45 protein-coding genes and 2 tRNA genes (2 of these 47 running past the window's edge) are annotated in these 57,671 nt (G+C 58.6%); 32 read left to right on the plus strand and 15 right to left on the minus strand.

Going from position 1 to position 57,671, the window contains the following annotated elements:
• Both parC and BMY54_RS04815 read left to right on the plus strand, forming a co-directional pair.
• A protein-coding gene (parC, locus tag BMY54_RS04810) for a DNA topoisomerase IV subunit A (RefSeq protein WP_093430157.1) crosses the window boundary here: on the plus strand, positions 1-823 show its final stretch. Its footprint begins 1,442 nt before the window's first position; only the last 823 of its 2,265 coding nucleotides appear in the window; its start codon lies off the left edge, out of view; it ends in the stop codon at positions 821-823.
• 177 nt (positions 824-1,000) lie between these two features.
• Positions 1,001-1,711, plus strand: coding sequence for a PqiC family protein (locus BMY54_RS04815; RefSeq protein WP_093430158.1), 711 nt, complete (start codon positions 1,001-1,003; stop codon positions 1,709-1,711).
• 347 nt (positions 1,712-2,058) lie between these two features.
• Here BMY54_RS04815 and BMY54_RS04820 read toward each other — a convergent pair whose 3' ends face one another.
• Positions 2,059-3,564, minus strand: a complete 1,506-nt coding sequence (locus BMY54_RS04820) for an AhpA/YtjB family protein (RefSeq protein WP_093430159.1) — start codon at positions 3,562-3,564, stop codon at positions 2,059-2,061.
• A 134-nt stretch (positions 3,565-3,698) separates the two neighbouring features.
• On the opposite strand from BMY54_RS04820, the gene serB reads away from it, so the two are divergent.
• A complete protein-coding gene (gene serB, locus BMY54_RS04825; protein WP_093430160.1) occupies positions 3,699-4,913 on the plus strand; it encodes a phosphoserine phosphatase SerB in 1,215 nt (404 codons plus the stop codon).
• 119 nt (positions 4,914-5,032) lie between these two features.
• Here serB and BMY54_RS04830 read toward each other — a convergent pair whose 3' ends face one another.
• The gene (locus BMY54_RS04830; protein ID WP_093430161.1) at positions 5,033-6,787 is read right to left on the minus strand and encodes a molecular chaperone; all 1,755 of its coding nucleotides are present in this window, start codon (positions 6,785-6,787) and stop codon (positions 5,033-5,035) included.
• A 220-nt stretch (positions 6,788-7,007) separates the two neighbouring features.
• Here BMY54_RS04830 and BMY54_RS04835 point away from each other — a divergent pair, with 220 nt between their 5' ends.
• Positions 7,008-7,409 carry a lectin OAA family protein gene (locus BMY54_RS04835; protein ID WP_093430162.1) on the plus strand — a complete coding sequence of 134 codons (402 nt, stop codon included), beginning with the start codon at positions 7,008-7,010 and terminating at the stop codon, positions 7,407-7,409.
• Positions 7,410-7,478: 69 nt separating this feature from the next.
• Here the strand turns inward: BMY54_RS04835 and asd are convergent, their stop codons facing one another.
• Genes asd through BMY54_RS04850 form a run of 3 tightly spaced genes read right to left on the minus strand, consistent with a single transcriptional unit; the run spans position 7,479 to position 10,754 of the window.
• Positions 7,479-8,339, minus strand: a complete 861-nt coding sequence (asd, locus tag BMY54_RS04840; protein WP_093430163.1) for an archaetidylserine decarboxylase — start codon at positions 8,337-8,339, stop codon at positions 7,479-7,481.
• 18 nt (positions 8,340-8,357) lie between these two features.
• Positions 8,358-9,173, minus strand: coding sequence for a thiosulfate sulfurtransferase (gene rhdA, locus BMY54_RS04845; protein WP_093430164.1), 816 nt, complete (start codon positions 9,171-9,173; stop codon positions 8,358-8,360).
• 42 nt (positions 9,174-9,215) lie between these two features.
• Positions 9,216-10,754, minus strand: coding sequence for an HDOD domain-containing protein (locus tag BMY54_RS04850; protein WP_093430165.1), 1,539 nt, complete (start codon positions 10,752-10,754; stop codon positions 9,216-9,218).
• A 166-nt stretch (positions 10,755-10,920) separates the two neighbouring features.
• Between BMY54_RS04850 and motA the strand changes: the two genes are divergently transcribed.
• The 3 genes from motA to BMY54_RS04865 all read left to right on the plus strand — a co-directional run bounded on the left by motA (position 10,921) and on the right by BMY54_RS04865 (position 14,107).
• A complete protein-coding gene (motA, locus tag BMY54_RS04855) occupies positions 10,921-11,772 on the plus strand; it encodes a flagellar motor stator protein MotA (protein WP_007952169.1) in 852 nt (283 codons plus the stop codon).
• A gap of 3 nt (positions 11,773-11,775) precedes the next feature.
• Positions 11,776-12,852, plus strand: a complete 1,077-nt coding sequence (motB, locus tag BMY54_RS04860) for a flagellar motor protein MotB (protein WP_093430166.1) — start codon at positions 11,776-11,778, stop codon at positions 12,850-12,852.
• Positions 12,853-12,943: 91 nt separating this feature from the next.
• Complete coding sequence (locus BMY54_RS04865) at positions 12,944-14,107, plus strand: sterol desaturase family protein (protein ID WP_093430167.1); 1,164 nt, start codon at positions 12,944-12,946, stop codon at positions 14,105-14,107.
• A 42-nt stretch (positions 14,108-14,149) separates the two neighbouring features.
• Here BMY54_RS04865 and BMY54_RS04870 read toward each other — a convergent pair whose 3' ends face one another.
• From BMY54_RS04870 to rsgA, 4 genes are all read right to left on the minus strand, one after another.
• Entirely contained in the window at positions 14,150-14,635 is a 486-nt protein-coding gene (locus BMY54_RS04870) for a toll/interleukin-1 receptor domain-containing protein (RefSeq protein ID WP_093430168.1), read from the minus strand.
• The gene (locus BMY54_RS04875) at positions 14,635-15,594 is read right to left on the minus strand and encodes a caspase family protein (RefSeq protein ID WP_093430169.1); all 960 of its coding nucleotides are present in this window, start codon (positions 15,592-15,594) and stop codon (positions 14,635-14,637) included. Before BMY54_RS04875 ends, BMY54_RS04870 begins: the two co-directional genes overlap by 1 nt.
• A 2-nt stretch (positions 15,595-15,596) precedes the next feature.
• On the minus strand, positions 15,597-16,004 hold the full coding sequence (locus tag BMY54_RS04880; protein ID WP_093430170.1) for a TIR domain-containing protein: 408 nt from the start codon (positions 16,002-16,004) through the stop codon (positions 15,597-15,599).
• 212 nt (positions 16,005-16,216) lie between these two features.
• Complete coding sequence (gene rsgA, locus BMY54_RS04885; RefSeq protein WP_016985702.1) at positions 16,217-17,248, minus strand: small ribosomal subunit biogenesis GTPase RsgA; 1,032 nt, start codon at positions 17,246-17,248, stop codon at positions 16,217-16,219.
• Positions 17,249-17,355: 107 nt separating this feature from the next.
• Here rsgA and orn point away from each other — a divergent pair, with 107 nt between their 5' ends.
• From orn to BMY54_RS04915, 6 genes are all read left to right on the plus strand, one after another.
• Positions 17,356-17,898, plus strand: a complete 543-nt coding sequence (gene orn, locus BMY54_RS04890) for an oligoribonuclease (RefSeq protein ID WP_003221098.1) — start codon at positions 17,356-17,358, stop codon at positions 17,896-17,898.
• Between the two features lie 92 nt (positions 17,899-17,990).
• On the plus strand, positions 17,991-18,602 hold the full coding sequence (locus tag BMY54_RS04895; protein ID WP_093430171.1) for a trimeric intracellular cation channel family protein: 612 nt from the start codon (positions 17,991-17,993) through the stop codon (positions 18,600-18,602).
• A 174-nt stretch (positions 18,603-18,776) separates the two neighbouring features.
• The gene (locus BMY54_RS04900; protein ID WP_093430172.1) at positions 18,777-19,808 is read left to right on the plus strand and encodes a hypothetical protein; all 1,032 of its coding nucleotides are present in this window, start codon (positions 18,777-18,779) and stop codon (positions 19,806-19,808) included.
• Between the two features lie 187 nt (positions 19,809-19,995).
• Entirely contained in the window at positions 19,996-22,422 is a 2,427-nt protein-coding gene (locus tag BMY54_RS04905) for a leucine-rich repeat domain-containing protein (RefSeq protein ID WP_093430173.1), read from the plus strand.
• A gap of 331 nt (positions 22,423-22,753) precedes the next feature.
• A complete protein-coding gene (locus BMY54_RS04910; RefSeq protein ID WP_093430174.1) occupies positions 22,754-23,695 on the plus strand; it encodes a hypothetical protein in 942 nt (313 codons plus the stop codon).
• 99 nt (positions 23,696-23,794) lie between these two features.
• Positions 23,795-28,567, plus strand: a complete 4,773-nt coding sequence (locus BMY54_RS04915; protein ID WP_256573808.1) for an RHS repeat-associated core domain-containing protein — start codon at positions 23,795-23,797, stop codon at positions 28,565-28,567.
• A gap of 15 nt (positions 28,568-28,582) precedes the next feature.
• Here BMY54_RS04915 and queG read toward each other — a convergent pair whose 3' ends face one another.
• A complete protein-coding gene (gene queG, locus BMY54_RS04920; RefSeq protein ID WP_093430175.1) occupies positions 28,583-29,668 on the minus strand; it encodes a tRNA epoxyqueuosine(34) reductase QueG in 1,086 nt (361 codons plus the stop codon).
• A gap of 63 nt (positions 29,669-29,731) precedes the next feature.
• On the opposite strand from queG, the gene BMY54_RS04925 reads away from it, so the two are divergent.
• From BMY54_RS04925 to BMY54_RS04980, 12 genes are all read left to right on the plus strand, one after another.
• Positions 29,732-31,231 (plus strand): NAD(P)H-hydrate dehydratase, encoded by a 1,500-nt coding sequence (locus BMY54_RS04925; RefSeq protein WP_093430176.1) that lies wholly within the window; start codon positions 29,732-29,734, stop codon positions 31,229-31,231.
• The gene (tsaE, locus tag BMY54_RS04930; protein ID WP_093430177.1) at positions 31,219-31,689 is read left to right on the plus strand and encodes a tRNA (adenosine(37)-N6)-threonylcarbamoyltransferase complex ATPase subunit type 1 TsaE; all 471 of its coding nucleotides are present in this window, start codon (positions 31,219-31,221) and stop codon (positions 31,687-31,689) included. Before BMY54_RS04925 ends, tsaE begins: the two co-directional genes overlap by 13 nt.
• Before the next feature lie 57 nt (positions 31,690-31,746).
• Positions 31,747-33,120, plus strand: a complete 1,374-nt coding sequence (locus tag BMY54_RS04935) for an N-acetylmuramoyl-L-alanine amidase (protein WP_371914430.1) — start codon at positions 31,747-31,749, stop codon at positions 33,118-33,120.
• A gap of 8 nt (positions 33,121-33,128) precedes the next feature.
• Positions 33,129-35,030, plus strand: a complete 1,902-nt coding sequence (mutL, locus tag BMY54_RS04940) for a DNA mismatch repair endonuclease MutL (RefSeq protein WP_175559558.1) — start codon at positions 33,129-33,131, stop codon at positions 35,028-35,030.
• On the plus strand, positions 35,030-36,001 hold the full coding sequence (gene miaA / locus BMY54_RS04945; RefSeq protein ID WP_093430180.1) for a tRNA (adenosine(37)-N6)-dimethylallyltransferase MiaA: 972 nt from the start codon (positions 35,030-35,032) through the stop codon (positions 35,999-36,001). The genes mutL and miaA overlap by 1 nt, the downstream gene beginning before the upstream one ends.
• A gap of 95 nt (positions 36,002-36,096) precedes the next feature.
• Positions 36,097-36,357, plus strand: a complete 261-nt coding sequence (hfq, locus tag BMY54_RS04950; protein ID WP_007902656.1) for an RNA chaperone Hfq — start codon at positions 36,097-36,099, stop codon at positions 36,355-36,357.
• Between the two features lie 12 nt (positions 36,358-36,369).
• Positions 36,370-37,671 carry a ribosome rescue GTPase HflX gene (gene hflX, locus BMY54_RS04955; protein ID WP_093430181.1) on the plus strand — a complete coding sequence of 434 codons (1,302 nt, stop codon included), beginning with the start codon at positions 36,370-36,372 and terminating at the stop codon, positions 37,669-37,671.
• A gap of 96 nt (positions 37,672-37,767) precedes the next feature.
• Complete coding sequence (gene hflK / locus BMY54_RS04960; RefSeq protein WP_016984785.1) at positions 37,768-38,943, plus strand: FtsH protease activity modulator HflK; 1,176 nt, start codon at positions 37,768-37,770, stop codon at positions 38,941-38,943.
• A complete protein-coding gene (gene hflC / locus BMY54_RS04965; protein ID WP_016984784.1) occupies positions 38,943-39,812 on the plus strand; it encodes a protease modulator HflC in 870 nt (289 codons plus the stop codon). Before hflK ends, hflC begins: the two co-directional genes overlap by 1 nt.
• A gap of 313 nt (positions 39,813-40,125) precedes the next feature.
• Entirely contained in the window at positions 40,126-41,313 is a 1,188-nt protein-coding gene (locus BMY54_RS04970; RefSeq protein WP_038360371.1) for an ATP phosphoribosyltransferase regulatory subunit, read from the plus strand.
• A 54-nt stretch (positions 41,314-41,367) separates the two neighbouring features.
• Positions 41,368-42,657: an adenylosuccinate synthase gene (locus BMY54_RS04975; RefSeq protein ID WP_007915835.1), complete on the plus strand. Its 1,290-nt coding sequence runs from the start codon at positions 41,368-41,370 to the stop codon at positions 42,655-42,657.
• A 140-nt stretch (positions 42,658-42,797) separates the two neighbouring features.
• Entirely contained in the window at positions 42,798-44,732 is a 1,935-nt protein-coding gene (locus BMY54_RS04980; protein WP_093430352.1) for a methyl-accepting chemotaxis protein, read from the plus strand.
• A 109-nt stretch (positions 44,733-44,841) separates the two neighbouring features.
• Here BMY54_RS04980 and BMY54_RS04985 read toward each other — a convergent pair whose 3' ends face one another.
• The 4 genes from BMY54_RS04985 to BMY54_RS05000 form a co-directional block, all read right to left on the minus strand.
• Positions 44,842-46,407 (minus strand): ABC transporter permease, encoded by a 1,566-nt coding sequence (locus BMY54_RS04985; RefSeq protein WP_093430182.1) that lies wholly within the window; start codon positions 46,405-46,407, stop codon positions 44,842-44,844.
• On the minus strand, positions 46,407-47,417 hold the full coding sequence (locus BMY54_RS04990; RefSeq protein ID WP_093430183.1) for an extracellular solute-binding protein: 1,011 nt from the start codon (positions 47,415-47,417) through the stop codon (positions 46,407-46,409). Before BMY54_RS04990 ends, BMY54_RS04985 begins: the two co-directional genes overlap by 1 nt.
• A gap of 192 nt (positions 47,418-47,609) precedes the next feature.
• Positions 47,610-47,696, minus strand: a tRNA-Leu gene (locus BMY54_RS04995).
• Between the two features lie 180 nt (positions 47,697-47,876).
• Positions 47,877-47,963 (minus strand) — tRNA-Leu (locus BMY54_RS05000).
• A gap of 226 nt (positions 47,964-48,189) precedes the next feature.
• On the opposite strand from BMY54_RS05000, the gene rnr reads away from it, so the two are divergent.
• The 7 genes from rnr (at position 48,190) to dnaB (ending at position 55,485) form a co-directional block, all read left to right on the plus strand.
• Positions 48,190-50,820: a ribonuclease R gene (rnr, locus tag BMY54_RS05005; protein WP_093430184.1), complete on the plus strand. Its 2,631-nt coding sequence runs from the start codon at positions 48,190-48,192 to the stop codon at positions 50,818-50,820.
• A complete protein-coding gene (gene rlmB, locus BMY54_RS05010) occupies positions 50,817-51,584 on the plus strand; it encodes a 23S rRNA (guanosine(2251)-2'-O)-methyltransferase RlmB (RefSeq protein ID WP_007915843.1) in 768 nt (255 codons plus the stop codon). Before rnr ends, rlmB begins: the two co-directional genes overlap by 4 nt.
• Before the next feature lie 307 nt (positions 51,585-51,891).
• Positions 51,892-52,311: a 30S ribosomal protein S6 gene (gene rpsF, locus BMY54_RS05015; RefSeq protein WP_007915844.1), complete on the plus strand. Its 420-nt coding sequence runs from the start codon at positions 51,892-51,894 to the stop codon at positions 52,309-52,311.
• Between the two features lie 29 nt (positions 52,312-52,340).
• Complete coding sequence (gene rpsR, locus BMY54_RS05020; RefSeq protein WP_002551829.1) at positions 52,341-52,571, plus strand: 30S ribosomal protein S18; 231 nt, start codon at positions 52,341-52,343, stop codon at positions 52,569-52,571.
• Between the two features lie 36 nt (positions 52,572-52,607).
• On the plus strand, positions 52,608-53,501 hold the full coding sequence (locus BMY54_RS05025) for a hypothetical protein (RefSeq protein ID WP_016983782.1): 894 nt from the start codon (positions 52,608-52,610) through the stop codon (positions 53,499-53,501).
• Positions 53,502-53,520: 19 nt separating this feature from the next.
• Positions 53,521-53,967 carry a 50S ribosomal protein L9 gene (rplI, locus tag BMY54_RS05030; protein ID WP_003186385.1) on the plus strand — a complete coding sequence of 149 codons (447 nt, stop codon included), beginning with the start codon at positions 53,521-53,523 and terminating at the stop codon, positions 53,965-53,967.
• Positions 53,968-54,087: 120 nt separating this feature from the next.
• Positions 54,088-55,485, plus strand: coding sequence for a replicative DNA helicase (gene dnaB / locus BMY54_RS05035; RefSeq protein WP_007915846.1), 1,398 nt, complete (start codon positions 54,088-54,090; stop codon positions 55,483-55,485).
• Positions 55,486-55,527: 42 nt separating this feature from the next.
• On the opposite strand, the gene BMY54_RS05040 is transcribed toward dnaB, so the two are convergent.
• Positions 55,528-57,671, minus strand: partial view of an NEL-type E3 ubiquitin ligase domain-containing protein gene (locus BMY54_RS05040; RefSeq protein WP_256573809.1) — the 3' portion only. The gene runs 2,452 nt beyond the window's last position; only the last 2,144 of its 4,596 coding nucleotides appear in the window; its start codon lies off the right edge, out of view — the gene reads right to left on this strand; the stop codon is at positions 55,528-55,530.

The following is a 57,671-nucleotide window of genomic DNA, read 5'->3' on the forward strand; positions in this document are numbered from 1 at the left end:
CGGCGATGACCGTCGGTCGCCAATCGTCGAGCGCGCTGAAGCCAAGGCGCTGACCGAACACGATCTGCTGCCGAACGAAAAAGTCACCGTGGTGCTGTCTGAAAAAGGCTGGATCCGTTCGGCCAAAGGTCATGACATCGACGCCACGGGCCTGTCGTACAAGGCCGGTGATGGCTTCAAGACCTCGGCAGCGGGGCGCTCCAACCAGTTTGCGGTGTTTATCGACTCGACTGGCCGCAGCTACTCGGTCGCCGCGCACACCCTGCCATCGGCTCGGGGCCAGGGCGAGCCGTTGACCGGTCGTCTGACACCACCGCCCGGTGCGAGCTTCGAATGCGTGCTGATGCCGGAAGACGACGCGTTGTACGTGATCGCTTCCGACGCCGGTTACGGTTTTGTGGTCAAGGGCGAAGACCTGCAAGCCAAGAACAAGGCCGGTAAAGCCCTGTTGAGCCTGCCGAACAACGCCAAAGTCATCGCGCCACGTCCGGTGGCCGATCGTGAGCACAACTGGCTGGCGTCGGTCACGACCGAAGGTCGCCTGCTGATCTTCAAAATCAGCGATCTGCCACAATTAGGTAAGGGCAAAGGCAACAAGATCATCGGTATTTCCGGTGAACGTGTGGCCAGTCGCGAAGAATATGTCACGGACATCGCCGTCCTTCCGGAAGGCGCCACCTTGGTGCTGCAGGCCGGAAAACGGACCCTGTCGCTGAAGGCCGATGACCTCGAACACTACAAAGGTGAGCGTGGGCGTCGTGGCAATAAGCTGCCGAGGGGCTTCCAGAGAGTGGATGCGCTGCTCGTCGAAAACCTCAATTAGGCGCCCTAGAGCGTTGGATCTACGATTTAACGCGTAGATCGACGCTTTGGCGCTGGAGTCGGAACGCATATTCACGGATGATATGGCCTTTCCAAGCGCCGGCGTGGCCGAGCGTTCTTCATATTTATTGAGTATTTTCACTGTGGTCAGCCTTGTGGCGGCCACCTGGACGGGATGATGACTGCTCTGCGCCCCCTTATTTTCCTGCTCGCCGGCGTTTTGGGCCTGGCGGGTTGCAGCGTTCACCAGCCGGTGTCGCTGTATCAACTGGACAGCGGAAGTCCGGTTCAGCCTGCGCAAAGCGCGGGCATGGCGGTTCTTTTGGGTCCGGTAGTCGTAGCCGATTACCTGCAACGTGAGACATTGCTGCAACGTCAACCCGATGGCAGCCTGCAAGCAGCGACAGACGGTCGTTGGGCTGGCAGCCTTTCGTCGGATATCGATCAGTTGCTGATGCGTCAGGTTGCTGGCCATCTGGACAGCCAGCGTGTAGTGCTGGCACCGGCCACTACGGGGTTCACTCCGGATGTGCAGGTGTTGCTGACCATCACGCGTCTGGACTCTGGCCAGAAACAACCGGCGATTCTCGATGCTCAATGGCGTCTGATCGACCGTCGTGGTCAGGTGCGCGATAACCGCATCGTTCATCTGCAAGAGCTGCATGCCGGCAGTACCGCTTCGCAGGTTCAGGCCCAGGGCATTTTGCTGCAGCGTCTGGCCGAGCAATTGTCTGTAGCGCTCAAGCCGTTGGCCAATCAGCCACCGGTGGCCGAGGCACCGCGTAAAGCGGCACCAAAACCGGCAGCGCCGGCGGCGGAATCAGAGAAACAACCGAAGATTCCGATGGCATCGCCGATTCGGACAGACATGGAAGTGTTCCGCTTCTAAGCTGGATCGAGTCAGAACAGAGCCCGCCTTGTGCGGGCTTTGTTGTGTCTGGGGTTCTGCGCGAAAGATCAAAAGCCCCTCACCCCAGCCCTCTCCCTGAGGGAGAGGGGGCCGACCGAGATGTCTGGCGCCATGCATCGACCTGAACGATCCTGGCGGTTATGGATTCAAAGCAGGACGTGCAGGTCGGTGTATTCCGGCAATAATCCCGGATCGGTCCCCTCTCCCTGTGGGAGAGGGCTAGGGTGAGGGGCTTTTCAGGGTGCTTGCAATCTCGATAACACCGGCCACAAAAAAGCCCGCAGACAATCACTCGTCTGCGGGCTTCCGTGTTTCAGGCCTTAGGCTTACGCCCGGCGCTCATGCATCCGCGCCAGTTGCCGCTCGAGCATCGACGGATACGGTTCCATCAACCGCTCCACGCAGCAAGCCCCCTCAGGGCTGGCGATCGGGCGGATCCGTGCACGCTGGCGGATCAGCGCATCGTCGCCGATCTTGCGTTCAACCAGCAGCAGATTGCGGCTGTGTTGTGACAGAGCCAGCGCATCCTGCGCCGAATCGGTCAGCAGCAGATCAATCTGACTCAAGCCGAACAACTCATCGCCCAGGGTCAGGCCCAGCTGCAGTTGCAGGGTGATGCCGCTGTCCGCGACTTCAATCTGCAACTGATGACCCAAGGCCCGCAGCAACTCGCCGCAGCAGATTGCGTTGGTCAGGTAATCGTCACCGCTGTCTTCGGTGTGGAAGAGCATCAGCGTGCTGCCGTCGTTGAGGGTTTCGATTTCACCCTGATACAGCGAAGCAGCCTGATCGAGGCAGTCACGATAACGCTCCTGCAATTCTTCCAGACGTGCCCGCGGCAAGCGGCGCAGTTGTTCCTGTGAGCCCAGTTGTACCGCCAGCACGGCGCTGTGTTGTGGCACGCTCGGAGTCGCCTTGCGGGCGACCGGTTGTGGCGCAACGTCCAGCGATTCATCGCGCAGATCAGCGAACGCGTCATCGTCATCATCGTCTTCGACGGTGCTGACCAGATGTCGCGGTGCAGGCTTCTGCGCGGCCATCGGACGGGTTTCGTCGAAACTCGGATCACGCAAGTTGCGCACCTCGAATTCCGGCTCGTCCTCTTCGTCCTCGAACTCAGGCTCCGGTTCCGGTGCAGGCTCTGGCGCGTAGTTGGCGTGCAGCTGACGCGCCAGATCGCCGATTTCATCCTGACGATCAATGCCCGGCGTGTGTTCGTCGATGCGTCGCAACCAGACACGCAATTGCAGCAACGGCGTCGACAGATAGCGGCCCATGCGCAGGCTCAGGGCCAGCGACAGCGCCAACAGGATCCCGCTGAGAATGCCCATGCTTTGCAGGCTGATGGTCATCGGCTGCTGGAACTGATCCATGTCCAGGCTGATGCGCAGTTGCCCGGCAGTCACGTCCTGGAAGGTGATCTTGCTCTCGTACATGCCCTCGGCTTCGCCCAGCAGGCTGTGCTTGGGCCGCTGACCGGACTCGGCGAGGATGCGGTTGTCCACGCTGTAGATCGCCGCGTGGGCCACCAGTTTGTTCTTGGTCAGATTATTGAGCAGCACGTTGAGGCTGAGGATGTCGTTGGACACCAACAGCTCGGTGGCCGAGGTCGCGGTCTGCGTGGTCAGGCTTTCGCCCAGCGCATCGGCCTGCTGGTGCATGGCCTGCTTGAATTGCAAACCCATCACGCCGGCATAGATCACCAGGGCCAGAGCGACCAGGATCACGTTATGGCTGGCAATGCGCAATGCAATCGGTACACGGCGGTGGCGCAGTGCACGGAAGATCAGCAGGAAGAAGTTATCGGTTTTAACTGGCGTGGGCCGGTTCACTGAGCTCGGCTCTTTTGTCCGTGAAGTTGACGCGCAGTATAGCGACAGGCCCTAGACCGGCAAAGCGCTCGCGGTGCCCGATGGTCACTGAAAGTGGGTAGAATGCGGTTTTTTTCCAGTTGCGGGGGTGCGCGTTGCGCGAAATCGTCCTGATTAACATCACGGGAGTCGACCGTCCGGGTCTGACTGCGGCCATTACCGGCGTTCTGGCACAAGGTGGTGTGAACATTCTCGACATCGGTCAGGCGGTGATCCACGACACCCTGTCGTTCGGCATCCTGGTTGAAATCCCCGATTCCGAGCAAGGCAAGTCCGTGCTCAAGGACATTCTGTTCAAGGGCTACGAGCTCGATCAGCAGGTACGCTTTACGCCGGTGTCCGAAGAGGATTACCAGCAATGGGTGGGTAATCAGGGCAAGAAACGCCACATCGTCACCCTGTTGACCCGCAAAGTGACCGCTGGCCAATTGCAGGCTGTCAGCTCGATCACCGCCAAATATGGCCTGAATATCGATCACATCGACCGTCTGTCGGGTCGCATGCCACTGGACACGCCAGCGGACAAGGGCAAGGGCTGCATCGAGTTCTCCGTGCGTGGCGAAGCCGCCGATCCACAGGCGCTGCGTGCTGAATTCCTCAGCGTTGCCCAAGCGCTGAACGTCGATATCGCCTTTCAGGAAGATTCGCTGTTCCGGCGCAACCGTCGTCTGGCGGTGTTCGACATGGACTCGACGCTGATCGAGGCCGAGGTCATTGACGAGCTAGCCAAGGCTGCCGGCGTGGGCGAGCAGGTGTCCGAAATCACAGAGCGGGCAATGGCCGGCGAGCTGGATTTCCGCGCCAGTTTCAAAGAACGTCTGGCCTTGCTCAAAGGTCTGGATGTCAGCGTGCTGGACTCGATCGGCGCTTCGCTGCGTCTGACCGAAGGCGCCGAAACGCTGTTCGCTGAACTCAAGCGTCTGGGCTACAAGACCGCGATCCTGTCCGGTGGCTTCACCTATTTCGCCAAGCAATTGCAGGCCAAACTCGGCATCGACTATGTGTTTGCCAACGAGCTGGAAGTGGTCGACGGCAAGTGCACCGGCGTGGCAATCGAGCCGATCGTCGATGCGCAGCGCAAGGCTGACCTGCTCAAAGAACTGGCGCACAAGGAAGGTTTGCGTCTGGAGCAGACCATCGCGGTCGGTGACGGCGCAAATGACCTGCCGATGCTGGCGATTGCCGGGTTGGGCGTGGCGTTCCGTGCCAAGCCGTTGGTGAAGCAGTCGGCGAAGCAGGCGATTTCGACGTTGGGGCTGGATGGCGTGTTGTATCTGCTGGGTTTCCGTGATCGCGACGGGCAGCTCTGAGGTTTCTATCGCCTGACTTGGCCTCTTCGCGAGCCTGCTCGCTCCCACAGTTGAAATGTATTCCAATGTGGGAGAGAGCAGGCTCGCGAAGGTTGCGCCGCCGATCCATCGGCGGGCACTTAAAGCGATTTCCACAACGAATCAAAATCCTCCTCGCTCCCGCCATTGCGCGCGGCCTCCAGCGAGCGATAGGCGAACTGATTGAAACTGTGCGTACTCGCCACCCGTCGATCCAGCCCGGCGCGGTGTTCTTCGCCTTGGGTATTGATCAGCACTTTACTGCCTTCCTGAAACGGCAAGCGCGGCGCCAGCAAGGTTGCTGGCAAATCTATCGCACTGATCTCCGGTAACAATAATCCGCGCAGATACTGACTGTGATCGTCCCGTGAGCGCACCAGTTGCAGGCCGCAAGGCTGGGCATGTGGCGCCACCAGCTCAATGCCCATTTGCGTGCCGCCGCCGCGTACCTGGCGGATCCAGCGAATGACCGCAATGCTCCAGCCCAGACTGACACTGTCCTGAATGCCGAGCATTTCCCCGGCCTGCAGCTCGGCGGGCACTTCATTTGGCCACGCCAGGCAATATCCACCGGGGCTGTGATTGATCACCGGCAGGGCATGGGTCGGGTAATGGGGCGTACTGTCCGTGCCGCTTTCATCCTCGAGCAAATGGTCGTACTGGATTTCCTCGTAAGGCAAAAACTCATCAGTTTTGCTTTGCGGTGCGGCGTCGAAAGCCTGGCTCCAACTGTCCTTTTCACCTTTGGCGACGGCACTGCTGAAATTCGCCGAGCGCGTTCCGGGGTGTTTGAGCAGCTCGCTGAAACTGCGCTCGCCACCCAGATAAAAGTGCAGAGCGCTCATGCCTACGCACACGGTCAGATGGCCTTGGCCGACGGTGCGCTGAAAGCTGCGCTCGGCGGCTTGTCCCCAGGTGGCATGCAGGTGTTGCAGGGTGTCGAAGCTGAGCCCGGGCGGAACGGGCAGCGGCGTCGATGTGGGCTGGTGCTGCAAATGCGCTTCGATGGCGTTCACCAGTGGCTGCGGATCGAAGCCGAGCAATCCGGCCTGTTCTTCGCTGCGAAACATGTTGCGGTAGCGCGGGCCGGTATCGATCGCCGGGCTGATCGCAAACAGTCCTTCGCTCGAGCGACCGGGATGCAATTTGAGCAGGGCGCTCCACGGTTCGAGTACTTCAGCCAATCGGGCGATCTGGTTCTGCCGCAATTGATTGCAGCGGGCACTGCCCAGGAGCAGGGCGGCGATGTAAGTCTGTTCAAGCGTGAGTTCGGTGGTGAGGCTGGCGAGATCGTCGTGGACCCGGCGCTGTTGCAGTTGCAGTTCGCAGGCGATGCGATACAGCTGATGCAGTTCGAACCACACCTGCTCCGGTGCCGCGCTGTACAGTTGCGTCGCACGCAGCAGTTGACCCTTGAGAGCATGGGCCGCCCGTTGCAGGGCCGTGCTGACCAATATCGCGCGATCCTTGCTGTACTTCGGCGCAATCCGCAACACGATCTGTTTGTAGCCGACCGCCAGATGGCTTTGCAGCGCCTGGCACAGATTACTGATCTTGCGCGAACGCTCGTCGAGCATGATCGCCTGATGCAGGAAGTGCCGTTCCAGATGCTGGCAGACGAAATACACTTCGGGTCGCAGCAGCTCCAGCAGGTTGAGGCGATTGTCACTGGGGGTGAGCAATTGATTGAGTTCGCCCAGGCCTTGATACAGCAGGCGGGCGGTTTCACCGATGTTAGCCTTGGGCAGGTCGGCGATCCAGCGCTTGAGGTCGCGTGGCGTTGCTTCGCAAAACGACAGACGCGTTTGCGTCGGGGTCGGGGCGCTCAGGGAGGGGTGGGGACGAGACTCACTCATGCCTTGACGGGCTCCGGCGGCGGAAGGGGCAATGCCCAAAACTCTAGCAGCTGTGGTCTGTTTCGCTGGGTAGCGTCAGACTTTTTGACCGCTGGTCTGCTGGCCGGATGCCATTCCCCAAGCCCTACTAGTCTCTCAGGCGTGCGATCGGAAACGCACGGTTGCACGGCCTGCCGTCAACCTCGGGCAGGTCTCCCGAAACTTCAAGGAGATGAGGTTCATGTCTAAATATGCAGTGGCAAATCAATGGGGTGGCAGTTCGGCGCCGTGGCATCCGGGTGGAACCTGGGTACTCGGCGGGCGGGACAACCAGAATGTCGTCGCGATCGAGATCAAGTCGCGTGATGACGGTAAAACGTTCACCGGCACCATGACCTATGCCGGGGAAGGTCCCATTGGCTTCAAAGCGCAACGCACCGGTCAGAACCAGTACAACGTCGAGAATCAGTGGGGTGGCAATGATGCCCCATGGCATCCGGGCGGCAAGTGGGTGATTGGCGGCCGGGACAATCAGAACGTTATCGCGTTGAGCGTCACGTCCAGTGATGGAGGGAAAAACCTCAGTGGCACCAATACCTATGCCAACGAAGGCCCGATCGGCTTTCGTGGGCAAATAGAGTAACGGCACCACCGAGTCGTATCCGCCTTTTCGCAGACGTGTGAAAAGGCGGATCAGTGGCTCACATCATGTTCAGGCTTTTGGCAGCGCCAGGCCTTGCCCCATCTGCACTGGCGAACCCGCCACCAGCTCTTGCGCCCATGTCACCTGATCCGGCCCGAACAGCACGATCGCGGTCGAACCCAGTTTGAAGCGACCCAGTTCGGCGCCTTTTTCCAGATGAATCGGCGCGCGGGCGGCTTCGTCGTAGCGGAAGGTTTTCAGCTCGCGCTTCGGCGGCGTGACCAGACCGGCCCATACGGTTTCGATCGAAGCGACGATCATCGCACCCACCAGCACCACGGCCATCGGCCCGCGCTCGGTGTCGAAAATGCACGCCACGCGCTCGTTGCGGGCGAACAGTTCCGGAACGTTTTCTGCGGTGGTCTGGTTGACCGAGAAGATCCGGCCCGGGATGTAGACCATTTCGCGCAGGGTGCCGGCCAGCGGCATGTGCACGCGGTGGTAGTCCTTCGGCGACAGGTAAATGGTGGCGAAGTCGCCGCCCATGAATGGTGCAGCGTTAGCCGCATCACCGCCGAGCAGTTCCAGCACGCTGAAGCTGTGGCCCTTGGCCTGGAACACGCGACCGTGTTCGATCGGGCCAAGCTGGCTGACCGCACCGTCGGCCGGGCTGAGGATCGCGCCCGGGGTTTCGTCCAGTGGACGCGCACCGTCTTTCAAGGCGCGGGTGAAGAAGGCGTTGAAGTGCTCGTAGGCAGTGAGGTCTTCGACCAGCGCTTGCGACATGTCCACCTGGTAGCGCTTGGCGAACCATTGGGTGAAGGCATTCTTGAACCAGCGCACGCGGCATTCGGCAATGCAGCCGGCCAGACGCGATAGCAGGTGATGAGGCAGCAGGTACTGGCTGAGGATAAACAGACGCTCTTTCATTAGTTGTCCTTAAAAACCTTAAATCTCGACTGGCGTGTCAGGGTGGTTGCCCCATTCGCCCCAGGAACCGGCGTAGCCCTTGACCCGCGGATAACCGAGGGATTTGGCCACCAGATAAGTGAAGCCCGACCGGTGATGGGTCTGGCAGTGGGTAATGATTTCTTTGTCCTTGGTGATCCCGAGGTCTTCGAGGATCTGCGGCATGTCTGTGCGAATGCGCAACTGACGGGCCTTGTCCATGCCGGCAGTCCATTCGAAATTGACCGCGCCGGGGATGTGCCCAGCCTTGGCGGCCAGCACTTTCTCACCGGAATACTCCAGCGGCCCGCGCGCATCCCAGATCGCCAGATCGGCAGCACCGAGGCGGCTCTGCAGGTATTCACGGGTCGCGGTCGGTTCTTCATGCAGGGTCAATGGCACAGGGCCGCCCACTGCAGACGGAACCTGGATCGACATCGGCATGCCGGCCGCCAGCCACGCCGGCAGACCGCCGTCGACGTAGTGATATTTGTCGTGACCGATCACGTCGAGCAGCCAGATGAAACGCCCGGCCCAACCGCCGCCTTCGTCGTCATAGACCACGTAGACCGCATCTTTGCGATGGCCCAGCTCACCGAATAACGCTTCGAGATCGGCTTTCGCCGGCAGCAGTCCCGGCGCCGGCGGCTGACCGAGCTGGGTGCGCTTGGGATCGACAAAGCGTGCGCCGGGAAAGTGACCTTCGGCATAACGGGCAGGGCTGGTCAGGTCCACCAGAATCAGTTCAGGGGAGTCGAGACGCGGGAGCAGGTCGCTCGCCTCGATGACGAGCGGCAAGCCAGAGAAGTCAGACATGTGAGGTCTCCAGAGCACAAAGGGGAGGATTGTAGCGCAGCCTCATCGGCCGCGGCTGCTAAAGCTGTGCAGGGCTTTTTCGATGCACTGTGCGGTTTTGCCAAAGGCTTGCACGGTGATATCGGCGAACGGCCCGCCGCCCTGATCGGCGACGACAATCATGATCACCCGGCCGTTATTGACCAGGGAACGCAGAAACAGATGCTCGCCACGAAACAGGGTGCGCAGGCTCGCTGGCAGCAGAGCGGAGAACTGAGCGTTGTTCTCGGGATTGATCCGCACCTGCGCCTGTTGCGCGAGCAGCCGTTGCAAGACCTTGCTCTGGCTGACGACGAAATTCAGCGCCGCCGCTTCTTTCGGTAGCCCGGCGGTTTGATTCACGCGCAGATTGGACTGTGTGCGATCGGCCATCAGGATCATCACCCGGCGCATGCCGCTGGCGACCAGCGCATCGCGAGCGGCGACGGTCAGGCTCATGGCATTGGTGAAGCGGCTTGGCTCGGCCAATAGCTCGGCGCATTGCTGGCGCCATTGCGTCAGATCTTCCGAGGTTGGCGCAGCTGCGGGCAGCATGCCGGCTGGCAAACGATGGGTGCCCCACGGCCACAGCAACGAAACCGCCGGATGCCACAGGTCGGGCATCGCATGATGGCGCGCGCTGTTGGCGGCTTGCTGGTGCAACTGTTGTTGCACTTCATCCATGGAAATCTGCAGATAAAGGCTGGTCAGGTACTGCCAGCGCTCACTGTGCGGACTGTCCCACGCCTGTTGCGCAGACAGTGCCAGGCCGTTGGCCAGCAGCACGGTGTTGGCCGGCTGGTTGAGCCAGCGGCGCAGGGTCGGGTCGTCATCGAGGCGGTTTTGCTGGCGCAACGGATGTTCACTGTCGCGGGCGATGCGCAGCACTTTGACAAGTTCGCGTTGCTCGCTGAGCAACAGCTTATAACCCTGCTGCACCCAGATCGGCAGATGCCAGGCCTGCACCAACGCTTCAGCGATTTTCAGCAGGCGTACGCCGAACAATTGCTTCTCGACCACGCGCGCCGATTCGCCCTTGTGGATAACCCGCAGTTCCCATTCTTCGAGCAATTGCGGATAAGTCAGCGCCAATGGCCACAGCGGCGACAAAAACAACAGGCTGCCCCAATGAATGTCCTGCCACAGTCGCGCCAGGCGACTGGCGAAAAAACCGTTGGCCTGTTGCGTCGCGTGCTGGCTGATCATCTGTAACTGGCGCAGGGCCTTGGGGATTTGCATCTGCGGTTCAGCCGGCAGGCGCGCGAGCAATTCTTCAGTCCGCGCCAGGCCGAGACGGTTGATCGCCACCTCGAGATTTTCCGCCGGTGCGGCCATGGTGCCGTGGGTGTGACGATTCGCCTCACGGATGATGCTCAAGGCCAGTGCCGGGCTGTCCTGCATCAGGTCGGCGATGTCGCGCAGCGAACTGCGATTGTCGCGGATCGCCCGACAGACTTTGTCGTGAGCCTCTTGCGGCACGGGCAGCCGGACGCTGTCGAGCATCTTGACCCAGCCGTCGAGCGTGGTCGGTTTTGCGTGTGGGACGTTCGTTTCATTAGCCATGTCTGGACGGGATCTTCACTGACTGTAGACGCGCCCGGCATGGGCTAAATTGGCTTTTCGCCTGAACTGGCTATAGTCTGGCGCAGTTTTGCCGATAAGTAGAAGAAGAGATTTTTTAACTTCCGAATATGACCTTGAACCCGACTTAAATAAGTACTTTCTACCTATGGCTAAAATTATCGGCATCATCGTCGTATTCGCGAGCGTGCTCGGCGGATACGTGCTCTCCCACGGCAAGATTGCCGCCCTGATCCAGCCCTTCGAGGTGATGATCATCGGTGGTGCGGCACTGGGTGCATTCCTCCAGGCCAACCCCGGTTACATGACGATGCACGTGCTCAAGAAATCCCTGAGCATGTTCAGTTCGCGCTTCAGCCACACGTTCTATCTGGAAGTGCTCGGGCTGATCTACGAGATCCTCAACAAGAGCCGCCGCGAAGGCATGATGGCCATCGAAGGCGACATCGAAGATGCCGCTGCGAGCCCGATCTTCGCCAAGTACCCGGCAGTCCTCAAAGACGAACGCATGACCGCGTTCATCTGCGATTACCTGCGCATCATGTCGTCCGGCAACATGGCGCCGCACGAGCTGGAAGGCTTGTTCGACATGGAACTGTACAGCCTGAAAGAAGACCTTGAGCATCCATCTCATGCGGTGAACGGCATCGCCGATGCCATGCCCGGTTTCGGTATCGTCGCGGCGGTACTCGGTATCGTGGTGACCATGGCCTCGCTGGGTGAAGGCGATCAGAAGTCCATCGGCCTGCACGTCGGTGCGGCACTGGTCGGTACCTTCTTCGGTATTCTCGCAGCGTACGGTTTCTTCGGCCCATTGGCGCATTCCCTGGCCCACGATGCCAAGGAAGAGCTGAACGTCTACGAAGCCATCAAGGCCTCGCTGGTGGCTTCGGCTTCCGGCATGCCGCCGTCGCTGGCGGTCGAGTTCGGTCGCAAGGTGCTGTACCCGGCCCACCGTCCAAGCTTTGCCGAGCTGGAACAAGCCGTTCGCGGTCGCTAAGTCATGGAAAATAATCAGCCGATTATCATCAAGCGCGTCAAGCGCATAGCCGGCGGGCATCACGGCGGGGCGTGGAAAATCGCCTTCGCCGACTTCGCCACGGCGATGATGGCGTTCTTCCTGGTGTTGTGGCTGCTGTCCACCGCCACGCCCGAGCAGAAGATCGCCATCGCCGGTTACTTCAAAGACCCGGTCGGCTTTTCCGAAAGCGGCACGCCGTACATCATCGACCTGGGCGGCACGCCGACCCTGGCGCCGGAAAACACCCTCAACCCGGAAGTGAAATCGCAGCCGCAGCCTGACAAGGTTACGGTCGATACTGAACAGGTTGAAGGCATGGCCGAGCAGGTCGAGAAGGAGCGTCTGGAACTGCTGCTGCAAGAACTGCAGAACAAGGTCGACGAGAACCCGCAGTTGCAGAAATTCAAGGATCAGATCCTCTTCGAGATCACTCCGAATGGCTTGCGCATCCAGATCATGGACGCCGAGAACCGGCCGATGTTCGACTCCGGTTCTGCACGCCTGAAACCGTACTTCGAAGACATCCTGCTGGCCATGGCCGACACCATCAAAGCGGTGCCGAACAAGATCAGCATCAGCGGTCACACGGACGCCAAGCCTTACACCGGCACCGGTGATTTCGGTAACTGGGAATTGTCGGCCAACCGTGCCAACGCTGCCCGTCGTGCACTGGTCGCCGGTAGCTATCCGGATGCGCAAGTGGCGCGGGTCGTCGGTTATGCCTCGTCGGCGCTGTTCGACAAGGAAAACCCGTTCAACCCGGTCAACCGTCGCATCGACATTGTGGTGTTGACCAAAAAAGCCCAGGCGGCCATCGAAGGTGCGCAAGGTGCGGATCCGGCGAAACCGGCGGATCAAGGTCAGAATGGTGCCGCTCCGGCAGCCCCAGTCGACCCGAATGCACTGCCGGCGGATCAGCAACCGGTGCCGGCGCACGAGCTTCGCGAGCGGTTGAATCTGTTCGACGACGCTGCGCCGAAACCGGTTGAGCCGGGGAGTGCGGCGCCCGCGCCTGCTGCCCCGCCAGCCACTGTGCCGGCCCCCGCGCCGAAACAGTGACCGACAAAAAGCCACGGTTACCGTGGCTTTTTTGTATCTGCCTGCGTCGCAATGACCAGTCGCAGTTTTCGCAATCACGGAAGATCAGTAAATGGAAAGACTCAAAGCCTATTTTCAACGGCACGGCAACGCTCCCTTCAAATTTGGCGAGGGCCGGGTCAGTGGCTATATATCAGCCACCCTCGGGCTGTTGAGCCTGTTGGCGGTGTTCTGCTTCCTGTTTCCCGAGTGGCTGACCACAGCCGAACTGCGCAAGGTCTATGACGAGCAGTTCGCGCGCACCACGCTATTGCTCGGTCTGGTGGTTTCGTTCAGCCTCGGCACCCTGAATATCCTGCTCAACAAACGCAAGCGTCTGGGGATTACCGGTCTGGTTGCATCGGGCCTGGCGGTGTTCCTTGGGGGCACCAACGTACAAGTCAGCTCGATCGGGCAGACCCCGTACTCGCTCGGTCTGGACTGGTTCGTGCTGGCGCTGCTGGTGTCGGCGATCGTGTTCATTCCGCTGGAAAAACTATATTCCAAGGATCCCGAGCAAAACATCCTGCGCCCGCACTGGCGCACCGACCTGACCTACTTTTTCGTCAGCCACATGCTGGTGCAGTTCATCCTGATCTTCATCACCGCCTCGTCGAGTTACATCGCCGGCTGGGCGGTGTCGCCGGGCTTGCAAGCGAGCGTGCAAAGCCTGCCGCTCGTTGTGCAGTTTCTGCTGGCGATACTGGTCGCCGATCTCGGTCAGTACTGGCTGCACCGGCTCTACCATGTAGTGCCATGGCTGTGGCGCATTCACGCGGTGCATCACTCCAGTACGCACATGGACTGGCTCGCCGGCTCCCGCGTGCACTTCATTGAAATCCTGCTGACCCGCACTGGCGTGCTGGTGCCATTGATGCTGCTGGGCTTCGCGCCGCAAGCGTTGAATGCCTATGTAATCCTGGTCGGTGTTCAAGCGGTACTGGCCCACGCCAACGTGCGAATCAACGGCGGCTGGCTGAACTACCTGATCGTGCTGCCGCGCTATCACCATTGGCACCACGCCCGGCACAAGGACTACATCTACAAAAACTACGCGATCCACACGCCGCTGGTGGATATGCTCTTCGGTACGTTCAAGCTGCCGCCAAAGGAATGGCCGGTGCGTTATGGCGTGTTTGGCAAGGAGCTGCCAGGCGGGATTGTGCGTCAGCACCTGTATGCGTTTCGCAAGCCTGAGCCAAAAGTAGTTGTGCCAAAACCGCCGGCCAGCGTGTGAGGCAAAAAAAGCCGCGAGATGATCGCGGCTTTTTTACGTCTGTCAGAACCCGCGCCGAATCCGGTTCTTCAGTTGTTCGTGGAAAATCTCGGCGTTGCGCTTATAGGTGCCGCTAAAGGATTCATTGCTCGAATCCAGCGTCATCGAGCGTTTATTCGACACTTCCTCGCGATACGCGTCGATAAAGAAATTCAGATCACTGTCCGTGCTCAGCTTCGGCCACTTATCCAGATACAACGGCAGTTCCGTCGGCCCGGTCTTGAACGAGCAGATCCGCCGGTTGCTGATGGTCGCTTCGCCAATTTCGAACGGCACCCACCACGATAACGCAGTCTTTTCCGAGACCACTGCCAGCAGGTGCGTGCATTCGGTGATGTTGCGGGTGATGACCCCAGTGATGTCGTCGGTGGTCTGCGACTCGGGGTCGAGCACGTCGAGGTAGGTTTTGATGTTGGCCTGGATCAGGCGGCTATTGATGGCGATGGCGTGGGCGCGATCCATGTGGCGGTAGCTGATGAATACGGGCATCAGAAGTGTCCTTTTATGGCGAGTTCGCGGTAGTAGGCGCCGAGGGCGGTGAGGCGGCAGCCGGTGGAGTTGATGGCGGCGTAGTACATGTGTTCGGCGTCCACGGGCTCGATCAGGCTGTGGCGATTGCACATTTGCAGTTGCTTGAAGATGTCGCCGTGCTCGGGGTTGAACAGCGCTTCGGTGGGCTCGTAGCTGGGGTCGAGTCTGAAAACGAAGCTCGGTTCCGGGAACCAGTCCTTGAGTTTGCGCAGGGTTTCTTCGGCGATCAGCGGCGTGACCTCGCGTAGCGGCACAAACTGCGAGACATTGGTCTTGAATACCGGACGCTGTTCCCAGGCTCCCAGCGCATTGTCGACAAACGAATAGACGCTACCGGGGGTGACCTTGCCGAGTACGTTGGCAGCGCCACCATGCAGCGCTTGCAGCAACAGATCCGTAAATACCCCGTGACCGCGGCTTTCCAGGGCGTACTGTTCTTTTTTGCAGGCGGTGAGAATGGTCACGCCTTCGCCGATCACACTGCTGCCGCCGCGCAGGTTGCGCAGGGCGCCTGCTGCACCGGCCTGGCAGCAATCGAGAATGATGATTTTATTCTTGATGTGCGGGGCCTTGTCCGCCCATTCCAGAATGTCGCTGATGCGGATACCGTCTCCGCCAGGCTGATAGTCCTGGGGAATCAGTAGTCCTTCGTCGATGCTGCTGTCGAACTGCCCATGACCGGCGAAGTACAGCAGTGCCACGTCACAGTCGCCTGAGAACAGGCTCTGGATCTGCTGTTTCATGAGTTTGAGCGTTAGTTGTTCTTCGGCCGACGTCAGCACTTTGCTGCTGAAGTTCGGGCGCCCGTTGGCGTGACGCTCCAATACCGAAGCCATGGCCATTGCGTCGTTGTTACAACCGCTCAACGGTGAGACGTAGTCGTAGTGGTTGATGCCGATAAACAGTCCCTTGCGCATGATCACACCGCCGTATGCAGGCGAATCGCGCTGACGATGCTATTGGTGTTCCACGCGCATTCGGCGTGTGCCGCGTCACGTACCACGGCGGAAATGCGCTCGGCGCCGAATGGCTTGATCGCGATGATCACCTTGCCCATGCGTTTGGCGATCTCGATTTCCTTGTTGATCCACTTGCTGTAGGTCGAATACATCCCGGCCATGATTAGTACCGCCGAGCAGGGGCGAATCTTGTTTTCGATGGCTTCTTCGAGCTGCTTGTCGGTCTGCGCGCCCATGATCGGGTTATGTGGCGGCACGGAAAAATTCTTGAAACTGAAATCCGGCCTGGCGCCGAGCAGGCGTACCAGATTGTCGTGAGCGTGGGCGTAGTTCCACGAATGGCTGATGAACAGGTGATAGGTCTGCATGGGGTTCCTCGAAGGTCGCGAAGGTGCGAAGGAGGACCCCAATCTAGGCATCTGGAGCTTGCCTACAAGGGTTGGGCGGTGAAAGAGAAATGTCCTGCAGGCAGGCGTGTGCGGGCCTGTAAGAAAAGTCTGGCGTTTAACGGAATCGAGGGTTTGTCAGGCGCAGTCCGACATCCGGCAGCCCTCGGGCGAGGTACTGCCGGTGCAGATGTTTAGTAGCCGTTTTCCGGCAGGCTGGCGATGATCGAGCGGTAGCTGTTCATCCGCTGCTGCTGCACGCGGCCATCTTCCAGCGCCTTGAGCAGTGCACAACCGGGTTCGCGGTCGTGTTTGCAGTCGCGAAAGCGGCAGGTGCCGAGTAGGTCATTGAACTCGATGAAACCGGCTTCAACATCGGCGCGGCTGACGTGACCCAAGCCGAATTCGCGGATACCCGGGGAGTCGATCAACTCACCGCCGCCAGGGAAGTGGAACAGGCGCGCAGTAGTCGTCGTGTGCGTACCCTGACCGGACAACTCGGACAACGGCCCGACACGGGTTTCCACTTCAGGCAGCAAGCTGTTGACCAGCGATGACTTGCCGACACCGGACTGGCCGACGAACACGCTGATGCGGCCGTCGAGCTGCTGTTGCAGTTGTTCCATGCCGTTGCCGTGGTGCGCCGACACTTCCAGCACCGGATAACCGAGAGTGCGGTACACCGCCAGCAGCGCATTCAGTGCTGGGGCGTTCTGCTCGTCGATCAAGTCGAATTTGTTCAACAGCAGCAGCGGCCGGATGCCAGCGTGTTCGGCGGCAACCAGATAGCGGTCGATCAGGTTGGCATGCGGCTCGGGCAGCGGCGCGAAGACGATGACGATCATGTCGACGTTGGCGGCTACCGGTTTGAGCTGGCCACGGCTGTCCGGGCGGCACAGTTCGGTGGTGCGCGGCAGTTGCGCAACAATCACCCCGATGCCCTGATTGCCGGCACGCCAGACGACTGTGTCGCCGGTTACCAGCGCAGGCAGGTTGGCGCGCAAGTGGCAGCGGAACACCTGGCCGGCCTGATCACCGTCAACGGCCTCGACCTCGACCTGTACACCGAAGTGGGCAATCACCAGGCCGGTCTGTTCCGGGCCCAGGTCGCCGCCCTCAAGGGCTTCGACAGCCGAGGACTCGCGTTTGGCGGCGCGTGCAGCGCGCTCGCCCTGAATCTTTTCGATGCGCCAGTTTTGACGACGATTGAGTTGGCGTTTGGCCATGGGTGTTCCGTCTGAAGAATGCAGCGATTAGGTAAAACGGCCGCGAGTTTAGCACGCCCGGCCACCGGCCTAGGCTAAACTGCGCAGCATTGCCTAGGAGCCGACATATGCAAAACCCGCAGAACCTGATCTGGATCGACCTGGAAATGACCGGTCTGGATCCGGAAAACGACGTCATCATCGAGATGGCCACCATCGTCACCGACAGTGATCTGAACACCTTGGCCGAAGGCCCGGTGATCGCTATCCACCACAGTGACGAAGTGCTCGCGCGTATGGACGAGTGGAACACCCGCACCCACGGCAACTCCGGCCTGACCCAGCGCGTGCGTGACAGCCGAATCAGCATGGCCGAAGCCGAAGCTGAAACCATCGCCTTCCTGGAAAAATGGGTACCGAAGGGCAAGTCGCCGATCTGTGGCAACAGCATCTGTCAGGATCGCCGCTTCCTTTATACCCACATGAAAGCGCTGGAAAGCTATTTCCACTATCGCAACCTCGACGTCTCCACGCTCAAGGAACTGGCCGCGCGCTGGGCACCGGACGTGCGCGACAGCTTCAAGAAGGGCAGCACCCACCTGGCGCTGGACGACATCCGCGAATCGATCGCCGAGCTGCAGCACTACCGCAAGCATTTCATCAAGTTCTGATGCCTGGCGATGGGGGCGGGCATTGCGATTGCCCCCTTTTGGTGCCGCACTGAAATGGCTAGACTGCGCGCCTTCCTGCCTGGATCGCCACCATGTTGCTGATGCTCTATCTGATCGCCATCACCGCTGAAGCCATGACTGGCGCCCTGTCTGCCGGGCGGCGCGGCATGGACTGGTTTGGCGTGGTACTGATCGCCTGCGTAACAGCCTTGGGCGGTGGCTCGGTGCGCGATGTGCTGCTCGGGCATTATCCGCTGACCTGGGTAAAACACCCGGAATACCTGGTGCTGACTTCGGTCGCGGCAATGTTCACCGTGTTCACCGCGCGCTGGATGCGCCACTTGCGTTCGCTGTTCCTGGTGCTCGACGCCGTCGGTCTGGTGGCGTTCACCCTGATTGGCTGCATGACCGCACTGGAAATGGGCCACGGCATGCTGGTGGCGTCGGTCAGCGGCGTGATCACGGGGGTGTTTGGTGGCATCTTGCGCGATATTTTCTGCAACGACATTCCGCTGATCTTTCGCCGCGAACTGTATGCGAGCGTCTCCTTCGCCGCAGCATGGTGCTACATGCTGTGTCTTTATCTGAATGTGCCTGGTGAACAAGCCATTCTGATTACGCTGTTCGGCGGATTCTTGTTACGTCTGCTGGCCATCCGTTTTCATTGGGAAATGCCCAAGTTTGTTTATAACGACGAGCCTTGATGGTTGTCGCCGGAAATAGTTGTTTGCCAGATAAAAGTCTGTAAGCCACTAGAGGTTTGCAAGCGTATGTTTCTTACATTTTTCGCTTTGCTGTTTATTTGAAAGGTCTGTAATTTTTTTGTTGGCATATTTTCGATGTCGACATTTAAATATTACTCTTCGAAGGAACACATCATGAGTGAAAGCATGGATGCTACACACGATCAGCAAACCACTGCGCCCATATTCGCAGGCCTTGCCATTATGAAGGTCAAGTTTGATGCGAGCGACAATACTCGCACCAAGTCGCTGTTTGGTAATGGCCGGATGCAGGTGAAAGTACAAGTTCTGGTTTCCGGGATAGACGCCAACGGCAATGCCATGCACGTGCCTGCAGATGTAATGGAAAGCATCGAACTGATTCATTACAGCACTGGCAAAACGTTGCGCGACGGCTGGGCCGCAAGCACCGATCAAGGGCGGTTTACGATTGAGGCACGACCTTCAACCTCCGCCGGAGACGCTCCCGACAACGATCCGGAAAATGACAGCGTCCATCCTCAGGTCCGCACGTTTTGGGTATCCTCATCGAGCGCCGGGACGACCCAGATTGGTGCGCGCCTGTCGCTGAACGGTGAGAGGATTCTCAGTAATGGAACGACACTCTCCAGTGTTCATGACAGTAGTGTAACCATCGAAGCACAACCGCCATCGGCGTACTCCATCGAAGAATTTCGCTGGTATCAAACCCGGCGCGGCGATGAATTGCCCGGCAATCGAATCTGGAGCCATCGTCTTGGGCTCTATCCGCGAGGGCAGCAGATCAAGCTGGTCGATTGGGTTGTAGACGGAGTAGGAGAAGGCGTTGACCATAAGTTTGCGGGGGGTAACAGACTTAATGAAATAAAAACCAATTATATGGAGGTCATTCTTGTTCGCCCTGAAAAACAAAGTGTGACTGTGATCTTGCCGGCTAACGGAGATCCTTTTGTATACACCTTTTTTCCTGACGCCCATACATGGGGTCGAGAACATTATGATGTGAAGATTCAGAGCGATGGCGAGCTAACTGTCGTGCAAGCCCTGTCCGAATACTCGGAAGCCGGTAAAGGTTCCAAGTACGGAAACAAGCTTCACTTTCTTGCCATTGATGAACACGGTACGGAGCATAGGCTGGCGATTCGCGTAAACTTTTACGAGCGAAATTTATATCTGGAACGAGGCTAAGACTCACCTTCGCTGATGCAATGCCAGTGGATGTAGTAGATATATATGCTTTTTGGCATGGTAACTACCGATAAGCTGTGGTGTTCAATTATCAGGTAATTGCATTCAAAGTGCTTTTGCTTATATCGAGTGTTGGCCCCTTCTGTAATGCGGGGCCAACGCAGCCATATCTCAAGGATGAGCAGCCATGACTGGCAAACCGCCAAAGGTCAAACCTGTACCTGCCCCAATCAAAATCCCCGAATTCAGCGTAGACGGTACTCATCGGCCACCGCCCGGCTCTTCAGCAATGCCGCACCTGTCTATACCCCATCACCTCGAAACGCTGCCCGTTTCCTTCGGGCCTGACTCGATCGCAGTGACGCCAGCGATCAGAGTGAGCGTGAACCCGAGGTCATCTGCGATCGATGAGTTCGCGATGCGTGCCGCGAAGTACTCACTGGCAGATTACTGGATACCCGCACCCAAAATCTTCGGTGAAGCCGATGCGCAAGGCATCAGGATTGTGAAGCAGCGCCAGTACGTGGCCGTGGCCGATGACCATGTCGTGCAAGTGGTGCTGGACGCTGAGAGCGGGCTGTTTCGCGCCACGCTGGCCAGTGAACTCGAGCCCTCCGGCCCGCTATTGAAGCCGGACAACGAAGGCCGGTTCTGGGGGCCGCTGGACAGCGATGTCACCCCCTTCACTGACTCAATCTCAGTACAAACCGCAGAACTTTTTCGGCGGATGGGCCGTTCCGTGGCGCAATTTTCCGCCGCCATGGTTGCACGTGTGCTGGCAGTGAGCGGGGTCAATGAACCAGTGCTGCGCGATGTGCTCATGAATGATCGCCCTGCGCCTTTTTTACTGGAGGACACCATCAGGCGATTCGAACTTGATCAGACGATTCAGGCGCAGAGACGCGGGGCCGCCCCTGAGCGATTTAGGCGGTTCAAGGATCTGGAAGATGCCTTTGAATCCGATTGCGATGAAAACACTTTACGGATGCGCCGGGTGTTTCCACATCTACCGAAAACCGCTGCGCAGGCGATATGGCGCAATATGAGCGCTGCCGAACGTTTACATATGCACAACCTGCCAGGCATGCCTCAGCGAGTGGCGAAAGAGGCACTGGTGGCGCTGCGAGAGATTCGCCTGGCAAGGGCCGTGGAAGGCATTCACTTAGAGGCCGTAGCCAACCCGGACAGTGATCGGTTAGTGCTGCATATGCTCGGAAATCTGGCGAATTGGCCGCGGCAGACGCGTGTCGAGATTCGCCAAAGGACGATGGACGGACATGTCCTGAGCGCTATCGGCGACGCCCGATCACCGTTTCGTCACATACTGATCCGTCAGGATGATGGCTATACCGTTGCAAGCAGCCCGCCGCCACTACCAGGGGCGCACAATCTGTATTCGACAGTCTGGTCTCTGTTGTCGCCAGAGCAGCGTCAGGCGCTCGGTATTTCTGGCAATGGCGGCCGAGCGCTGCAAAAAGTAATCCGTACTCAGCCTTCACCATCGCGCCAAGTGGTGAACGAAGTGCTGCACTTAGCACCACTGGCACTCACAGTCAAGGCTACTAAAACGCAAGACCGGCAAGCGGGACTTTTGCGCGGCGGAGCCGACGTCAGCCCTGAATCGACAAAGTCTTTTGAAAGTCGCGTACGTGATCTTTACCCCGGGATTTCGGACGAAGACGTGGCTGCGTTCATTGACAAGCGCTTACAGCACGATCCCTCTGGAGTTCTGAGGCGGCTGGAAAATGAATTCTCCACGCTGCGTCACGAATTGGAAGTTTGGCGCGTTGAAGCGCCTCCACATCCAACAGAGGGTGTGGAATGGAGCGTCGAGGCGTCTGTCGAGCAATTACAGTTGCGTCAGGGGTTCAGCGAAAAACTGCAATTGGCGTGGCAGCAAAAGATGCTTTCAGAGGAAGACGCAGCAAATGAAAGTTTCAGTTCGTTCATCGATTTCAACGCCGAGTTGCCGCAAATGAGCGCCAGATTCGAGCACGTGACGGAGTTGGTGTTGGAGGCGCGGAATCCAGGCGTGAAATTGGGCAGATTTCTCGACAGTTTCCCCAACCTCAGTTATTTGGTTCTTGAAAAGGTGCGCATGGATGGATTCGCTTCGGGCATTTTCCAAATGCGTGACTTGCGACACCTGATCTTGAAAGACTGTTCACTTCAACTGTCTGAAACCGAAGCGGAGGGGCTTTCGAGAATCGAAACGCTGACCCTGTTGAGGCTTGACGGAAATCCGTTGGGTGTCGTTCCTCATGTGGGGTTCATGCGTCATCTGAAAGAGTTGTATCTGGGTAACGTGGGGCTGACCAGTATTCCCTCCGGTGTAGAGCGACTGAGTAGGCTGAAAATCCTTGATTTATGCGATAACAATATTGTTGATGTCGGTGATGATTTTTTTGAAGTGCCCGATGCGCAAGACATATATGTCGATCTGAAGGGTAATCCGCTAAGCCATGCGGCAATATTACGTATCAGTGAATATCTGCAAAACGCCAGCATGGATAGCAAAATCGTTATCAGAGTTCAGGAGCAGGTGTTTGATGAGGTTTACGAACTTTCCGAATTTTCTGATAGTGGTGTGGGATCTGATAGCGATGGAGGTTGAGCTTTTTTTCATGTGAAAATTATCGCTTGGTAACAGTGTTGATAGGGTCCACTTAAAGTTTCGTTTTCAAACGATTTCTTGATAGTGGGCTTTTTTGTGCGCGAAGACTTTATAGTTGGAGCGTTACGCAGGATGTTTGATTGGTATGGGCGGTGTGATTATTTTTCTGGCGGGTGAGTTGTTTCGATTGTTGTGTTGTTTTAATTGTCTGTTTAAAACCTAACATATGGAAATAAAGCGCTTCTGTTATTTGTCCTTGTTGCGTGTATCAATATGCCGGGTCGAGTGCGTTGTAACGCCTCCTAAATAAGATGGTTAATGGGGTTTTTATATGTCTGAGCAGAACTTGAGTATTCAGCGACTTGAAGTGAAGTTTGATGCTTCTACGATTCGTCATAAGGCTCTTTATGCCAACGGCCGTATGCAAGTCAGGGTTTTGGTGCTGGTTTCGGGAGAAAATTCGCAGGCTGAGGAAGTATCGCTCTATGGGCATCCCGCCCTTCAGACATTGAAGTTGATCAGCTATGACACCTCTGCACCGTTGAGTGGGAATTGGAGCGTCGGAACCCAGGAGAACCGCTACGCCCACGATATGTCAGGTGGTGCGGCCCGCGTTGTGCCGTTGGTGCCAGCGCCGGATAACCGGATATCCGATCCTTCGGAAAGTGTGCAGATTTTCGAGTTTTGGGTTACCAGCAGTCGTCCAGGCTCAATTCAAGTTGCCGCTGAAATTACGCTGCAAGGCGTGAGGTATCGAAGCAATGGTCGCAATGGCTATGACAGCAGTATCACGCTGGAAGCAATCGCTCCCAAGCATTATCCAATCGCTAATTTTGTCGTGAAAAAGACTCGGGTTCTAGAATTGCCCAGTCTTTTTGAGCAGACCGAATTACACAGTATCGCTTTGCATGCGGAAGGTCGGCGGATCAATCTGCTTGATTGGACGAGTTTCGACACCAAATATGACGACGAGTTTGCAACCGAGTTTTTCTCATCGGGTAATGCCCTCGATGTATCGCCAGGACTGAGAAGTTATGTTGCCTTTATTGGACCGATTTATGGTGCACAAGTCACCGCGCGTACTTCGCAGGGATTCCGCTCCGTGACTCAGGATCCGGGCACGATTTCAATACTAAGTCATTTGACGCAAGAGTATCCGAACAAGCCTGAGCACACAGCACAACTGGATTTGCAGGTTTTTGATGAATACGGCACCGAGCACGGAATTCGTATCAATCCCGATGTCGCTAATCGATCCTACCTATTAAGTTGACAGATATTTTCCGTATTAGCTCTGGCTTGGTTATTGCTCTTGGAAGTAAGCGGGACGCTTGCTTTTGTTCTTTTTTCTGAAAATGACAGGAAGTTATCCATGGATAGTCAATCTATTGGGTCTGTGCGGTCTAATGCATTCAATTTCGGCGGTTTTGTGGCTGGTGGCGTTGATCCCCGCACAGGTATATATACCTTGGCTTTGACTCTCGGCTCCATTCGCTCTAGCGATCTAAACGGTCCGTCATTCAATCTTGCTCTGGGCTTTAACCCTCTTAATACGCGTAATGCCGGCTATGGCACAGGGTGGTCGCTGGCGATCAGTCGTTATGACTTGCGCAGTAAGGTCATGACGCTGGCCAGCGGTGAGACGTATAAAGCCTCTGAAACACCCAAGGCTCTATTCTTCAAGGAAATGAAGCTGGAGAGCACCAAGGTTCTGAAAACAGGTGCCGGGCATTATGTTGTTCACTACAAAGATGGCCGGCGAGAAGAGCTTGAGGTGTTTGGCACCACTCAGATCGCCGTACCCGCGAGAATCATTGCTGCGAACGGTGCAAGCATCGCTTTAAAGTATGCCTTGTTCAATGAACAACCCAGACTCGTGGAAATAAGGGATGCAAAAAGAGTTTTGCTCAATGTCGGCCGTACGGCTGGCAAGCTTACATTGACCCAGAATCCTGAAACGCTGGACAGCACAGAGTTTTCGATGAAGTTCGATAACGATCGTGTCAGCGGAATCGCCTTGCCGCTAGGTGCTGGTTGGGGTCTGCAGTACGAAATCATTGACGGCATCAGCTATGTGAAACGTGTGGAATCGCCACTTGGGACAGTCGAAATCATTCGCTATAAACGCGCAGGTCACTTGCTTCCTGGGGGAGAACAAAGCCTGCCGTACGTGATAGCTCACGATATTTTCGCCAAGCAAGGACAGCAAAAGATAGTCAAGACTTACACCTATTCGGACCGGAACTACCTAGGCCATGGTGTGGAGACGGACAGCAAGGATGACATTGACTTGGTCTACCGTGCGCAGAGGAAATATCAGTACAGCTCCACCGAACAGTTAATTGTGGGGGAGAAGCTCCATACTCGGACCGAACGCACCTACAACAAATTTCATCTATTGGTCTCTGAAGTGACGCAGTGCGGTGATGCGGTAACTTCGGCTTCTACCGAATATCACTGTGACGTCGCCAAGCCATTTACTGAGCAGGGCGCGCAATTCAGGATGCCCAAGTCCCATACCCTCAGATATGAAAACAGCACGACCGGGAAGAAGCGCACCGAGATATCAACCACTGAGTTCGACTCTGCCGGCAACCTTGTCAGACAAGTGGGTGCCAATGGGGTGACCACGCAGTTTGAATATTACCCAGACACCGAATCAGATGACTGCCCGAAAGATCCTTTGGGTTTTGTCCGCTTTCTGAGACAGAAGACCGTGTTACCAGCGGTTGGGGGCGGAGCATCTACCGTTACTCGCTATCGATATGCTTTGCATCCCGCTCTCGAAGGCGCGACGCACGCCAATGTCGTGCCCATCCAGGAGAGCTTTTGCGAACTGGCCGATGCAAGTGAGACCCTTCGTTCCCAAGTTGACCTGACTTATCTCAATACGCCCAAGGACCCTGCCAGGCACGGCTTGCTGCTACAGCAGTGCGTGACCCGCAATGCCAAGAAGACTCGTATCGATTACTCGTATGTGCTCGACGTTACCAAACTGGAGGTGAAGAAGACCGTGCACGGTTTTGACGGCACCACCAGTTCAAGCAAGCAAATACTCTCGACCCTGAACGGACTGGTAGTGTCCGAGCGAGATGCTGATGGCCGCGTTATCGAGTACGAGTACGACAAGCTTGGCCGCCGTCTACGCAAGACACTTGCACCCGGTACGGCGTACTCCTCCTCTACTCATTGGAGCTATGAGGCTGCCAAAGATAACAAGCCTGCGATGATGATCACGACAGACTCGTCAGGTGGTATGCAAATAGCCAAATACGATGGGCTGGGCCGCATCATGGCGATTCAGGAAAAGGATTGCGATAACCCGGACCCGCAGGGCAACTGCCCAATGCGCACGGTATACAGCACCTTTCATGACCAGTCAGGACGACCAGCGCAGATCATTCATAGCGACTGGTGGGAAGGTCTTCTGCGAGAGTTCAGGACGGAGTTTTCTTACGACAATTGGGGGCAGGTCGCCGAGACACGCCACGGCGACGGACGAATCGAGCATAGCGTGTTCGACCCGATCAGCCGCCAGCAGCAAAACTGGCAGATGGGTATGGGCAAGACGGTCACCGCCGTCAACGCTTTCGGTAAGCCGGACAGTGTCGAGGTGTTCGATCTCAAGGATCAAAGCCTGGGCAAAACCGTTTATGGATATGACGGTTTGGGCCGTACCCTCAGTCAGACCGATCCGGCCGGTAACACGACCCGTTACGAATATGATGTGTTCGACCGGATGGTTCGCAGTGTTCTGCCGGACGGCAATGCTGTGGAAACCATGTTTGCGGCCCATAGCACTGATGAGCTGCCTGTGGAAATTAAAGTGGCGGGTTTGCCATTGGGGCAACAGAGGTTCGATGGTTTGAACCGCGTGACCGAGATTTCGGTGGGGCGGCGTAAGTCGGTCGCCAGTTATGAGGCTGGTTGCAGCCTGCCCAAGTCCTCCACAGATGCCTCGGGTCAGAAGATCGAGTTTGTCCATTCAACAGAGCTGGGCGGATTGTTGACTGAGCGCAAAGCCGTGACCGAGAGGGAAGGTGACGGGTTGACCACTCGACTCACCTACGATGTCCTGAACGGAAAAACCAAGAGCTGCGTCGAACAAGGTCGTGAGCGTCATTTCGAGTATTTTCCCTCCGGTCGCCTGAAGTCGGAAACCACCCGTTACGGCGAACAACGCAAGACAGTTTCCCATACCTATTCTTTCGCCGGCCTGCCCCTGACATACATGGATGTACTGGGTACAAAGCATCAGACCGAGTACGACAACTGGGGACGTAGAACCTCATTCAAGCAAGGCGCGCTGCAGGCTGATTTTTTCTATGACAAGCGCGGCCTGCTGGAGAAGATCGAAACGCGCGACACTTCGACCAAACGTCTGTTGACTACGCGCCTGACCTACGACGATATAGGGCGTGAAACAACTCGAAGTTTTGAAGTCAACGGTTTGCCCACCCAGACGTTGAACTCCAGCTACACCGTGGCCGGCAAACTGGCGCGGAAGGTTTTGAAGCGCGGTGCTTTCGTGCTGCGTGATGAGAGCTTCACTTACGACGTGCGCGGGCGCCTCGCGCAGTACGACTGCAGTGGCAGCCAGCGGCCACGCGATCCATACGGCAAGGAAATCGCCCAGCAAATATTTACATTTGACGCGCTGGACAACATCCAGACGCTGCAAACCACCTTTCCCCAAGGCGTCAACGTAACGACCTTCAGTTTCAGCGAAATAGATCCGGCACAACTTATTGGCGTTATGCACTCCCACGCTGATTATCCCGCGCCAGTCACTCTGGAATACGACGCCAACGGTCGAATGATCAAGGACGATCAGGCACGTACCTTGGCTTATGACGCCTTCGGTCGGCTGACCAAGGTGAGCAACGCGCGAGGGGATGTGTTACGTGGTTTTCACTTTGACGGCTTTGACCGAATTGTCGAACTGTCGCAACCGCGCATGCCTGATGTGCAGCGCTACTACCACCACTCGGAAGTCATTAGCGAAATTCGTGGCGACGATTCGCGCAGTGTCATGCGCAATGGCGGATCGATACTGGGGCAACAACAATTCGGGGCTAACGCTGGCAGCCAGATCTTCGGGACGGATCAACAGCAAACCGTGCTGACCGAGTTGCACAAGGAGCAATGGGAAGACAATGCCTACAGCCCTTATGGACATCGTCCTGCCGAAGGCGGGTTGTTCAGTCTGGCGGGTTTCAACGGCGAGCAACTGGATGCAGTCACAGGCCTGTACCTGCTCGGCAACGGTTACCGGGCCTACAGTCCGACCCTGATGCGGTTCACCAGTCCCGACAGCATGAGTCCGTTTGGTGCGGGCGGTTTGAATGCCTATGCATACTGCCTGGGTGATCCAGTCAATCGCATTGACCCTACGGGACATATTTCCTGGCAGTCGATTGCGGGGATTGCACTGGGGATTATCGGGATTGTCGCCAGTATTGTGACCCTGGGTGCTGCTACGCCATTAGCCCTGTTGGCAATGGGGTTGGGCGTCGCTTCAGGGGTGACTGCCATTGGCAGTGAGATTGCCTATGCGTATGACCCGCAATCCCAGGTCGGCGAAATACTCGGCTGGGTAAGTATGGGGTTAGGTATTGCGTCGGCTGCTGCGGGTGCACTGGCGGTTCGACACGCAGTTGCGCAAACACTGAAGCCGCGCTCGTATCTTGTGAAACTGGCTGACGAGCCGCCGGGCAGGATCGTGGAAAAGGAATACGCGACGTTCGGCATGCCGTTCAAAAAGGAATATGCCAAGTCAGGCAAGACGAGAGGTGCTGCCCCTCAGGCGGAGTCGCCAGCAAACTGGACAGTTATTGAGGATTTCGCCGAACACAATTACCTTGATCAGGGTAAGCGGGGCGAAACGCAGTTTAAGAAGTACCTTGAGTACAAGGCAGAGATTGTTAACCACAATACTCATCCCCGAGAGGCAGCAAAGGTTTTCCCCACGGGCCTGTACGAGAACTATCCCAACTACAAAAGCTTCAAGCCTACTGGTGAGCACAAGGACTTCATGCATGCACACATGCGTGTGACGCATGAGCACCGTACTTTTTTCCTGGTGAATGACAACACCAAGCAAATCATCATCAAGCAAATCGGCACTCACGATCCACAGTGGTGATTTGCAGGATAAGTATCATTGGCCTGGATATGGATCAGTGTGAGCCAAATGCTGACGTAACGCCCACTCCACATGCTCCCTGACCAACTCTGACGGATAATCCCGTCGCGCCTTCAACGCTTCCAGCACCGGAATCGTTGAAGGCGCATTGCCCAGACCGACCGCCAGATTCCGCAACCAGCGCTCATACCCGGCACGCCGCAACGGCGAACCTTCAGTGCTGCTCAAGAACTTCTCCTCATCCCACAAAAACAACTCGGCCAACTCGGCGTTATCGAGATTGTGCCGTGGCTTGAAATCGCTTTCCCCGGAAGGCTTGGCGAAACGGTTCCACGGGCAGCAAATCTGACAGTCATCACAGCCGAACACGCGATTGCCGATCAGCGGTCGCAAATCCTCGGGAATGGCGCTTTTCAGTTCGATGGTCAGATAGGAAATGCAGCGCCGCGCGTCCAGCACATACGGGCCGACGAAGGCGTTGGTCGGGCAGATATCGAGGCACGCAGTGCAGCGGCCGCAGTGTTCGCTGCTGTGCGGTTCGTCCACCGGCAACGGCAGATCGACGAACAGTTCGCTCAGGAAGAAATAACTGCCGGCCTTGCGATTCAGCACCAGAGTGTTTTTGCCGATCCAGCCCAGCCCGGCCTGTTCGGCGATGGCTTTTTCCAGCACCGGGGCGCTGTCGACAAACGCGCGGAAACCGAACGGGCCGATCTGCGCCTGAATCTTGTCGGCCAATTGCTGCACACGTTTACGGATCAATTTGTGGTAATCGCGGCCCAAGGCATAACGCGACACGTAGGCTTTTTCCGGTTGCGCGAGCATTTGCGCCATTTGCGTGTCGCCGGGCAGGTAGTCCATGCGCAGCGAGACCACGCGCAACGTGCCCGGCACCAGTTCTTCGGGGTGCGAGCGTTTGCTGCCATGGGCGCCCATGTAGTCCATTTCGCCGTGGTAACCGGCCTCGAGCCAGCGTGCGAGGTTCTGCGCATGCTCGGCCAGATCCAGGCCGCTGATGCCGACTTGCTGGAAGCCCAGCTCGCGGCCCCAATCCTTGATCGATTGGGCGAGGGCGGGCAGGTCTGTGGTGATGGCGGACATGAGGCGAGAGAAACCGGAGCTGAGGTGCGTATAATTCTGCCAGACATCGGAGCCCGAAGACGCATGCCGCACACGAAAGATGAATTACCCGACGCGCTGTATGGCGCCGCACAGGTGCGCGAACTCGATGCACGGCTGATTGCTGCCGGTACGCCGGGCTTCGAATTGATGCAGCGCGCGGCCCATGCGACGTGGCGCGCATTGGTGCGGCAGTGGCCTTCGGCGACTGAACTGACGGTGCTGGCCGGGCATGGCAACAATGCGGGAGACGGTTATCTGGTTGCGGCCATGGCCCAGCGAGCCGGGTTGCTCGTGCGGGTGTTGGCGGTCGGTGATCCCCGGCAATTGCAGGGCGACGCGGCGTCAGCCCATGCCGAGGCCTCGACGCACGGTGTGGCGATTCAGGGCTGGAGCGCTCACAGCGAGTTGCGCGGGGTCATCCTCGATGCCCTGCTCGGCACCGGTCTGAGCGGCGACGTGCGTGAGCCGTATGCCGCCGCGATCAATGCGATCAACGTCAGTGGTTTGCCGGTTGCTGCGGTCGATATCCCTTCCGGATTGTGTGCCGACACTGGGCGAGCGCTGGGTGTCGCGGTCTGTGCCGATCTCACGGTGACCTTTATTGGTCTGAAGCTTGGGCTTTTCACCGGTGACGCGGCGGATCATGTCGGCGCGCTGCTGTTCAACGATTTGCAGGCGCCAGCGGAAACTTACCGTGACATTCCTGTCCGCGCCCAGCGACTCAATGCCGCTAATCTTCCTCGATTGGCGCCGCGCGCGCCGGCGTCGCACAAGGGCCGTTTTGGCCATGTGCTGCTGATCGGTGGCGATCACGGATTTGGCGGGGCGATTCTGCTCAGTACCGAAACGGCTCTGCGCAGCGGCGCGGGCATGGTTTCGCTGGCGACCCGGCCAGAGCATGTGTCGGCGGCGCTGACCCGTGTGCCGGAAGCTATGGTTCTTGGCACCTCATCGGCCAATCAGTTGATGGGGTTGCTGGAAAAAGTCTCGACGCTGGTCGTCGGTCCTGGCCTCGGCCAGGCCAGTTGGGGCCGCGCATTACTGTCGGCGGCGGCCAACGCGGCATTGCCGCAAGTGTGGGATGCCGACGCACTGAACCTGCTGGCCAGCGGTTTCGTTCAATTGCCCAAGGATTGCGTGATCACCCCGCATCCAGGCGAAGCGGCGCGCTTGCTGGGCATCAGCACCGCCGACGTGCAGGCGGATCGTCCGGCAGCAGCGTTGGCGCTGAGCAAAAAATATACAGCAGTGGTGGTGTTGAAAGGCGCAGGCAGCCTGATTGCGCATCCCGATGGCCGTTTGGCGCTCTGTCACCAAGGTCATCCGACCATGGCCACTGCAGGACTCGGCGACGTACTGGCCGGTTTGACCGGTGCGCTGCTGGCGCAGGGCATGACCGGTTTTGATGCGGCGTGTCTGGCGGTCTGGCTGCACGCCAATGCCGGTCAGCAACAAGGAAAATTCGGCCGTGGGCTGGCGGCCAGTGATCTGATTCCAGCCATTCGTCAGTTGTTGGAGGAGCAAGCACCGTGTCTGAAGTAACCCTGTACCTGGCCGATGAACAGGCCATGAGCGACTTTGGCGCACGGATCGCCCGCGTGACCCAGGGCCATGGCCTGATTTTTCTCGAAGGCAACCTGGGCATGGGCAAAACCACCCTGTCGCGGGGCATCATTCGCGGCTTGGGCCATGTTGGTGCGGTAAAAAGTCCGACCTTCACCTTGGTTGAACCCTACGAAATCGGTGAGATCCGCGCCTTCCACTTCGATCTGTATCGTCTGGTCGATCCGGAAGAACTGGAGTTTCTCGGCATCCGCGACTACTTCGAAGATGACGCGATGTGTCTGATCGAATGGCCCGATAAAGGTGCAGGCTTTTTGCCAAAGCCTGACCTGACCATTACCATTAGCCCGCAAGACAGCGGGCGTTCGCTGAAAATTTTATCCCAGGGCTCGCGTGGCGAGGCCTGGTGTGCCGCTTTGGCGTTGGAATCCAATTAAATGATGGGGTTAGGTATGCGCTTTCGCGCGTTGGTGGCTGCCGCTGGACTGTTGTTGATGGCAGTGACTGTCAACGCCGTGGCCGATTCAAAGGTCAATAGCGTGCGCCTGTGGCGGGCGCCGGATAACACGCGACTGGTCTTCGACCTGAGCGGCCCGGTGCAGCACAGCGTGTTTACCCTGACCGCGCCGGATCGTCTGGTGATCGACATCAACGGTGCCACCCTCGGTGCACCGCTGAATGTGCAGACCGCAAACACGCCGATCACCGCAATGCGCTCGGCCCAGCGCACGCCGACTGATCTGCGCGTGGTCATCGACCTGAAAAAAGCCGTCACCCCGAAAAGCTTCTCGCTGGCGCCGAACGCGCAGTACGGCAACCGCCTGGTGGTCGACCTGTTCGATAACCCGGCCGACGCCGCACCGCCGCCTGCGCCGACGCCGCAGGTCGCGACTGTGCCAGCGGTGCCGGTAACCCCGACCGAACCGGCAATCAAGTTGCCGCCAGCCCCGGCCGGCAAGCGCGACATTATTGTGGTGATCGACGCCGGCCACGGTGGCGAAGACCCGGGCGCATCCGGTTCGCGCGGTCAGCGTGAGAAAGACGTAGTGCTGCAGATCGCTCGCGAACTGCAGCGTCAGGTCAACGGCATGAAAGGCTTCCGTGCCGAATTGACCCGTACCGGCGACTACTTCATCCCGTTGCGCGGCCGTACCGAAATCGCTCGCAAGAAAGGCGCCGACCTGTTCGTCTCGATTCATGCTGACGCCGCGCCGTCTGCGGCCGCCTTCGGCGCTTCGGTGTTTGCCCTGTCTGATCGCGGCGCAACTTCCGAGACCGCGCGTTGGCTGGCCGACAGCGAAAACCGTTCCGACTTGATCGGTGGTGCCGGCAACGTCAGCCTCGACGACAAGGACCGCATGCTCGCCGGCGTATTGCTCGACCTGTCGATGACCGCCTCGCTGACTTCCAGCCTCAACGTCGGCCAGAAAGTCCTGACCAACATCGGCCGCGTCACTCCACTGCACAAACAGCGTGTGGAACAGGCCGGGTTCATGGTGTTGAAGTCGCCGGACATCCCGTCGATTCTGGTCGAAACCGGGTTTATCTCCAACGCCAACGAAGCCAACAAGCTCTCGGCATCGAGCCACCAGCAAGCGTTGGCCCGCTCGATCAGCAGCGGCGTGCGCCAGTTCTTCCAGCAGAACCCGCCACCGGGCACTTACATCGCCTGGCTGCGTGATTCCGGCAAGATCGCTCAAGGCCCGCGCGATCATCGCGTCGGTCCGGGTGAAACGCTGGCGATGATCGGCGTGCGCTATCAGGTGTCGCCGGCCACGTTGCGCGCGACCAACAACCTGAAAAGCGATGAGTTGAAAGTCGGTCAGCACCTGACCATTCCAGGCACCGAACTGGCGTCCAAAGAATGAACGAAGTGCTGAACGCCGCTGCCCGCATCGAACTGCTCAGCCCACGGCTGGCGAACCAGATCGCCGCCGGTGAGGTGGTTGAACGTCCGGCCTCGGTGATCAAGGAACTGCTGGAAAACAGCCTCGATTCCGGCGCCAAGCGTATTGATGTCGATGTCGAGCAGGGCGGGGTCAAGTTGCTGCGGGTGCGTGACGATGGCAGCGGCATCTCTGCCGATGACCTGCCGCTGGCCCTGGCCCGTCACGCCACCAGCAAGATTCGCAACCTGGAAGACCTTGAGCAGGTGATGAGCCTCGGTTTCCGGGGTGAGGCGCTGGCCTCGATCAGCTCCGTGGCGCGCCTGACGCTGACCTCGCGTACTCGCGATGCCGATCAAGCGTGGCAAGTCGAAACCGAAGGCCGCGACATGGCACCTCGGGTGCAACCGGCAGCGCATCCGGTCGGCACTTCCGTGGAAGTTCGCGACCTGTTCTTCAACACCCCGGCGCGACGCAAATTCCTCAAGACCGAAAAAACCGAGTTCGATCACCTGCAAGAAGTGATCAAGCGTCTGGCGCTGGCGCGTTTCGACGTGGCTTTCCATCTGCGGCATAACGGCAAGACCATTCTCAGCCTGCACGAAGCCCACGATGACGCGGCCCGCGCCCGGCGTGTGGCGGCGATCTGCGGTTCGGGTTTTCTCGAGCAGGCGCTACCGATCGAGATCGAGCGCAACGGCTTGCACCTGTGGGGCTGGGTTGGTTTGCCGACCTTTAACCGCAGTCAGGCGGATCTGCAGTATTTCTTTGTGAATGGCCGGGCGGTGCGCGACAAACTTGTGGCTCACGCCGTGCGTCAGGCCTATCGCGACGTGCTGTTCAACGGCCGTCACCCGACGTTTGCGCTGTTTTTTGAAGTTGATCCGGCGGCGGTCGACGTCAACGTGCACCCGACCAAACACGAAGTGCGCTTCCGTGACGGGCGTATGGTGCATGACTTCCTTTATGGCACGTTGCACCGTGCTTTGGGCGACGTGCGTCCGGAAGATCAGCTTGCCGGTTCCGTGACCACAGCTGTTGTGCGGCCAACGGGCCTCGATGCCGGTGAGTTCGGCCCGCAGGGTGAAATGCGTCTGGCGGCCAATGCGCTGCTGGAGCAACCGCAGGCACAACCGGCGTTCAATACCTCGTCCGGCGCCAGCGCTGGCGGGGCTTACCAGTATCAATACACGCCACGCCCACAATCAGCGGTACCGCCGGCTGCCGAGGCTCAGGCTGCGTATCGCGAGTTTTTCGCGCCGCTGCCTGAGGCTAATGCCAACGCGCTGCCGGCCGGGCAGGAAGATATTCCTCCGCTGGGTTATGCCTTGGCGCAGTTGAAAGGTATCTACATTCTTTCCGAAAACGCCCAAGGGCTGGTGCTGGTGGACATGCACGCTGCTCACGAGCGGATCATGTACGAACGCCTGAAAATCGCCATGGCCAGCGAGGGCCTCAGTGGGCAGCCATTGTTGGTGCCGGAATCCCTGGCCGTTAGCCAGCGCGAGGCCGATTGCGCTGAAGAGCACGCGGCATGGTTCCAGCGTCTGGGGTTCGAGCTGCAGCGTCTGGGCCCGGAAACCCTGGCGATCCGCCAAATCCCGGCGTTGTTGAAACAGGCCGAAGCCAACCGTCTGGTCGGCGATGTCCTGTCGGACTTGATGGAGTACGGCACCAGCGACCGGATTCAGGCACACCTCAACGAGTTGCTCGGCACCATGGCCTGTCACGGCGCGATTCGCGCCAACCGGCGCCTGGCCCTGCCGGAAATGAACGGCCTGCTGCGTGACATGGAAAACACCGAGCGCAGCGGTCAATGCAACCATGGCCGACCGACCTGGACCCAATTGGGCCTGGACGATCTGGACAAACTGTTTCTGCGCGGTCGTTGATGAGCCAGCTTCCTCCAGCGATTTTCCTGATGGGCCCGACCGCTGCGGGCAAGACCGATCTAGCCATCGAGCTGACCAAGGTGCTGCCGTGCGAGTTGATCAGTGTCGATTCAGCGCTGGTCTATCGCGGCATGGACATTGGCACGGCCAAGCCTTCGAAAGAACTGCTGGCCGAATATCCGCACCGCTTGATCGATATTCTCGACCCGGCTGAGGCTTATTCGGCTGCGGATTTCCGTCGCGATGCCCTGCAAGCCATGGCCGAGATCACCGCGCGCGGAAAAATTCCGCTGCTGGTCGGCGGTACGATGCTCTATTACAAGGCTTTGGTCGAAGGTCTGGCGGATATGCCAGCGGCCGATGCCGATGTTCGCGCGCAGATCGAAGAAGAGGCTGCACGCCTCGGTTGGCAAGCCTTGCACGATCAATTGGCGAGCATTGACCCGGTGTCAGCGGCGCGCATTCACCCGAACGATCCGCAGCGTTTGAGTCGCGCGCTGGAAGTTTATCGAGTCAGCGGTCAGAGCATGACCGAGCTGCGTCAGCAACAATCTGCGCAAAGTACTGAAGCAGCCGCTTCGGGACTGCAACAATTGCCCTATACTGTCGCGAACTTGGCCATTGCCCCGGCGAATCGTCAGGTATTGCACGAGCGCATTAAACAAAGATTCACAAATATGTTGGAACAGGGGTTCCTCGACGAGGTCGTAGCCCTGCGTAAAAGAAGTGACCTGCATTCGGGGTTGCCGTCTATACGTGCGGTAGGCTACCGCCAAGTCTGGGACTACCTGGATGGCAAGCTGACGTTGGCCGAAATGCAGGAGCGCGGCATCATCGCCACGCGCCAATTGGCCAAACGCCAGTTCACCTGGCTGCGCAGCTGGGAAGATATACACTGGCTGGACAGTCTTGATTGCGACAATCTGCCACGCGCCTTGAAATACCTTGGGACCATCTCCATATTGAGCTGAGTCCTTGCAATTGCCGTCTATCCTTGGGGGTGTGGCGGCCAAAGCCATCTGAATTACCTATTTTTTATTATTGAATCCTTAAAGGAGTGCGGCACATGTCAAAAGGGCATTCGCTACAAGACCCTTACTTGAATACTTTACGTAAAGAGAAAGTTGGGGTTTCCATCTACCTGGTCAACGGTATCAAACTGCAAGGCACGATCGAGTCGTTCGACCAATTCGTGATCCTGCTGAAAAACACCGTAAGCCAGATGGTTTACAAACACGCTATCTCGACAGTAGTGCCGGTTCGTCCAATTCGTCTGCCTAGCGCAACCGAATCCGAAGCAGGTGACGCTGAGCCAGGTAACGCCTGATAGGAGTCTCCTTTGTTCTTTGAGCGCCACGGTGGTGGTGAACGAGTGATCCTCGTTCACTTGGATGGACAGGACCCTGAGGCGCGCGAAGATCCGCAGGAGTTTCAGGAATTGGCTAATTCGGCCGGCGCCGAGACCGTTGCGTTTTTTAACGTGCCGCGTCATCGGCCAACCGCCAAATTTCTGATCGGCAGCGGCAAGGTCGAGGAACTGCGCGACCTGGTCAAGGCTGAAGAAGCCGATCTGGTGATTTTCAATCACATCCTCACGCCCAGTCAGGAACGTAACCTCGAACGTGTTTTCGAGTGTCGCGTGATCGACCGTACCGGTCTGATTCTCGATATTTTCGCCCAACGCGCCCGTACCCATGAAGGCAAGCTCCAGGTCGAACTGGCCCAGCTTGACCACATGAGCACGCGCCTGGTTCGCGGCTGGACTCACCTTGAGCGTCAGGGTGGCGGCATCGGCATGCGCGGCCCGGGTGAGACCCAGCTGGAAACTGACCGCCGTTTGCTGCGGGTCCGCCTGCGCCAGATCAAGGGTCGGCTGGAGAAGGTGCGCAGCCAGCGCGAGCAATCGCGACGTGGCCGCTCCCGTGCGGATATCCCTACCGTGTCTTTGGTGGGATATACCAACGCCGGCAAATCGACACTCTTCAACAATGTGACGAAATCCGATGTTTACGCGGCCGACCAGTTGTTCGCCACACTGGACCCGACGCTGCGCCGTCTGGATCTGGACGACCTGGGGCCGATTGTTCTGGCGGATACGGTAGGCTTCATTCGTCACCTGCCGCACAAGCTGGTCGAAGCATTTCGGTCTACCCTCGAAGAGTCGGCCAACTCCGACCTGTTGTTGCACGTGATCGATGCGGCCGAACCGGATCGCATGTTGCAGATCGAGCAGGTGATGGTGGTGCTGGGCGAGATTGGTGCCCAGGACTTGCCGATACTCGAGGTCTATAACAAACTCGATTTGCTTGAAGGCGTTGAGCCACAAATCCAGCGCGACGAAAACGGCAAGCCCCAGCGGGTCTGGCTTTCGGCGCGTGATGGCAGTGGTCTGGAATTGCTTGAACAAGCCATTGCCGAATTGCTCGGCAGTGATTTGTTCATCGGTACATTGCGCTTGCCGCAACGATTCGCCCGACTGCGTGCGCAGTTTTTCGAACTCGGTGCGGTGCAGAAAGAAGAGCATGACGAAGAAGGCATCAGCCTGCTGGCCGTTCGTTTGCCCCGGGTCGAGCTGAATCGACTGGTAAGCCGCGAAGGATTGCAGCCGATGGAATTCATCGAGCAACACACTTTGCAATAAAAGCCTGAAGAAGCGGTTGTGCCGTAACGGCAGGCATTCTGTAGCATTGGTCGGCGCGCCGTGGGTGCGTCTTTGCTTTATCAGATGGAGAGCGCTATGGCTTGGAATGAGCCGGGTGGCAACTCGAATAATCAGGATCCTTGGGGTGGCAAACGCCGCAATAACGGCGACCGCAAGGGGCCACCGGATCTCGACGAGGCCTTCCGAAAGCTGCAGGAAAGCCTGAACGGGTTGTTCGGTGGTGGTAAGAAACGCGGTGGTGATGACGGCGGTGGTTCGGGCAGGAGCGGTGGCGGCTTCGGCGGTCTGCTCGGCATCGGCCTCGTCGTGCTGGCGGCTGTCTGGCTGTACAGCGCGGTCTACGTGGTGGACGAGCAGGAGCAAGCCGTGGTGCTGCGCTTCGGCAAGTACTACGAGACTGTTGGCCCGGGCCTGAATATCTACTTCCCGCCGATCGATAAAAAGTACATGGAAAACGTCACGCGTGAGCGTGCGTACACCAAGCAGGGCCAGATGCTGACCGAAGACGAGAACATCGTCGAAGTGCCGCTGACCGTGCAGTACAAGATCAGCAACCTGCAGGACTTCGTGCTGAACGTCGATCAGCCGGAAATCAGTCTGCAGCATGCGACTGACAGTGCCCTGCGCCACGTGGTGGGTTCCACCGCCATGGACCAGGTGCTGACCGAAGGTCGTGAATTGATGGCCAGCGAAATCAAGGAGCGTCTGCAACGCTTCCTCGATACCTATCGCACCGGTATCACCGTCACTCAGGTCAACGTACAGAGCGCAGCGGCACCGCGTGAAGTGCAGGAAGCCTTCGATGACGTGATCCGCGCCCGTGAAGACGAGCAGCGTTCGCGCAACCAGGCTGAAACCTACGCCAACGGCGTCGTGCCGGAAGCCCGTGGTCAGGCCCAGCGCATCCTCGAGGATGCCAACGGTTATCGCGACGAAACGGTCTCGCGCGCCAAGGGTGAGGCCGATCGCTTTACCAAGCTGGTCGCCGAGTACCGCAAGGCACCTGAGGTTACCCGCCAGCGTCTGTACCTGGACACCATGCAGGAAGTCTTCAGCAATACCAGCAAGGTACTCGTGACCGGCAACAAGAACGGCCAGAGCAACCTGCTTTACCTGCCGTTGGACAAAATGATTCAGAACAGTTCGGGCAGCAATGCACCGGTCACCGGTTCGGCTGCCGCCAGCAACAACACGGACGTCACGCCGCATGTCACTGACCTGCCGCAGTCGCGCACAAGGGAGACCCGCTGATGAGCAATAAATCGCTGATCGCCCTGATCGTTGGCGTTGTTGTGGTACTGGTGGGCTGGAACTGCTTCTACATCGTGGCTCAGACCGAGCGTGCGGTGCTGCTGCAATTCGGTCGCGTGGTTCAGGCCGATGTTCAGCCAGGCCTGCATGTGAAAGTGCCTTACGTTAACCAGGTGCGTAAATTCGACGCACGTCTGATGACGCTGGATGCACCGACACAGCGCTTCCTGACCCTGGAAAAGAAAGCCGTGATGGTCGATGCCTATGCCAAGTGGCGCGTGAAGGATGCCGAGCGCTTCTACACCGCAACTTCCGGCCTCAAGCAAATCGCCGACGAGCGCCTGTCCCGTCGTCTGGAATCCGGTCTGCGTGACCAGTTCGGTAAGCGCACCCTGCACGAGGTGGTGTCGGGTGAGCGTGACGCACTGATGGCTGACATCACTGCTTCGCTGAACAAAATGGCGGAAAAAGAGCTGGGTATCGAAGTTGTCGATGTCCGGGTCAAGGCCATCGATCTGCCGAAAGAAGTAAACCGCAGTGTGTTCGAACGTATGAGCACCGAGCGTGAGCGTGAAGCTCGCGAGCACCGCGCCAAGGGTAACGAGCTGGCTGAAGGCATCCGTGCCGACGCCGATCGTCAACGCCGCGTGCTGCTGGCTGAAGCCTATCGTGAGTCCGAAGAGGTTCGCGGTGATGGTGATGCCCAGGCCGCTGCGATCTACTCCAAGGCCTACGGTCAGGATCAGGAGTTCTACAGTTTCTATCGTAGCCTGCGCGCCTACCGTGAAAGTTTCGCGAACAAATCCGACGTATTGGTCCTCGACCCAAGCAGCGACTTTTTCCACTACCTGGAAAAGGCCAAGCCTTGATACGCCGTTGACCTGAATCATTCCGCCCGGCGGCTAAAACCTCGGGCGGGGTGATCCTTTGGGAAAACGTGTGTATGATGCGGCAGCCGGGAAATTCCCGGCTTTTTTGCGTCTGCACGTTTGATTGCTGTTTTTTGTTGCAGGCATCGGGTTGAATGGCCCGAGAGTATTTCGAGGAAAGTGATGGGCGAAGCCGGTAACAGGCCTTTCGCCGCGTCGTTCATGCGCGTGCGTTTTGAACGGTTCGGTCATTTTCTGCTTCACTCAAGGCTCGCCCGCAGGCTGGCCGCCCGGATCAAAGGGGAATGGCGTAATGGCAACGGTAGACCGCTGGCTGCTGCCAGATGGCATCGAAGAAGTACTGCCACCGGAAGCGGCGCGCATTGAAGTCGCGCGTCGTCAGGTGTTGGATCTGTTCCAGAGCTGGGGTTACGAGTTTGTCGTGACTCCCCATATCGAGTACCTGGAATCCCTGCTGACCGGCGCGGGCCAGGATCTGGATCTGCGTACCTTCAAGGTCATCGACCCGCAATCGGGCCGGCAGATGGGTTTCCGTGCCGACATCACGCCGCAAGTGGCGCGTATCGATGCGCACACCCTGCGTCGCGAAGGTCCGAGCCGTCTGTGCTACGCCGGCAGTGTGCTGCATGCTCAGCCGCGTGCACTGTCGTCCTCGCGAAGCCCGATCCAGTTGGGCGCCGAGTTGTACGGCGACGCCAGCCCGAGCAGCGACGTTGAAGTGATCAGCCTGATGCTGGCCATGCTGCAACTGGCCGATGTGCCGGATGTGCACATGGACCTTGGTCATGTCGGCATCTATCGTGGTCTGGCGCGTGCCGCCGGTCTGTCCGGTGAAGTCGAACAGCAGTTGTTCGATGCGCTGCAACGCAAAGCCATCGACGAGGTCATTACCTTGACCGAAGGCTTGCCGGCCGACTTGTCCGGCATGCTGCGTGCGCTGGTTGATCTGTGTGGCGGGCGTGAAGTGTTGAGCGCTGCCCGCGAACGACTGGCCAATGCGCCGGCGCCGGTTCTGGCAGCACTGGAAGATTTGCTGGCGATCGCCGAGCGCCTCTCGGCGCGTTTCCCGGACCTGCCGTTGTACTTCGACCTGGGCGAGCTGCGTGGCTACCACTACCACACCGGTGTGGTGTTCGCGGTGTTCGTGCCGGGCGTTGGCCAGTCCATCGCTCAGGGCGGTCGCTACGACGACATCGGCGCGGATTTTGGCCGCGCCCGTCCAGCGACAGGCTTCTCCACCGATTTGAAAACCCTGGTGACCCTGGGGCGTGCTGAGATCGAGCTACCGTCTGGCGGTATCTGGATGCCTGACAGTACGGATGCGGCACTCTGGCAGCAGGTTTGCCAGTTGCGCAGTGAGGGTCAGCGTGTCGTTCAGGCTTTGCCTGGGCAACCTTTGGCCGCCGCCCGTGATGCGGACTGCGACCGGCAATTGATTCAGCAGAACGGGCTTTGGCAAGTATCGCCACTGGCTTCTTGAGTTTTCCTGCCGGCCATCGCCGGCACCAAGTTTGCGCGAATGAGGACAAGTGTTATGGGTAAGAATGTCGTAGTCCTGGGCACCCAATGGGGTGATGAGGGCAAAGGCAAGATCGTTGATCTGCTGACCGAACATGCTGCCGCCGTAGTGCGCTACCAAGGTGGCCACAACGCTGGCCACACACTGGTGATCGACGGCGAGAAAACCGTCCTGCACCTGATCCCGTCGGGCGTGCTGCGCGAAGGCGTGCAGTGCCTGATCGGCAACGGCGTGGTGGTTGCACCTGACGCCCTGCTGCGCGAGATCACCAAGCTGGAAGAGAAAGGCGTACCGGTGCGTGAGCGTCTGCGTATCAGCCCGTCCTGCCCGCTGATCCTGTCCTTCCATGTGGCGCTGGACCAGGCCCGTGAAAAGGCCCGTGGCGAGCTGAAGATCGGTACCACCGGTCGCGGCATCGGCCCGGCTTACGAAGACAAGGTTGCTCGTCGTGGCCTGCGTGTTGGCGACCTGCTGAACATGCCGCGCTTCGAAGACAAGCTGCGTGAACTGGTGGATTACCACAACTTCATGCTGGTCGGTTACTACAAAGAGCCAGCCATCGAGTTCGAGAAGACCCTGGCCGAGTGCAAGGAATACGCTGAGCTGCTCAAGCCGCTGATGCTCGACGTCACCGCTGAGCTGCACGACCTGCGTCGCGCCGGCAAAGACATCATGTTCGAAGGTGCCCAGGGTTCCTTGCTCGACATCGACCACGGTACCTACCCGTACGTGACCAGTTCCAACACCACTGCCGGTGGCGTAGCGACTGGTTCCGGCGTTGGCCCGATGTTCCTGGACTACATCCTGGGCATCACCAAGGCCTACACCACTCGCGTCGGTTCGGGTCCATTCCCGACTGAGCTGTTCGACGACGTCGGCGCGCACCTGGCCAAACAAGGTCACGAGTTCGGTGCGACCACCGGCCGTGCCCGTCGTTGTGGCTGGTTCGACGCCGTTATCCTGCGTCGCGCTATCGATGTGAACAGCATTTCGGGTATCTGCCTGACCAAGCTGGACGTACTCGACGGTCTGGAAACCATCAACATCTGCGTTGGCTATAAAGACGCCGAAGGCAATGCCGTTGCTCCGACCGACGCTGACAGCTACGTAGGCCTGCAGCCTGTGTACGAAGAAGTGCCGGGCTGGACCGAATCGACCGTGGGCGCCAAGACCCTGGAAGAGCTGCCAGCTAACGCTCGCGCCTACATCAAACGCGTTGAAGAGTTGATCGGCGCGCCGATCGACATTATTTCGACGGGCCCGGACCGCAACGAAACCATCGTTCTGCGTCATCCGTTTGCTTGATAAGTCGTTGATGTAAAAACACAAAGGCCCCTTCATCGGGGCCTTTGTCGTTTATGCCTGTTGGACGGCATGACCTTTGCTGTGAATCTGTCTACAAGAGTGCCATCAAATTAATGGCGTCAGAAGTAGAGGTATTCACAGTGTCGGCCGTTCTCTCACTGTTACAAAGCCGTTTGTTGCGCCCCGTGTTCGTTACCCTTGGTATCGCCCTTTTGGTGCAAGTGTTGGTGGCCGTTGCCCTGACGCGGAGCACCGTCACGGCGCTGGAAGCTGACTTGGCGGTGCGCCTCGGCGCCGACAGCCAGAAGCTCTCCGGTGAACTGGAGCAGGCCGGGCGTGAAGTCACCTCGAGCCTCGATGCCTTGTCCGCCAGTACTCGTCAGCGGCTTACCGCCGGCCTGTCTTCGCGCCTGAAAGAAGAGCAGTCGCAACTGCGTGCGACGCTGGAAAAGGATCTGAAAGATTCGGCCAATGACATGGCGCAGTTACTGGCCTCCGTAGCCCCGCGTGCCATGTGGGACAGCGACGTACCGACCCTGTCCGAGTTCGCCCGCCGTGCCCAGCGTAATCCCAACGTTCTATTCGTGGTCTACGATGACGCCACCGGCCAGCACCTGACCCGCTATCTCAATCGCGAAAACCCGATCAACAAGGCCTTGCTGGAAAAGGGCCAGGGCGAGCGTGCACTGGATAAAGTGCTGGATGCGGCGAAAAACGATCCATCGGTTTACTACCTTGAAGCCTCGATCAATCCCAATGGCGTGGAAATCGGCAAGGTGCTGATGGGCGTTTCCACGGCGTCGGTGGAAACCGATCTGGCGGCACTGGACAAGCGCTTCTCGGCGCTGATCGCGAGCAGTGATCAACTGGTCGGCGACAGCCTCAAGGGCGCTGCAGCGGACAGTGCCAATGCCATGCAGGCGCGCCTGCAATCGGCGCAGTCAACCGCCGTCGAGATGAAAGCCAATACCGCCAATACTGTTCAAGAAGCGGCAGCCACCCTGCGTTGGCGGATCGGCATGGGCCTGGCGTTGGTCGGCTTTGGCGTGCTTCTGTTATTGGCCGTGGTGCTCGGCCATCGCGTGGTCAATCGCCTGAAGATGCTCAACGCTGCGATGGATGACTTGGCGGCGGGCGAGGGCGACCTGACCAAGCGTGTGCAGATCAACAGCAAAGACGAAATCGGCGACATGGCCTCGGCGGTCAACCGCTTTGTGGATAAGTTGCAGCCAATCGTGCGCGAAGCGGGCGATGTCGCGCAGCGTACCGGCGTCGAAATCGGCGCAATGACGCTGCGTAATGCCGGTGCCGATGCGGCGGCGGGCATGCAGCGTGATGAAGTGGCGGAGAGTCTGCGCGCGCTGTCGCAAATGGCTGATGAGGCGCAGTCGGAAAGCCATGCGATGCAAGCGGCTTTGAAACAGGTTGTGGATATTCGCCAGGCCACCGACGAAAACACCCGGACGTCCGCCAAGGTCGGCAGCCTGATCGAGGCGCTGGCGGGGCAGGTCGATACCGGCGCGAAAGTCATCGAGCGGCTGGCTCAGCAGAGTGAGCAGATTGAGGTGGTGCTGACGGTGATTCACGGGATTGCCGAGCAGACCAATCTGCTGGCGCTCAACGCGGCGATTGAAGCCGCACGTGCTGGCGAGACCGGGCGTGGATTCGCCGTTGTTGCCGACGAGGTGCGTGCGTTGGCGAGCAAGACGCAAAGCTCCACCGGCGATATTCAGGCGCACATCGTGGCATTGCAGCAGGGCGCTCGTGAGGCGGTCGAAGCGATCGGCCAGGCCGGGCGTCAGGCCAGCGAAGGTTTACTGGTGTTGCGTGACAGTGCGCGCTTGCAGCAGTCGGTACAGGTCTCGGTCGAGCAGGTGCATGCGGCGATTGGCTTGGCAACGCAGGCTGCTGCGCATCAGGCGCAGGGTGCGCAGGCTGTGCGTGGGCGCGTCGAGACAATTCATGCGCAGGCCGAGAAAGCAGCGCAGGCGGTGGTGGAGACCACTGCGAGTGGCAAGGTGCTGGATGGTTTGGCAGCGCAGCTCAAGGCTAGTCTGGGGCAGTTCAGGGCTTGAGGTTGTCTGGGCGGGCCTCTTCGCGAGCAGGCTCGCTCCCACATTAGATCGCGTTCCTCTGATGGAACTCGGTCAACATGTGGGAGCGAGTCTGCTCGCGAAAGCGGTATCAGCGGCTCAGATACATCCGGGTCGTCAGTAAATAAACCGGCAGCCCCGACACCAAAATCAACAACGCCGCATAAGGCGCCGCCGCCGCAAATTCGACATTTGCAGTATGCGCCCACACTTCCGTTGCCAGCGTATTGAGCCCGGTCGGACTCAGTAGCAACGTCGCCGTCAATTCCTTCATCGCATCCAGAAACACCAGCGCAAACGCCGCGCCCAATGCCGGGAAGATGATCGGCAACGTCACTCGGCAAAACGCCGTGAACGACGAGGCGCCCAGCGTTCGCGCAGCCTCTTCCAGTTGCGGTGCCGCCTTGTTCAGTGCCGTGCGAATCGGCGCCTGCGCCAATGGCAGAAACAGCAGCGCATAAGCGATCAGCAGCAACCCCGAAGTCTGGTACAGCGCCGGCACGTAGTGCAGGGCGAAATACACCAGCGTCAGCGCAATCACCAGGCCCGGCAGCGCATGCAGCAGATACGGCAAGCGCTCGGCCCAGATCGCCAGTTGACCTTTGTAACGCACCACCAACAAGCCGACCGGCACGGCCAGCACCAGACACAGCGCAGCTCCGCCAAGAGAAAGTGCCAGAGAAGAAAGCAGGGCTTCAGTGATCGCTGCTACCGGGAATGCTGCGGATGAACCGACCGCCAGCCAATACGCCAACATCCCCAGCGGAATCCCGCTGCCGACAATTGCCAGCATCAGGCAATACAGCTGACCGACCGTAGCCCATGGTCCTAGCCGAACCTGTTCAGCTTGGCGCGCGGCACCTTGTCCGGTGCGCACATGCCGAGCTTTGCCGCGTACGCGCAGCTCCAGCCACAACAACACCAGGCACAGCGCCAGCAGCACGGCGGAAAGCATCGCCGCGTTGGCGTTACTGAACTCCAGTTCGAATTGCTGATAGATCGCCGTGGTGAAGGTTTGCAGGCCGATGATCGACAGTGCGCCGAACTCCACCAGCATGTGCAAGGCAATCAATAGCGAGCCGGCCAATAGCGAAGGCCAGAGCAGCGGCAGGGTTACGCGGAAAAATACGCCCCAGCGATTCTGCCCAAGGGTGCGCGCCGACTCTTCAAGGGAGGGGTCGAGATTGCGCAGAGTTGCCGCCACCGGCAGGAAGATCAACGGATACTTCGACAGGCTCATCACCAGAATCGCCCCGCCAAGCCCTTCGAACTGCGCGCTCAGCGAAACCCAGGTGAAGCTGCTGACAAACGCCGGCACCGCGAACGGCAGGCACAGGATCACGCCCCATAGGCGACGCCCTGGCAAATTGCTGCGTTCCAGCAGCCAGGCCAGCGACAGACCAATCACGCCGCAGGAGAGGGTTACGCCAACCATCAACGCCAACGTGTTGCGCAACAGGCCGAACACATACGGGCGCCACAACAAGTGCAACGCCTCGGCCCAGCCGGCCTGCCAGGCCTTGAGCCCGACATAGGCCAGCGGCAACAGGCTCAGCACTACCAGTAACAACACCGGCAGCACCAGCCAGATTGATGGCCGCTTGCGCTTTGGTACGTAACCCCCGCGCGCGGCGGGGGCGGATAACGATGCGGTCATCAGTTCAAGCCAACTTCGCGTTCCAGCTCCAGCGCTTCTTCGGCATTGCCCAGATCGGCCGGGGTTACGTTCGGCGCTTCCAGTTCGCTGAACGGCTTGAGTCCGCGATCCGATTCCATACCTTTGTGCAGTGGGTATTCGGCGGTGGTCTGGGTGATCACGCGCTGACCTTCTTCGCTGGCCATATAGGCGAGGAATTGCTGGGCTTCTTTTGGATGTTTGCTGGATTTCAACACGGCAGCGCTCGACACGGTGATCAAGCCACCGACGTCGCCAGCGGTGAAGTAATGCAGTTTCGAGTCGAGTTTGCCTTTCTCGCGCTGCAGGGCGAACCAGTAGTAGTTGTTCACCAGCACGGTGGCGACTTCACCGTTTTCCACGGCTTTGAGCGCAACCATGTTGTTGCTGTAGGTCTTGCCGAAGGCGCGCAGGCCGGTCAGCCACTCTTCGGCGGCCTCGCGACCGTGCATTTTGATGATGGCCACGGCTTGTTCCTGAAACGCGCCGCTGGTTGGCACGAAGCCGACTTTGCCTTGCCACTGTGGATCGGCAAAATCCAGGACTGATTTTGGCAGGTCTTTTTCGTCGACCAGTTTCGGGTTGTAAGCGACCACGCGAACGCGTGCCGTCACGCCAATCCAGGTGCCGTTAGCTGCGACGTATTTTTCCGGCAGCACGGCCAAAGTGGCGTCATCGGCCTTGGCCAGCAGGCCTTGTTCGCCGAGATTGTTCAACGGTGGCGATTCTTCGGTGTAGATCACGTCGGCAGGGGAGCGGTCGCCTTCTTCGATGATCTGGCTGGCGAGCTGATTGCTGCTGCCTTTGCGCACGTTGACGTGAATGCCGGTCTTGGCTTCGAAGGCTTTGGCGATCGCGTCGCCGACTTCCTTGTGCTGGCCGTTGTAGAGAGTCAGGGAAACCGCATCGGCAGCCTGGGTGAGGGGAGTGGCGAGCGCCAGGCCGAGGAAGGTGAAGGTCAGGCCTCGGCGCAGGGTATTTCGAAAAGTCATTCGCGGGGTTCCTCACTGTCGCATTGCAAAAACTTGCAACAATGATAAACGATATTGTTTCTCAAGTGCGCCTTGCGGTGGGGCTGGCGTTTTGATAGGTGCGATGGTGATGGGGTTTCGGGAAGCCAGAAATGCAAAAACCCGCTTTCGCGGGTTTTTGTGAAATCCAAGGTCGTAACCTTGAATTTGAATTGGTGCCCAGAAGAAGACTCGAACTTCCACGACCGTAAGGTCACCAGCACCTGAAGCTGGCGTGTCTACCAATTTCACCATCTGGGCAATCATCGCTAGCGTTGCCGCTGTTGATGTGGCGCACTATACGGAGCGCGTTTTGATCTGTAAACCCCTGATTTAATTTTAATAAATCAGTTTTAAGAAAAGCCGGGCTTAGAATGCAAAAAACCCGCTTTCGCGGGTTTTGTGTGAGCCTTGAAACTGATCTAGTCTCAAACTCGAAATTGGTGCCCAGAAGAAGACTCGAACTTCCACGACCGTAAGGTCACCAGCACCTGAAGCTGGCGTGTCTACCAATTTCACCATCTGGGCAGTATCGTTAACGCTTGTGCGTCGTCGATGGCGCGCACTATACGGAGCGTCTTTTTAACTGTAAACCCCTGTCAGCAAAAAATATGATTTTTTTTACCGGCGGTGTTCAAAACGGCTTTCAAGCGACGATACAGACCCTCATAAGGGCCTTATATAGTCGGAAATTTCCCGTTTCATGGCGCCTATGCCAAACTAACCCGCATATAGACAAGGTGAAAACTCTCTAATGGCCGATTGGCAGTCCCTCGATCCCGAGGCCGCTCGTGAAGCGGAAAAATATGAAAACCCTATTCCTAGCCGCGAACTGATCCTGGCGCATCTCGCCGATCGGGGCTCGCCGGCTGCCCGCGAGCAACTGGTGGAAGAGTTTGGTCTGACCACAGAAGACCAGATCGAAGCCCTGCGCCGCCGCCTTCGCGCCATGGAGCGCGACGCCCAACTGATCTACACCCGCCGCGGCACTTATGCGCCAGTCGACAAACTCGACCTGATCCTCGGTCGCATCAGCGGTCACCGTGACGGTTTCGGCTTCCTGGTGCCGGACGACGGCAGCGACGACCTGTTCATGAGCCCCGCGCAAATGCGTCTGGTGTTCGATGGCGACCGTGCGCTGGCGCGTGTGTCCGGTCTCGACCGTCGCGGTCGCCGCGAAGGCGTGATCGTTGAAGTGGTCTCGCGTGCTCACGAAACCATCGTCGGCCGCTACTTTGAAGAGGGCGGCATCGGCTTCGTCGTCGCGGACAACCCGAAGATCCAGCAGGAAGTGCTGGTTACCCCGGGCCGCAACGCCAACGCGCAGATCGGTCAGTTCGTCGAGGTGAAAATCACCCACTGGCCGACGCCGCGCTTCCAGCCGCAAGGCGACGTGGTTGAAGTGGTCGGCAACTACATGGCGCCGGGCATGGAAATCGATGTCGCTCTGCGCACCTACGACATTCCGCACGTCTGGCCCGAAGCCGTTCTGAAAGAAGCGGCCAAGCTCAAGCCGGAAGTCGAAGAAAAAGACAAAGAGAAGCGCGTCGACCTGCGCCATTTGCCGTTCGTCACCATTGACGGTGAAGATGCCCGCGACTTCGACGATGCTGTTTATTGCGAAGCCAAGCCGGGCAAGCTGCGCCTGTTCTCCGGCGGCTGGAAGTTGTACGTGGCGATTGCTGACGTTTCCAGCTACGTGAAGATCGGCTCGGCCCTGGACAACGAAGCGCAGGTGCGCGGCAACTCGGTGTACTTCCCTGAGCGCGTGGTGCCAATGCTGCCTGAGCAGCTGTCCAACGGCCTGTGCTCGCTGAATCCGCACGTCGATCGTCTGGCCATGGTCTGCGAGATGACCATCTCCAAGTCCGGCGAAATGACCGACTACTGCTTCTATGAAGCGGTGATCCATTCCCACGCGCGTCTGACCTACAACAAAGTCAGCGCGATGCTGGAAACGCCGAAAGTGGCCGAAGCACGCAAACTGCGTGGTGAGTACACCGACGTCGTGCCGCACCTCAAGCAGCTTTATTCGCTGTACAAAGTGTTGCTGGCTGCCCGTCACGTGCGCGGCGCGATCGATTTCGAGACCCAGGAAACCCGGATCATCTTCGGTTCCGAGCGCAAGATTGCCGAAATCCGTCCGACCACCCGTAACGACGCGCACAAGCTGATCGAGGAATGCATGCTGGCGGCCAACGTGGCCACCGCCGAATTCCTCAAGAAGCACGAAATCCCTGCGTTGTACCGTGTCCACGACGGCCCGCCACCGGAGCGTCTGGAAAAACTCCGTGCCTTCCTTGGCGAACTCGGCCTGTCCCTGCACAAAGGCAAGGACGGTCCATCGCCGAAGGATTATCAGGCGTTGCTGGCAAGCATCAAGGATCGTCCGGATTTCCACCTGATCCAGACCGTGATGCTGCGCTCGCTCAGTCAAGCGGTGTACAGCGCTGACAACCAGGGCCACTTCGGCCTGAATTATGAAGCCTATACCCACTTCACTTCGCCGATCCGTCGTTACCCGGACCTGCTGACGCACCGCGCGATCCGCAGCGTGATCCATTCGAAGCAGGACACTCCGCATGTTCGCCGTGCCGGGGCAATGACCATTCCGAAGGCGCGCATCTATCCGTACGACGAGGCGGCGCTGGAGCAGCTCGGCGAGCAGTGCTCGATGAGCGAACGCCGTGCCGACGAAGCGACCCGCGACGTGGTCAACTGGCTCAAGTGCGAGTTCATGAAGGATCGCGTGGGCGAGTCGTTCCCGGGTGTGATCACAGCGGTAACCGGTTTTGGCCTGTTCGTTGAGCTGACCGATATCTACGTCGAAGGTCTGGTCCACGTCACGGCGCTGCCGGGCGATTACTACCACTTCGATCCTGTGCATCACCGCCTGGCGGGCGAGCGCACCGGTCGCAGCTTCCGTCTTGGCGATACCGTTGAAGTGCGCGTCATGCGCGTTGACCTCGACGAGCGCAAGATCGACTTCGAGATGGCCGAAAAAACCATCAGCGCACCGATCGGTCGCAAAAAACGTGGCGCTGAAACCGCTGCTCCGGCGGCCAAGGTTGCGGAAGAAAAGGCTCCGGCTAAATCCGCCAGCCGTCGTCCGGCCAAGGAAAAAGCGGCAGAAGCCTATCGCCCAAGCGACGCCGTGGCGAAAAACGCCGAGCTGCGCAAAAGCCGTGAAATGAAGAAGGCTCTGCTTTCCGACGCTAAAAACGGTGGTAAAGCGGCGTCCGGGGGAAAGACCGGACGGTCGGCGCCTGAAAAGGCCTCCGGCGGCAAGCCAGCGAAACCGAGCAAACACCGTAAGGGGCCGCCAAAAGCGGGCTCCGCTCCAGCCAAAAGTGGCGGGGCACGTAAACCGAAGGCGAAGTCATGAGTCAGTTGGAAAAAATCTACGGCGTTCACGCGGTAGAAGCGTTGCTGCGTCACCACCCGAAACGCGTCAAGCAGATCTGGCTGGCGGAAAGCCGCAACGATCCGCGCGTGCAGACCCTGGTTGAGCTGGCCAACGAAAACCGTGTTCAGGTCGGCCAGGCCGAGCGTCGCGAAATGGACGCTTGGGTTGAAGGCGTGCACCAGGGCGTGGTCGCGGAAGTAAGCCCGAGCCAGGTCTGGGGCGAAGCCATGCTCGACGAGCTGCTCGATCGCACTGAAGGTGCGCCGCTGTTGCTGGTGCTCGACGGTGTGACCGATCCGCACAACCTCGGCGCCTGCCTGCGTTCGGCGGATGCGGCCGGTGCGCTGGCGGTGATCGTGCCGAAAGACAAGTCGGCGACCCTGACGCCGGTCGTGCGTAAAGTCGCTTGCGGCGCGGCGGAAGTGATTCCATTGGTTGCTGTGACTAACCTCGCTCGCACCCTGGAAAAACTTCAGCAGCGCGGTCTGTGGATTGTCGGTACTGCGGGGGAGGCTGAGGTCAGCATCTACGACCAAGATCTGACTGGCCCGACCATCCTGATCATGGGCGCCGAAGGCAAGGGCATGCGTCGCCTGACCCGCGAGCACTGCGACTATCTGGTGAAGCTGCCGATGGCCGGTAGCGTCAGCAGCCTCAACGTCTCGGTTGCGACGGGCGTGTGCCTGTTCGAAGCGCAGCGTCAGCGCGGTGCAAAAGCCAAGGCCGCCACAAAGAAATCCTGAGTCGTACTCGATTCAAATGTGGGAGCGAGCTTGCTCGCGAAAGCGGAGTATCAGTCGACATAAATGTTGCCTGACAAACTGCATTCGCGAGCAAGCTCGCTCCCACAGTGTTTTGTGGTGTGGCATAACTGAGTGATTGTTCAAATAATCACCAATTGCCTTGCACCTCCTCTGTCCCTTCTCTACAATTGCGCCCCTTGCTGTGACGGCAGGCACGCATGTGCCCCGCGCCAGCAAGTCCATAAGTGTCATTCACTCCTTGTCTGACCGTTTTTGAGCGGCAGGCTACAACCCGTAAGGAGCATTCATGCGTCATTACGAAATCATCTTTTTGGTCCACCCGGATCAAAGCGAGCAAGTCGGCGGCATGGTTGAGCGTTACACCAAGCTGATCGAAGAAGACGGCGGCAAAATCCACCGTCTGGAAGATTGGGGCCGTCGTCAACTGGCCTACGCAATCAACAATGTTCACAAGGCTCACTACGTGATGCTGAACGTTGAGTGCACTGGCAAGGCCCTGGCCGAGTTGGAAGACAACTTCCGCTACAACGATGCAGTGATCCGTAACCTGGTCATCCGTCGCGACGAAGCCGTTACCGGCCAGTCCGAGATGCTCAAGGCTGAAGAAAACCGCAGTGAGCGCCGTGAGCGTCGCGATCGTCCTGAGCACGAAGGCGCTGAAAGCGCTGAAGGCGAAGAGAACGACAGCGATAACGCTGACGAGTAATCCACGGACCTTATTAAGGAGCCTATCAAATGGCACGTTTCTTCCGTCGTCGTAAATTCTGCCGTTTCACCGCTGAAGACGTGAAAGAGATCGATTACAAAGATCTCAACACTCTGAAAGCCTACGTATCCGAGACCGGCAAAATCGTTCCAAGCCGCATCACCGGTACCAAAGCTCGTTATCAGCGTCAGCTGGCCACCGCTATCAAGCGCGCCCGCTTCCTGGCCCTGCTGGCCTACACCGACAGCCACGGCCGCTGAGACCGGGCAGTCGACAAGTAGCAAAGGATTGAATGCATGCGTGCCTTAGCTGAGTTCATCATGCGAGGCCGTATGCAGGCCACTCTCGTGGTGGCCGGATGTGCAACATTGCCGTTGTTGTATTGGTTGGGTGCTGCCGCGGGGAGCCTTGTGCTGCTGCGGCGCGGACTGACGGACGCCCTGGGTGTTCTGTCTCTGGGGCTGCTGCCGGCGTTGATCTGGTGGCTGTATGCCGATGACCCACGGGCACTTCTGGTGCTGCTGGGGTCTTCGGGGCTTGCGTTGGTTTTGCGCGCAAGTGAATCCTGGGTCCGCACGCTGCTGGTCAGCGTAGTGATTGGAGTGGTGTTTTCGGTGGTGCTCGGGGCGGCGTTTGCGGCCCAGATCGAGATGCTCGCGCAGGCCTTGATAAAGGTCATGCCGGCGCTTCTTGGTGAAACCTACAAGCAATTGTCGGTCGATGAGCAAGCGCGTTTCGCGTCCCTGATTGCACCGGTCCTGACCGGACTGATTGCGGCGCTGTTGCAGATCGTCAGCGTGCTGAGCCTGATTGTCGGGCGGCATTGGCAGGCGTTGTTGTACAACCCGGGTGGTTTTGGTCGCGAGTTTCGCGCCATCCGGATCCCGCTGGGGCCGGCGATGTTGCTGCTGGCGTTGATGCTTCTGGGCCCGAATCTCGGTGCACAGATGGCCATGTTGACGCCGTTGTGCAGTGTACCGCTGGTGTTCGCCGGACTTGCCCTGATTCACGGGCTGGTCGGGCAGAAGCGACTGGCCGGTTTCTGGCTGGTGGGGTTGTACGTCACGCTGCTGTTGTTCATGCAGCTGATCTATCCGTTGCTCGTGGTCCTGGCCATTGTCGACAGCCTGATTGATTTTCGCGGTCGTCACGTGTCGAAAGACACCGATAACGCGAACGGTGAAGGTTAAAAGTTAAGAGGATTTCCACATGCAACTGATCCTTCTGGAAAAAATCGCCAACCTGGGCAACCTGGGCGACAAAGTAAACGTTAAGGCCGGTTACGGCCGTAACTACCTGCTGCCTTTCGGCAAAGCTACCGCTGCAACTGCTGCCAACCTGGCTGCGTTTGAAGAGCGTCGTGCTGAGCTGGAAAAAGCTGCCGCAGACCGTAAAGCATCGGCTGAAAGCCGTGCTGCCCAACTGGCCGAGCTGGAAGTGACCATCACTGCCACCGCTGGCGACGAAGGCAAGCTGTTCGGTTCGATCGGTACTCACGACATCGCTGACGCACTGACCGCCTCCGGCGTTGAAGTTGCGAAAAGCGAAGTTCGTCTGCCGAACGGCACCATCCGCAACGTGGGTGAATTCGACGTGGCTGTGCACCTGCACGCCGAAGTTGAAGCCACCGTACGCGTTGTCGTGGTAGCAGCTTAAGTAACACCTGATCGGCTGGCGGCTTGTCCGTCAGACGGTTAACATCGGGCACGATCCTGTTTACAGGTCGTGCCCTTTGTCTTTCTGAACTCCCTGTTTTTCCAAATTACACAAGTGGCCATGAACGATATCTCCGCTCCCGAGCAATACGATCTGCAAACCGCCGCCCTGAAGGTGCCGCCGCATTCCATCGAGGCCGAACAGGCTGTACTCGGTGGTCTGATGCTGGACAACAACGCCTGGGAACGCGTGCTCGATCAAGTCTCCGACGGCGATTTCTATCGACATGACCACCGTCTGATTTTCCGTGCGATCGCCAAACTGGCCGATCAGAACATGCCGATCGACGTCGTGACCCTGTCTGAACAACTGGACAAGGAAGGCCAGACCTCGCAGGTCGGTGGCCTCGGTTACCTCGGTGAACTGGCGAAAAACACGCCGTCCGTCGCCAACATCAAGGCCTATGCGCAGATCGTTCGTGAGCGAGCGACATTGCGCCAGTTGATCGGCATCAGCACCGAAATCGCCGACAGCGCCTTCAACCCTGAAGGCCGCACCGCCGCCGAGATTCTCGACGAAGCCGAACGCCAGATCTTCCAGATTGCCGAGGCCCGGCCAAAAACCGGCGGCCCGGTAGGTGTGAATGACTTGCTGACCAAGGCCATTGATCGCATCGACACCCTGTTCAACACCGACAACGCCATTACCGGCCTGTCCACCGGCTACACCGACCTCGATGAGAAGACCAGCGGCCTGCAGCCGTCCGACTTGATCATCGTCGCCGGCCGTCCGTCGATGGGTAAAACCACCTTCGCGATGAACCTGGTGGAAAACGCCGTGTTGCGCAGCGAGAAAGCGGTTCTGGTGTACTCCCTCGAGATGCCAGGCGAATCGCTGATCATGCGTATGCTCTCCTCGCTGGGCCGCATCGACCAGACCAAGGTGCGTTCTGGCCAACTGGAAGACGATGACTGGCCGCGCCTGACTTCGGCGGTCAACCTGCTCAACGACCGCAAGCTGTTCATCGATGACACTGCCGGCATCAGTCCGTCGGAAATGCGTGCGCGGACCCGACGTCTGGTGCGTGAACACGGTGACGTCGGCCTGATCATGATCGACTACCTGCAACTGATGCAGATCCCCGGTTCCAGCGGTGACAACCGCACCAACGAAATTTCCGAAATCTCGCGATCCCTGAAAGCGCTGGCCAAGGAATTCAACTGCCCGGTGGTGGCGCTGTCGCAGCTCAACCGTTCCCTCGAACAGCGTCCCAACAAGCGCCCGGTGAACTCCGACTTGCGCGAATCCGGAGCGATCGAGCAGGACGCCGACGTGATCATGTTCGTGTACCGCGACGAGGTCTATCACCCGGAAACCGAACACAAAGGCATCGCCGAAATCATCATCGGCAAGCAGCGTAACGGCCCGATCGGTTTTATCCGTCTGGCCTTTATCGGCAAATACACGCGCTTCGAAAACCTCGCGCCGGGCAGTTACAACTTCGACGACGACGAGTGACAGCAGGCCGAAGTTCATCGGCCTGCTGCGACGCTGTATCGATTACAACGTCGCGCCACTTGATCCCGGAGTTTCCTGCGCAGGCGTGACGTTGGCAGGAGGCGCCTCGATTGTTGTTCGAGGCTGCAATTCCTGCCGCGTCAGCGTCTGGATCAATGTCGCTTCGACAATCGCCAATTGCGCCGTTACATCATCGGTTTGCGATTTGTATTGAGCTTCGCTCAGCAGTCTTTGTGATGACTGGCTGTCGAGAATTTCCTGGCGATCCTGGAACGGCTGGCGACTCGCATCGAATTGCGCCTGGTATTTGTGAATGATGAAGTCCTGCCAGAAATTCATCGACACCAATGCCTGAAACTCTTCAGGCGAACCATTCAGCGTCAAGACTTTGCGATATGCCGCATCCAGCATTGCCGGGGTAACGCCGGCCATGCCGATAAACGAGAGTGTCTGTGGCTGAAACGGCAATTGCAGCCGATCCCTGAGACCAAAGCGGTAGGCCATGGTCATTTCATGGGGATCGCGTATGCGCAGGTTGTGGCTGTTTCGCAGCTCCCGGGAGGTTGCCGGATCGTCAATGATTGCCCTGCTTGAAGCGATCTCTGCCGCCGCGATGTCGTCGACCTGTTTTAGCCGGAACAATCCTTTGGACAGCGCCACCAAGGGGGCGCCGTTCATATCCAGCCTGGCCTGTATGCGCGCCTTGTGAGTCATGGCCAGGACCTGCAGATCGGTGAAGGTGGCTGCGGCAAGGTCAGTGCAGCCGGCTTCGCACGCGCGATCGAACAGTTCTCGACGCAAGGTTCGCGACTGTGGATTGTCCTGGCTGATGACATCGATCACGTCCCAGACCTGGCGCCGGAAGTCGGCATGGTGCGCACGGCTCGCGAGGATGTTGAAGAAGCCGTCCGAGCCTTGCTGCTCGCGCAACGTGCGCCATTGAGTGTTTCTGGCGATCGCTTGATCAGCGGGTAGTCCGGTGGTCCAGATCGGAGCAGGGTCCGCGGCTGCCCTTGCACTGGGACGTTGTGCCAAGGGGAATGACGTTGTGAACAGGTTGGATCTGTTGTGAAGCCCGGTTTGGGCTTCGTCCAGTTGCCTGCGATAGACGCCCATTTGTATCCGCGTCTCATCGGTAATCGGATTATTCGTCAGTAACGTGCCACTGTTCACCTGGACCGAATGCGCCAGGCGCTCCGGGGACGGAGCAGTGACAAAGTCAGGAATCGTGGTGATCTGATTGTTGCTCAGATCGATCCGGGTCAGCAGGGGTTGATCAAACAGCCCGGTTGGCCACTGCGTGATGCCGGTGTTCGCCAAGGTGACCTCGCGCATATCGGTGATCAGACTGAAATCCGGGATCACACCGAGCTGGGGATTGTTGTCGATCCAGAGTGCTCTGAGCGTTGTGCGTCCGGCCAGTATCCGCGCCGTTTCTGCATTGAGTTCAAGTTGGTTGTGCTGCAGGAAGAGGCGCGTCATCCCGTGCATTTCTCCTACAGCCGGGGGCAAGTCCCTGAGGCGATTGTTCGACATGTCCAGCCAGCGCACATGACGAAAACGGGTGAGGAAGCCTTCCGGTGACTCCGTCAGGTTCATGCCGCTCAATCTGAGTGAACCCACATGGCTGAAGTCGATGCTCAGATCCGGCAGGGTCGGCAAGGTCAGGCCGCTCAAGTCCAGTTCCAGACCGATCGGTGTGCCGTCGAAAGCATGTTTTTGCGCCGTCTCGCGGCGCCAGCAACTGATGATCCGATCCCGCGCTGCAGTGCGGTCATTACGGGTGGTGGCGTTGATTTGCAGCTGATTGGCACGCACGTAACGCAGGCGGTTGCCGCCCCCGGAAAAGACCCAGTCGTCGAGCTGGGTTTTCAGAAGATCGAATTCTTGTTCCAGTGCGAGCAAGCGTGGTGCCACGGTGCCTTTGTCATGATTCCAGATGAACTCCCTGCACTCCTTGATGGTTTTGCTCGGGAACAGGTTTCGATAACGCTGGGCCCTGGAGTCTTCGCTATCGAATACGGCGGGATGAGCCGGCTCCATCAGCTCGGGGTGAGACTGTTTAAGGCGTCGCCAGTAGCCGTCGAATTTTCGCCAGTACGCGGAGGGGAAGTCGTTGCCTTCAAGGCGCGTGACATTGTTGATCCGCGCGACGACAGCCAGTGTCTCGGGTGTCGGGTTGAGAT

The sequence above is a fragment of the Pseudomonas sp. ok266 genome (assembly GCF_900110195.1).
Taxonomy (GTDB): Bacteria; Pseudomonadota; Gammaproteobacteria; order Pseudomonadales; family Pseudomonadaceae; genus Aquipseudomonas; species Aquipseudomonas neuropathica.

Bases quoted from the DNA above. Each gene is read 5' to 3' on its own strand.
- BMY54_RS04815 (WP_093430158.1), top strand. From the start codon at position 1,001: ATGACTGCTCTGCGCCCCCTTATTTTCCTGCTCGCCGGCGTTTTGGGC.
- BMY54_RS04830 (WP_093430161.1), bottom strand. From the start codon at position 6,787: ATGAGTGAGTCTCGTCCCCACCCCTCCCTGAGCGCCCCGACCCCGACG.
- BMY54_RS04835 (WP_093430162.1), top strand. From the start codon at position 7,008: ATGTCTAAATATGCAGTGGCAAATCAATGGGGTGGCAGTTCGGCGCCG.
- asd (WP_093430163.1), bottom strand. From the start codon at position 8,339: ATGAAAGAGCGTCTGTTTATCCTCAGCCAGTACCTGCTGCCTCATCAC.
- rhdA (WP_093430164.1), bottom strand. From the start codon at position 9,173: ATGTCTGACTTCTCTGGCTTGCCGCTCGTCATCGAGGCGAGCGACCTG.
- BMY54_RS04850 (WP_093430165.1), bottom strand. From the start codon at position 10,754: ATGGCTAATGAAACGAACGTCCCACACGCAAAACCGACCACGCTCGAC.
- motA (WP_007952169.1), top strand. From the start codon at position 10,921: ATGGCTAAAATTATCGGCATCATCGTCGTATTCGCGAGCGTGCTCGGC.
- motB (WP_093430166.1), top strand. From the start codon at position 11,776: ATGGAAAATAATCAGCCGATTATCATCAAGCGCGTCAAGCGCATAGCC.
- BMY54_RS04865 (WP_093430167.1), top strand. From the start codon at position 12,944: ATGGAAAGACTCAAAGCCTATTTTCAACGGCACGGCAACGCTCCCTTC.
- BMY54_RS04870 (WP_093430168.1), bottom strand. From the start codon at position 14,635: ATGCCCGTATTCATCAGCTACCGCCACATGGATCGCGCCCACGCCATC.
- BMY54_RS04875 (WP_093430169.1), bottom strand. From the start codon at position 15,594: ATGCGCAAGGGACTGTTTATCGGCATCAACCACTACGACTACGTCTCA.
- BMY54_RS04880 (WP_093430170.1), bottom strand. From the start codon at position 16,004: ATGCAGACCTATCACCTGTTCATCAGCCATTCGTGGAACTACGCCCAC.
- rsgA (WP_016985702.1), bottom strand. From the start codon at position 17,248: ATGGCCAAACGCCAACTCAATCGTCGTCAAAACTGGCGCATCGAAAAG.
- orn (WP_003221098.1), top strand. From the start codon at position 17,356: ATGCAAAACCCGCAGAACCTGATCTGGATCGACCTGGAAATGACCGGT.
- BMY54_RS04895 (WP_093430171.1), top strand. From the start codon at position 17,991: ATGTTGCTGATGCTCTATCTGATCGCCATCACCGCTGAAGCCATGACT.
- BMY54_RS04900 (WP_093430172.1), top strand. From the start codon at position 18,777: ATGAGTGAAAGCATGGATGCTACACACGATCAGCAAACCACTGCGCCC.
- BMY54_RS04905 (WP_093430173.1), top strand. From the start codon at position 19,996: ATGACTGGCAAACCGCCAAAGGTCAAACCTGTACCTGCCCCAATCAAA.
- BMY54_RS04910 (WP_093430174.1), top strand. From the start codon at position 22,754: ATGTCTGAGCAGAACTTGAGTATTCAGCGACTTGAAGTGAAGTTTGAT.
- BMY54_RS04915 (WP_256573808.1), top strand. From the start codon at position 23,795: ATGGATAGTCAATCTATTGGGTCTGTGCGGTCTAATGCATTCAATTTC.
- queG (WP_093430175.1), bottom strand. From the start codon at position 29,668: ATGTCCGCCATCACCACAGACCTGCCCGCCCTCGCCCAATCGATCAAG.
- BMY54_RS04925 (WP_093430176.1), top strand. From the start codon at position 29,732: ATGCCGCACACGAAAGATGAATTACCCGACGCGCTGTATGGCGCCGCA.
- BMY54_RS04935 (WP_371914430.1), top strand. From the start codon at position 31,747: ATGGCAGTGACTGTCAACGCCGTGGCCGATTCAAAGGTCAATAGCGTG.
- miaA (WP_093430180.1), top strand. From the start codon at position 35,030: ATGAGCCAGCTTCCTCCAGCGATTTTCCTGATGGGCCCGACCGCTGCG.
- hfq (WP_007902656.1), top strand. From the start codon at position 36,097: ATGTCAAAAGGGCATTCGCTACAAGACCCTTACTTGAATACTTTACGT.
- hflK (WP_016984785.1), top strand. From the start codon at position 37,768: ATGGCTTGGAATGAGCCGGGTGGCAACTCGAATAATCAGGATCCTTGG.
- hflC (WP_016984784.1), top strand. From the start codon at position 38,943: ATGAGCAATAAATCGCTGATCGCCCTGATCGTTGGCGTTGTTGTGGTA.
- BMY54_RS04970 (WP_038360371.1), top strand. From the start codon at position 40,126: ATGGCAACGGTAGACCGCTGGCTGCTGCCAGATGGCATCGAAGAAGTA.
- BMY54_RS04975 (WP_007915835.1), top strand. From the start codon at position 41,368: ATGGGTAAGAATGTCGTAGTCCTGGGCACCCAATGGGGTGATGAGGGC.
- BMY54_RS04985 (WP_093430182.1), bottom strand. From the start codon at position 46,407: ATGACCGCATCGTTATCCGCCCCCGCCGCGCGCGGGGGTTACGTACCA.
- BMY54_RS04990 (WP_093430183.1), bottom strand. From the start codon at position 47,417: ATGACTTTTCGAAATACCCTGCGCCGAGGCCTGACCTTCACCTTCCTC.
- rnr (WP_093430184.1), top strand. From the start codon at position 48,190: ATGGCCGATTGGCAGTCCCTCGATCCCGAGGCCGCTCGTGAAGCGGAA.
- rlmB (WP_007915843.1), top strand. From the start codon at position 50,817: ATGAGTCAGTTGGAAAAAATCTACGGCGTTCACGCGGTAGAAGCGTTG.
- rpsF (WP_007915844.1), top strand. From the start codon at position 51,892: ATGCGTCATTACGAAATCATCTTTTTGGTCCACCCGGATCAAAGCGAG.
- rpsR (WP_002551829.1), top strand. From the start codon at position 52,341: ATGGCACGTTTCTTCCGTCGTCGTAAATTCTGCCGTTTCACCGCTGAA.
- BMY54_RS05025 (WP_016983782.1), top strand. From the start codon at position 52,608: ATGCGTGCCTTAGCTGAGTTCATCATGCGAGGCCGTATGCAGGCCACT.
- rplI (WP_003186385.1), top strand. From the start codon at position 53,521: ATGCAACTGATCCTTCTGGAAAAAATCGCCAACCTGGGCAACCTGGGC.
- dnaB (WP_007915846.1), top strand. From the start codon at position 54,088: ATGAACGATATCTCCGCTCCCGAGCAATACGATCTGCAAACCGCCGCC.